51 protein-coding genes and 1 pseudogene (1 of these 52 cut by a window edge) are annotated in these 56,782 nt (G+C 63.0%); 21 read left to right on the top strand and 31 right to left on the bottom strand.

The window, feature by feature from the left end:
• The 5 genes from NKI38_RS21060 to NKI38_RS21040 form a co-directional block, all read right to left on the bottom strand.
• Nucleotides 1–747, bottom strand: the 5' portion of a protein-coding gene (locus NKI38_RS21060; protein WP_352660179.1) for a UDP-glucose dehydrogenase family protein. The gene continues 585 nt to the left of window position 1, outside the view; only the first 747 of its 1,332 coding nucleotides appear in the window; its start codon is at nucleotides 745–747; its stop codon lies off the left edge, out of view.
• 67 nt (nucleotides 748–814) lie between these two features.
• The gene (gene exoK, locus NKI38_RS21055; RefSeq protein ID WP_352660178.1) at nucleotides 815–1,678 is read right to left on the bottom strand and encodes an endo-1,3-1,4-beta-glycanase ExoK; all 864 of its coding nucleotides are present in this window, start codon (nucleotides 1,676–1,678) and stop codon (nucleotides 815–817) included.
• Between the two features lie 151 nt (nucleotides 1,679–1,829).
• Nucleotides 1,830–2,225, bottom strand: coding sequence for a hypothetical protein (locus NKI38_RS21050; RefSeq protein WP_352660176.1), 396 nt, complete (start codon nucleotides 2,223–2,225; stop codon nucleotides 1,830–1,832).
• A gap of 269 nt (nucleotides 2,226–2,494) precedes the next feature.
• A complete protein-coding gene (locus NKI38_RS21045) occupies nucleotides 2,495–3,517 on the bottom strand; it encodes a glycosyltransferase family 2 protein (RefSeq protein WP_352660174.1) in 1,023 nt (340 codons plus the stop codon).
• 94 nt (nucleotides 3,518–3,611) lie between these two features.
• A complete protein-coding gene (locus NKI38_RS21040) occupies nucleotides 3,612–4,742 on the bottom strand; it encodes a nucleotidyltransferase family protein (RefSeq protein ID WP_352660172.1) in 1,131 nt (376 codons plus the stop codon).
• 516 nt (nucleotides 4,743–5,258) lie between these two features.
• Here NKI38_RS21040 and NKI38_RS21035 point away from each other — a divergent pair.
• The 6 genes from NKI38_RS21035 (at nucleotide 5,259) to NKI38_RS21010 (ending at nucleotide 11,121) form a co-directional block, all read left to right on the top strand.
• The gene (locus NKI38_RS21035; RefSeq protein WP_013891488.1) at nucleotides 5,259–5,411 is read left to right on the top strand and encodes a lasso peptide; all 153 of its coding nucleotides are present in this window, start codon (nucleotides 5,259–5,261) and stop codon (nucleotides 5,409–5,411) included.
• Between the two features lie 132 nt (nucleotides 5,412–5,543).
• Nucleotides 5,544–5,858, top strand: a complete 315-nt coding sequence (locus NKI38_RS21030) for a PqqD family protein (protein WP_352660170.1) — start codon at nucleotides 5,544–5,546, stop codon at nucleotides 5,856–5,858.
• A gap of 127 nt (nucleotides 5,859–5,985) precedes the next feature.
• Entirely contained in the window at nucleotides 5,986–6,363 is a 378-nt protein-coding gene (locus NKI38_RS21025) for a lasso peptide biosynthesis B2 protein (RefSeq protein WP_352660168.1), read from the top strand.
• Complete coding sequence (locus tag NKI38_RS21020) at nucleotides 6,360–8,282, top strand: lasso peptide isopeptide bond-forming cyclase (RefSeq protein WP_352660166.1); 1,923 nt, start codon at nucleotides 6,360–6,362, stop codon at nucleotides 8,280–8,282. Before NKI38_RS21025 ends, NKI38_RS21020 begins: the two co-directional genes overlap by 4 nt.
• On the top strand, nucleotides 8,279–9,265 hold the full coding sequence (locus NKI38_RS21015) for a phosphoenolpyruvate carboxykinase (ATP) (protein WP_352660164.1): 987 nt from the start codon (nucleotides 8,279–8,281) through the stop codon (nucleotides 9,263–9,265). The genes NKI38_RS21020 and NKI38_RS21015 overlap by 4 nt, the downstream gene beginning before the upstream one ends.
• Nucleotides 9,266–9,273: 8 nt before the next feature.
• The gene (locus tag NKI38_RS21010; protein WP_352660162.1) at nucleotides 9,274–11,121 is read left to right on the top strand and encodes an ABC transporter ATP-binding protein; all 1,848 of its coding nucleotides are present in this window, start codon (nucleotides 9,274–9,276) and stop codon (nucleotides 11,119–11,121) included.
• A 24-nt stretch (nucleotides 11,122–11,145) separates the two neighbouring features.
• On the opposite strand, the gene NKI38_RS21005 is transcribed toward NKI38_RS21010, so the two are convergent.
• The gene (locus NKI38_RS21005) at nucleotides 11,146–11,421 is read right to left on the bottom strand and encodes an exopolysaccharide production repressor protein (RefSeq protein WP_352660160.1); all 276 of its coding nucleotides are present in this window, start codon (nucleotides 11,419–11,421) and stop codon (nucleotides 11,146–11,148) included.
• 603 nt (nucleotides 11,422–12,024) lie between these two features.
• Here NKI38_RS21005 and NKI38_RS21000 point away from each other — a divergent pair.
• Together NKI38_RS21000 and NKI38_RS20995 are read left to right on the top strand one after the other, a co-directional pair.
• On the top strand, nucleotides 12,025–12,702 hold the full coding sequence (locus NKI38_RS21000; protein ID WP_352660158.1) for a sugar transferase: 678 nt from the start codon (nucleotides 12,025–12,027) through the stop codon (nucleotides 12,700–12,702).
• 100 nt (nucleotides 12,703–12,802) lie between these two features.
• Complete coding sequence (locus NKI38_RS20995) at nucleotides 12,803–14,068, top strand: polysaccharide biosynthesis/export family protein (RefSeq protein WP_352628174.1); 1,266 nt, start codon at nucleotides 12,803–12,805, stop codon at nucleotides 14,066–14,068.
• A 490-nt stretch (nucleotides 14,069–14,558) separates the two neighbouring features.
• On the opposite strand, the gene NKI38_RS20990 is transcribed toward NKI38_RS20995, so the two are convergent.
• The 5 genes from NKI38_RS20990 to NKI38_RS20970 all read right to left on the bottom strand — a co-directional run bounded on the left by NKI38_RS20990 (nucleotide 14,559) and on the right by NKI38_RS20970 (nucleotide 21,833).
• A complete protein-coding gene (locus NKI38_RS20990; protein WP_352660156.1) occupies nucleotides 14,559–15,872 on the bottom strand; it encodes an O-antigen ligase family protein in 1,314 nt (437 codons plus the stop codon).
• Between the two features lie 183 nt (nucleotides 15,873–16,055).
• A complete protein-coding gene (locus NKI38_RS20985; protein ID WP_352660154.1) occupies nucleotides 16,056–16,883 on the bottom strand; it encodes an SDR family NAD(P)-dependent oxidoreductase in 828 nt (275 codons plus the stop codon).
• Nucleotides 16,884–16,966: 83 nt separating this feature from the next.
• Nucleotides 16,967–17,461 (bottom strand): acetone carboxylase subunit gamma, encoded by a 495-nt coding sequence (locus tag NKI38_RS20980; protein WP_352660152.1) that lies wholly within the window; start codon nucleotides 17,459–17,461, stop codon nucleotides 16,967–16,969.
• A complete protein-coding gene (locus tag NKI38_RS20975) occupies nucleotides 17,458–19,662 on the bottom strand; it encodes a hydantoinase B/oxoprolinase family protein (protein WP_352660150.1) in 2,205 nt (734 codons plus the stop codon). The genes NKI38_RS20980 and NKI38_RS20975 overlap by 4 nt, the downstream gene beginning before the upstream one ends.
• Before the next feature lie 11 nt (nucleotides 19,663–19,673).
• Complete coding sequence (locus tag NKI38_RS20970; RefSeq protein WP_352660148.1) at nucleotides 19,674–21,833, bottom strand: hydantoinase/oxoprolinase family protein; 2,160 nt, start codon at nucleotides 21,831–21,833, stop codon at nucleotides 19,674–19,676.
• A gap of 112 nt (nucleotides 21,834–21,945) precedes the next feature.
• On the opposite strand from NKI38_RS20970, the gene NKI38_RS20965 reads away from it, so the two are divergent.
• The 4 genes from NKI38_RS20965 (at nucleotide 21,946) to NKI38_RS20950 (ending at nucleotide 26,591) form a co-directional block, all read left to right on the top strand.
• Nucleotides 21,946–22,716: a helix-turn-helix transcriptional regulator gene (locus NKI38_RS20965; RefSeq protein ID WP_352660146.1), complete on the top strand. Its 771-nt coding sequence runs from the start codon at nucleotides 21,946–21,948 to the stop codon at nucleotides 22,714–22,716.
• Nucleotides 22,717–22,822: 106 nt separating this feature from the next.
• Nucleotides 22,823–23,572 (top strand): SDR family NAD(P)-dependent oxidoreductase, encoded by a 750-nt coding sequence (locus NKI38_RS20960; protein ID WP_352660144.1) that lies wholly within the window; start codon nucleotides 22,823–22,825, stop codon nucleotides 23,570–23,572.
• A gap of 150 nt (nucleotides 23,573–23,722) precedes the next feature.
• Complete coding sequence (locus tag NKI38_RS20955) at nucleotides 23,723–25,072, top strand: glucoamylase family protein (RefSeq protein WP_352660142.1); 1,350 nt, start codon at nucleotides 23,723–23,725, stop codon at nucleotides 25,070–25,072.
• On the top strand, nucleotides 25,062–26,591 hold the full coding sequence (locus NKI38_RS20950; protein WP_352660140.1) for a mercuric reductase: 1,530 nt from the start codon (nucleotides 25,062–25,064) through the stop codon (nucleotides 26,589–26,591). The genes NKI38_RS20955 and NKI38_RS20950 overlap by 11 nt, the downstream gene beginning before the upstream one ends.
• Nucleotides 26,592–26,623: 32 nt before the next feature.
• Here NKI38_RS20950 and NKI38_RS20945 read toward each other — a convergent pair whose 3' ends face one another.
• Together NKI38_RS20945 and NKI38_RS20940 are read right to left on the bottom strand one after the other, a co-directional pair.
• Nucleotides 26,624–27,199 carry a DUF1349 domain-containing protein gene (locus NKI38_RS20945; RefSeq protein WP_352660138.1) on the bottom strand — a complete coding sequence of 192 codons (576 nt, stop codon included), beginning with the start codon at nucleotides 27,197–27,199 and terminating at the stop codon, nucleotides 26,624–26,626.
• 117 nt (nucleotides 27,200–27,316) lie between these two features.
• Nucleotides 27,317–28,756, bottom strand: a complete 1,440-nt coding sequence (locus tag NKI38_RS20940; protein WP_352660136.1) for an aldehyde dehydrogenase family protein — start codon at nucleotides 28,754–28,756, stop codon at nucleotides 27,317–27,319.
• Nucleotides 28,757–29,032: 276 nt separating this feature from the next.
• Between NKI38_RS20940 and NKI38_RS20935 the strand changes: the two genes are divergently transcribed.
• From NKI38_RS20935 to NKI38_RS20910, 6 genes and pseudogenes are all read left to right on the top strand, one after another.
• Nucleotides 29,033–29,692 (top strand): TetR/AcrR family transcriptional regulator, encoded by a 660-nt coding sequence (locus tag NKI38_RS20935; RefSeq protein WP_352628186.1) that lies wholly within the window; start codon nucleotides 29,033–29,035, stop codon nucleotides 29,690–29,692.
• Between the two features lie 97 nt (nucleotides 29,693–29,789).
• Nucleotides 29,790–31,043, top strand: coding sequence for a sarcosine oxidase subunit beta (locus NKI38_RS20930; protein ID WP_352660134.1), 1,254 nt, complete (start codon nucleotides 29,790–29,792; stop codon nucleotides 31,041–31,043).
• 8 nt (nucleotides 31,044–31,051) lie between these two features.
• On the top strand, nucleotides 31,052–31,318 hold the full coding sequence (locus NKI38_RS20925; RefSeq protein ID WP_352660132.1) for a sarcosine oxidase subunit delta family protein: 267 nt from the start codon (nucleotides 31,052–31,054) through the stop codon (nucleotides 31,316–31,318).
• Nucleotides 31,315–33,776 (top strand): annotated as a pseudogene (locus tag NKI38_RS20920) (2Fe-2S iron-sulfur cluster-binding protein); the annotation flags it as partial. The gene NKI38_RS20925 and the pseudogene NKI38_RS20920, both read left to right, overlap by 4 nt.
• Nucleotides 33,756–34,196, top strand: a complete 441-nt coding sequence (locus NKI38_RS33540) for a glycine cleavage T C-terminal barrel domain-containing protein (protein WP_502899347.1) — start codon at nucleotides 33,756–33,758, stop codon at nucleotides 34,194–34,196. The pseudogene NKI38_RS20920 and the gene NKI38_RS33540, both read left to right, overlap by 21 nt.
• Entirely contained in the window at nucleotides 34,189–34,728 is a 540-nt protein-coding gene (locus tag NKI38_RS20910) for a hypothetical protein (protein ID WP_352660126.1), read from the top strand. Before NKI38_RS33540 ends, NKI38_RS20910 begins: the two co-directional genes overlap by 8 nt.
• A gap of 20 nt (nucleotides 34,729–34,748) precedes the next feature.
• On the opposite strand, the gene NKI38_RS20905 is transcribed toward NKI38_RS20910, so the two are convergent.
• The 11 genes from NKI38_RS20905 to ssuD form a co-directional block, all read right to left on the bottom strand.
• Nucleotides 34,749–35,234, bottom strand: coding sequence for a hypothetical protein (locus tag NKI38_RS20905; RefSeq protein WP_352660124.1), 486 nt, complete (start codon nucleotides 35,232–35,234; stop codon nucleotides 34,749–34,751).
• A gap of 114 nt (nucleotides 35,235–35,348) precedes the next feature.
• A complete protein-coding gene (gene msuE / locus NKI38_RS20900) occupies nucleotides 35,349–35,909 on the bottom strand; it encodes an FMN reductase (protein ID WP_127380435.1) in 561 nt (186 codons plus the stop codon).
• Nucleotides 35,910–35,974: 65 nt separating this feature from the next.
• Nucleotides 35,975–37,222: an SfnB family sulfur acquisition oxidoreductase gene (locus tag NKI38_RS20895; protein WP_352660122.1), complete on the bottom strand. Its 1,248-nt coding sequence runs from the start codon at nucleotides 37,220–37,222 to the stop codon at nucleotides 35,975–35,977.
• Between the two features lie 24 nt (nucleotides 37,223–37,246).
• Nucleotides 37,247–38,053 (bottom strand): ABC transporter ATP-binding protein, encoded by an 807-nt coding sequence (locus NKI38_RS20890; protein WP_352660120.1) that lies wholly within the window; start codon nucleotides 38,051–38,053, stop codon nucleotides 37,247–37,249.
• Between the two features lie 83 nt (nucleotides 38,054–38,136).
• The gene (locus NKI38_RS20885; RefSeq protein ID WP_136618300.1) at nucleotides 38,137–39,474 is read right to left on the bottom strand and encodes an ABC transporter substrate-binding protein; all 1,338 of its coding nucleotides are present in this window, start codon (nucleotides 39,472–39,474) and stop codon (nucleotides 38,137–38,139) included.
• A 66-nt stretch (nucleotides 39,475–39,540) separates the two neighbouring features.
• A complete protein-coding gene (locus tag NKI38_RS20880; protein WP_352660118.1) occupies nucleotides 39,541–40,581 on the bottom strand; it encodes a branched-chain amino acid ABC transporter permease in 1,041 nt (346 codons plus the stop codon).
• Between the two features lie 3 nt (nucleotides 40,582–40,584).
• The gene (locus NKI38_RS20875) at nucleotides 40,585–41,484 is read right to left on the bottom strand and encodes a branched-chain amino acid ABC transporter permease (protein WP_352660116.1); all 900 of its coding nucleotides are present in this window, start codon (nucleotides 41,482–41,484) and stop codon (nucleotides 40,585–40,587) included.
• On the bottom strand, nucleotides 41,481–42,413 hold the full coding sequence (locus NKI38_RS20870) for an ABC transporter ATP-binding protein (RefSeq protein WP_352660114.1): 933 nt from the start codon (nucleotides 42,411–42,413) through the stop codon (nucleotides 41,481–41,483). Before NKI38_RS20870 ends, NKI38_RS20875 begins: the two co-directional genes overlap by 4 nt.
• 123 nt (nucleotides 42,414–42,536) lie before the next feature.
• Nucleotides 42,537–43,640, bottom strand: a complete 1,104-nt coding sequence (sfnG, locus tag NKI38_RS20865; protein WP_352660112.1) for a dimethylsulfone monooxygenase SfnG — start codon at nucleotides 43,638–43,640, stop codon at nucleotides 42,537–42,539.
• 163 nt (nucleotides 43,641–43,803) lie between these two features.
• Complete coding sequence (locus tag NKI38_RS20860; protein ID WP_352660110.1) at nucleotides 43,804–45,258, bottom strand: FAD/NAD(P)-binding protein; 1,455 nt, start codon at nucleotides 45,256–45,258, stop codon at nucleotides 43,804–43,806.
• Nucleotides 45,255–46,427 carry an FMNH2-dependent alkanesulfonate monooxygenase gene (gene ssuD, locus NKI38_RS20855; RefSeq protein ID WP_352660108.1) on the bottom strand — a complete coding sequence of 391 codons (1,173 nt, stop codon included), beginning with the start codon at nucleotides 46,425–46,427 and terminating at the stop codon, nucleotides 45,255–45,257. The genes NKI38_RS20860 and ssuD overlap by 4 nt, the downstream gene beginning before the upstream one ends.
• Before the next feature lie 326 nt (nucleotides 46,428–46,753).
• Here ssuD and NKI38_RS20850 point away from each other — a divergent pair, with 326 nt between their 5' ends.
• Entirely contained in the window at nucleotides 46,754–47,428 is a 675-nt protein-coding gene (locus tag NKI38_RS20850) for a GntR family transcriptional regulator (protein ID WP_352660107.1), read from the top strand.
• 59 nt (nucleotides 47,429–47,487) lie between these two features.
• Here NKI38_RS20850 and NKI38_RS20845 read toward each other — a convergent pair whose 3' ends face one another.
• The 6 genes from NKI38_RS20845 to NKI38_RS20820 form a co-directional block, all read right to left on the bottom strand.
• The gene (locus tag NKI38_RS20845; RefSeq protein WP_352660105.1) at nucleotides 47,488–48,393 is read right to left on the bottom strand and encodes a dihydrodipicolinate synthase family protein; all 906 of its coding nucleotides are present in this window, start codon (nucleotides 48,391–48,393) and stop codon (nucleotides 47,488–47,490) included.
• 7 nt (nucleotides 48,394–48,400) lie between these two features.
• On the bottom strand, nucleotides 48,401–50,113 hold the full coding sequence (gene araD / locus NKI38_RS20840; RefSeq protein WP_352660103.1) for an L-arabinonate dehydratase: 1,713 nt from the start codon (nucleotides 50,111–50,113) through the stop codon (nucleotides 48,401–48,403).
• Nucleotides 50,114–50,127: 14 nt separating this feature from the next.
• Nucleotides 50,128–50,907 carry an SDR family oxidoreductase gene (locus NKI38_RS20835; protein ID WP_352660101.1) on the bottom strand — a complete coding sequence of 260 codons (780 nt, stop codon included), beginning with the start codon at nucleotides 50,905–50,907 and terminating at the stop codon, nucleotides 50,128–50,130.
• A gap of 15 nt (nucleotides 50,908–50,922) precedes the next feature.
• Nucleotides 50,923–51,873, bottom strand: coding sequence for an L-arabinose ABC transporter permease AraH (gene araH / locus NKI38_RS20830; protein WP_352628206.1), 951 nt, complete (start codon nucleotides 51,871–51,873; stop codon nucleotides 50,923–50,925).
• 11 nt (nucleotides 51,874–51,884) lie between these two features.
• Complete coding sequence (araG, locus tag NKI38_RS20825; RefSeq protein ID WP_352660099.1) at nucleotides 51,885–53,396, bottom strand: L-arabinose ABC transporter ATP-binding protein AraG; 1,512 nt, start codon at nucleotides 53,394–53,396, stop codon at nucleotides 51,885–51,887.
• 71 nt (nucleotides 53,397–53,467) lie between these two features.
• Nucleotides 53,468–54,460 (bottom strand): arabinose ABC transporter substrate-binding protein, encoded by a 993-nt coding sequence (locus NKI38_RS20820; RefSeq protein WP_352660097.1) that lies wholly within the window; start codon nucleotides 54,458–54,460, stop codon nucleotides 53,468–53,470.
• A 200-nt stretch (nucleotides 54,461–54,660) separates the two neighbouring features.
• Here NKI38_RS20820 and NKI38_RS20815 point away from each other — a divergent pair, with 200 nt between their 5' ends.
• Together NKI38_RS20815 and dgoD are read left to right on the top strand one after the other, a co-directional pair.
• Complete coding sequence (locus tag NKI38_RS20815; RefSeq protein WP_352660095.1) at nucleotides 54,661–55,401, top strand: FadR/GntR family transcriptional regulator; 741 nt, start codon at nucleotides 54,661–54,663, stop codon at nucleotides 55,399–55,401.
• Between the two features lie 6 nt (nucleotides 55,402–55,407).
• Nucleotides 55,408–56,556 (top strand): galactonate dehydratase, encoded by a 1,149-nt coding sequence (dgoD, locus tag NKI38_RS20810; RefSeq protein ID WP_352660093.1) that lies wholly within the window; start codon nucleotides 55,408–55,410, stop codon nucleotides 56,554–56,556.
• Nucleotides 56,557–56,587: 31 nt separating this feature from the next.
• On the opposite strand, the gene NKI38_RS20805 is transcribed toward dgoD, so the two are convergent.
• Nucleotides 56,588–56,782: hypothetical protein (locus NKI38_RS20805; protein ID WP_352660091.1), on the bottom strand; the 195-nt coding region annotated here is incomplete at its 5' end.

The raw sequence follows: 56,782 nt of genomic DNA, 5'->3' as shown, positions 1-56,782 counted from the left end.
ATCGCTGCCGATGCCCTTGCGGACCTCCTCGATGTCGGCGCCGAGCTGCTCGGCCAAATTGGCCATCTCGTTCATGAAGCTGATCTTGGTCGCCAGCATGCAATTGGCGGCATATTTGGTGAATTCGGCGCTGCGCACGTCCATCACGATCATCTTCTCGTGGTTGCGATTGAACGGCGCGTAGAGTTCGCGCATCACCGCCTCGGTGTCCTCGCTGTCGGTGCCGACGATGATGCGGTCCGGCTTCATGCAGTCGGCGACCGCGGACCCTTCCTTGAGGAATTCCGGATTGGAAGCGACGTCGAAGGCCAGATCCTCGCGGCCTCGTTTCTTCAGCGTTTCGGCGATCCTGGCCTTGACCTTCTCGCAGGTGCCGACCGGCACCGTTGACTTGCCGACGACGATCTTGGGTTTGTCCATCTCGCGACCGATGGTCTCGGCGACGGCCAGCACATATTTGAGATCGGCGGAGCCATCCTCGCCGGGTGGCGTGCCGACCGCGATCATCTGGATCTGGCCATGTCTGACGGCGGCGGCGGCATCGGTGGTGAACTTGATGCGGCCGGCCGCATGGTTCTCCTTGACGAGGTTTTCCAATCCGGGTTCGAAAATGGGAACCAGGCCCTGATTAAGCCGCTCGACCTTGGCGGCGTCGATGTCGACGCACACCACATGATGCCCGACTTCGGCAAGCACCGCCGCCTGCACGAGGCCGACATAGCCAATTCCAAACACCGTCAAGTTCATTCGGTTTCATTCCCATGCAAGGCAACGGACCACCTTCGGCCCGGCCAGTTCAAATCGACTTTCCCAACTACTTTACGCTGCATGCCAGCGATTCCGGAAATTGACAGGGTTCGCCCAAGGCCGTGAACGCGACGCGATCGATCTGCAGCGTGAGCTTGCGCCCAGGATCCGCGAACGCTCCCAACCAACCGGTCATCGTATCGCTGCCCCACAGGCTGAAGAAAATCTTCTGCGCATGGCTCGGCAATTTCGCCGGATCGGTGATCGTGTTGACCAACTCACCGTTGACGTACCAGCGCAAGCTGTCCTTCTGCCAGACGAAGGCGTAGTCGTTGAACGCATTCTGGGTGCCGCCCGGCACATCGACCAGCTTCTCGTTCTTGCCCTTGCCCGCGATATAGGCATTGACCTGCACCTTGGAGGTATCCTTGGTCAGGATTTCGAAGTCGATCTCATCCCAGGGCTGTTTGTCGGATGGACCGATATAGGAGAAGAACGCCGCGTTGAGGCCGGAGCCGGTGTCGGTCTTCAACCGGGCCTCATAGGTGCCGTAGCCGAAACGCTGCTTGGTCTGTATCTCGCCGCAGGCAAACTCACGGTCCTTCAGCTGCTGCTTCTCGAAGCCCAGCGACAGCACGCCGTCCGACAGGCTGACCTGTCCCTTCGACCAGGTGCAATTCTGATGGTTGCCATTGTTCCAGCCGTCGGAAACATACCAACGTGCACGATCGAAGCTTTTGAAATCGTCGACAAAGGACGGCGATGTCGGAATGTCCTGGGCATGGGAAGGGGTTGCCAGGAAACCGCCAAGAGCAGCCAGCAGCAACACACCGAGCGAACCCAGTCGCCGCCGGCCGGCTTGCCCGGTCTGCTGCGCGAACGACGGTGCGTCAAGTGTTGTCGTAGACCTAGGTTTCGGATTCGAATTCATACCAAACTCACCTTTGCGCTGTGCGTCCCCAACCCAAAAGTCGACGTTCGAACCGCTCCTGAGCGGGCAACCTTGACCTCTTTTGTGACCCTCCCGAATTGCTTTTCCTGCCTTGCATCAAATCCGTTGCAACAGTTCCGAGCCCTCACCTTCAACCCCTGCCGGCTCCCGCCGGCCTGGCGAATTCCGCCGTGGCGGCCGAATCGGCACTCTCGTCGAAGACGATATCCAGCGAATGACGAAGATCCTTCATCATGCCGTCCTGGCGCGACAGTGCCGCGATGCGGCGTTCGCAATTCAGGATCGACTGCGTCAGTGCGCTGACTTCGGATGACCGTTTGTCGGAGGCGGAGCCGTTTTCCATCGCCTCGACCAGGAAGGCGGCGTTGGTCGCCGTCGTCCGGTAGCGATTCTCGAGCCCGGCCCTCTCGGACTCGATCTCGGCCGCGATCTGCTCGAACAGCTTTGCCAGACGATCAAGACGTGAAACATCGGTCTGCCGGTCGCGGGCCGGATCCCTTGATCTGAAACCGAATATCGAGGCCATGAACTCAGATTCCTGTCATCGCCGGCTTGTGGGCCGGGCTTCTGGCCGATCCCCGCAGCCGGGGCTCAGAAAACTCGCGTCGCATTGTCCTGCTTCTCCCAGGGAGAGACATCAGACCAATCCGATCGGGGCCAGTTCGGCTGGTCGTCCAATTGCTGCACCGCAGCATAGACTGCCATCGTCGGGGCCGCGAGGCAACTACCCAATTCGTAAACTCATAAATCCGGCCGAAATGGTTTGCGTGATGCCGAAATGGCTTGTGTGCACCCTTACCGCTCCTTGCCCGTGCTGGTTCCGGCCATCAGAAAGCGCAGCGGCGGCACATGCTTTTGCCTGGAAGCAAGGCCGACACGGCGAAACAGCGCCTCAAGCTTGTCGGACGCCACACCCTGGACAATGGGGATGAGGTTGGATTGGCTGGCGAAAGCGTAAGCCGCGGCCGATGCCAGCCCCCGTTCGGACTTGACGTCGAGGAAATTGCGCAGCCGATATTTGTCGCGCACGTGCCGCTCATGTCGCCGCAGCACCGCTTTCGAGCCTTCCGGCAGGCTGTCGATCGCCAGCAGCGCCAGATCCGCATCGGCCAGACGCTTCAGATCCTGGGTCTTGTGGCGGCCGCTCAGCGAATCGGCGCGGACGATGGCGCCGTAGCCGCAGGAGCGAATGACCTTGAACCGCGCCCCGCGGGCGACCGCGCGGGCGTAGAGTTCATAGTCCTCACCCAGACGCAGGCTCTCGTCGTAGCGCAAGCCATGGCGGTCGAGGAAGGCACGGCTGATAACCGGTTTCAAAAAGCCCAGTTCGCCCCTTTGCACGCGGCGCCTGGAGATATTGCCTTCAACGAAGCGCTCGAAATCGAGGAACTCCGGATCGGCAGCAAATTCCGGCGCGACGATTTTCGTTGCATCGCCCGTCGCATCGTCCCTGATCAGCATGATGTTGTCGGCCGCGAAATCCCAATCGGCGCCGGCAAACAGGTTGCGAAACCGACCTTCGAGGAAAAAATCGTCGGCATCGAGAATGCTGATGAACGGCGATTTCGAGGCGCCGATCGCCGCGTTGCGGGCAGCGGAGGGGCCACGATTGACGTCGAAGCGCATCAACGTGAGCCGGCCGCTGCCGTCGTCGGCGGATCGCGCGACGTCAGCGGTGCCGTCGGTGGAGCCGTCATCGACGACGACGACCTCCGCCACTTCCGGTTCGCGCAACGCGGACGCGATGGCGACAGCGATCGTCGCCGTCGCGTTTTTTGCCGCGATGATCACGCAGACCTCGGATTTCGTCATCGACATGGATTTGCCTCTCGTACAGGTGATATCGATTTGCCCTCGCCCCGTACTCGTTCGATGCCCGATGGAATTGCCATCAGCGCCCAATCTGTCTCCATCAGCCATTGCCCGGCCGCTCAAAGATGCGGCGACTGATGTCGGCGGACGCCGCCCAGCCGGCTTCGGCCAGATAGCGGACCGGCGCGCGGCCGCACAGTTCCCACAGCACCGTTCGCCGCTGTGGCCACCGCAGCGACGGCTGCCATGGCGCGATGACCATGCTGAGCAGATCCTCATTGCCGATGCGCGACAGGATTCGTTTCGCCCGCTCCGACAGCAGCGTGCCGGCACCGCCGAGCAGCACATCGGCGGCGCGCAGGCCAAGCAGCAGCGTGTCATCCAGTCCCTGCGCGGTTGCGGCATCGAGCACATGCTGCTGATCCGCCTCGTCAAGGCGGCTGGCGCTGGCTTGAACGTCGCAGACATAGCCCGCACAGGGTTCCCGGTTGAAAAGCGCCTTGGCGACGCTGATGCAGGACAAAAGCAAAGTATCGGCTGCCGAGGTGAACGGCACCGTCGCCCCGGCGATCTCGACCTGTCGTTTGCGCCGCAGAAACCCGTCCGCGTCGCGCGGGCTCGGCGAGCCGGGCTGCTGGAGGCGGTAGTGAAGATCGACCGTGGACGGCCTCGGCCCGTCGCCGCGGGTCATGTGTTGTTCGCCGAGGAAGCGGACCCACCAGACGGAACGCGACTTGCCTGATACCTCGTAGCCGATCGTGCGAAGCGCATCACGCGCCCTGAAAAACCCGACGGGCGAAACCAGAATGTCGACATCGCCCGAAGGCTTCATGAAGTGGTCGCCGTAGAGCAGCTGTTGCTGGTACGGGCCCTTCAGGAAGACGAAATCGATCTCGCCGGCGTGCAGCACGTCATGGATCGCCATCGAATCCATGATGCAGGACGCGTTCATCGAAACCGTCCTCCTGCGGTAGGTGTCGAGCCACTCGAAAAGCTCGGGCGGCCTCTCATGCGCAGGTGCGCGCGCTAGGGCCTTGAGGACAAAGGTCGCGACCTTGTTCAGCCTGGCAATGTCGGCAATTTTGGCGCAGCCAAGGCCAGGCATCGACACGTCGCCGGCGGCGGCGTGCGGCCCGGCGAAATACAACCGCAGGCAGGCCTGCACATAGGCCACCTCGTCGGCACAGTCGGCGGCGCGCAATCGTTCGTATGAACCATCCGGCAAGGCCATTTAGCGCACAGTCTCCCAAAGAAAGCGGTTTGCGCGACGCTTATGCTGCAAGTGCGAAGCAAGCATCACCAAAAACCTTGATGCCGTAAAGCCTTTCCTTTTGCAGTGCGGAATTTTGCAACCGTGGCGTTTACCGATACCGCCTGAAAGGCGGTGAAAATCGGAGTTGAAACATCCCCACCAAGGCGTTTTCAGCCGGGCTCAGCAAGGATTTGCCAAATGAATTTGGTCCATTAGCAGCGCCTAAAAAACAAGCGCCAAGCAAATACTTTATGCAAGCAAAATCAAATGCTTAAAGAATCGCCGTCGCTATAACTCATGTGCCCATGAAATCCGCTCAAAAGAAGTCAGATTTTGGGCATAGCTCACACATGTAGTGACACCCGCAACCCGTAATTGATTAACGCCTGGTAAATCAGGCTTGACTCATAAATGCTGCTATGCAGCTATTGCGTTGCAGCATAAAAATGCTGACGGCACTCGACAGGCCGTTTCCAGTCCTTATCGGAGAGTAAAATGGAACAGAATGTTGAAAAGCATGAATATGAAACGCCAAGCCTGACGGTGCATGGTTCGATTGAAACCATCACCCAGGGCGGCGGCGGCAACACGGCGATCGACGCCTCGTTCCCCGCGCACACGCCGATCGGCGACCTGACGTTCTCCTGAGCCTATCGTAGTTTTCCAGAGCGACGACGTTAGGACTCTGGATCCAAGGAAATAGGAGAGTCGGGGGCAAAACCTCCGACTCCGCTTTCATTGCCTGGAACTGCCTGTGCGTATTGTAAGCGAGGTTTTGGGATGAACTGGAAGCTATCTGACCATGATCTGGCCGACCACGATTTGATAGGCGCGACCAAGGATGCCGTGGCTTGCGAGTTCGGCAATGGCCTGGCGCTGCTTAATCTCAAATCCAATGTCTATTACAGCCTGAATGGCGTCGGCGCCTTCATCTGGGAGTTGATCCAGGAGCCCAGGTCGATCGCCGACATCCGCGGCGCCGTGCTTGCGCGGTACGCTGTCGACCCACAGCGCTGCCAGGCCGACGTCGACGCATTGCTGAAGGGCCTGGCCGATAACGGGCTTGCGAGGCTGCAGCATGAGGCACTTGTCTAAGCCGGTTCCGCAAAAGTGGATCACGGATTCGCGACAGGAATCCGCGAGAAAGAAAAGTCCCAAGCAAACAAAGCGCGGGGGAAGCCGGCGCGGGCTGGTCAGGGTTTTCTCCCTGAGCGGCTCGGAAATGATCTTCCTTGGCCGCTGCCTGCTGGTGGTCGCGGCGGTTCGGCTTGGGCTGACGCTGCTGTCCTATAACCATGTTCGCAGCCTGGTGACGCGGCTCGACGCACGGCAGTGCGCCTCAATGGGCGAACTGCGGCGTGTCGCCTGGGGCGTTGCCGCCGCAGCCCGTTTCGTCCCTTACGCCACGTGCCTGACCCAGGCGCTTTCGGGCCAGTACATCCTCGCCCGCCAGGGCAATGCCTCTAAAATACGCATCGGCATCGAACGTGGCACGGGCGAGCAGTTGAAGGCGCATGCCTGGCTGGTCAGCGACAACCATATCGTGCTTGGCGGATCGATCGACGGTTTCGCCCATCTCGTTGATCACGGCAGCCGATGAGCGGCGTCGCCGGAATCTTACTGCGACAGAGGCTCGCACCGGCGGTCGCGGCGGGTGACATCCAGCAGATGCTGGCGCGCATGCGCCATCGTGGCCCTGACGGCAGTTCGTGGTGGCTGGACGTCAGCATCGCGCTTGGCCACGCCTGGCTCAACACGTCAGATGAGGCCGGTCCGGGTCCCCAGACGATGGCCGGCGGCAGGCTCGCCATCACCGCCGATTGCCGGCTGGACAACCGCGACGAGCTGCTGGCCAGGCTCGGCATGCGCGACCAGTCGGTCGCCGACGCGATCGTGCTGATGCGGGCCTATCTGCGCTGGGGCGAAGCCTGCACGGAGCATCTGCAAGGCGATTTCGCCTTCGCCATCTGGGACGGCGAGCGGCAATCGTTGTTTTGCGCCCGCGATCATTTCGGCGTCAAACCGTTCTACTACCACGCGGCGGACCAGCGTTTTTGCTTTGCCTCCGAGATCGGGCCGATCCTTGGTGTCGACGGCGTCGGTGCACGCGTCAGCGAGCATCAGATTTCCGGATTTCTGGCCGGGCTTCCCGACGACCCGCAGTCTACTCCCTACAGTGATATTTTCAGCCTGCCGGCCCGCCACAGCCTCACCGTCACCGCGCAACAGGTGGTGCTGCGCCGATACTGGCAGATCGAACCGTCGGCGCGACCCTTGCGGTCGGACGCATCCGAGGAATTCGCCCACCTGTTCTCGCAATCGGTGCGCAACCGCATGCGGGGAACCTCTGCGGTCGGCGCGATGCTGAGCGGCGGCCTCGATTCCTCGTCGATCGCCTGTGTCGCCGGCCTGCAGAATGCCGCCGCGGGCAAGCCGGAGCTGCCGACCTTCTCGCTGATCTTCGAGAAGGGTTCGCCGATGGACGAGCGGCCCTTCATCGACGCCGTTCTCGACCAGCAGCAGGTCGACGCGACGCTGATCCCGGTCGGCAACTATGCGCCATTCGCCGAATTCGAACGCGTGCTGGAAGAACAGCAAGGAACGTTCCTGGCGCCGGGCCTGACGCTGACACGCGGCATCTACCGAACTGCCGGCGCCAAGGGCATCAAGGTGCTGCTGGACGGCCATGGCGGCGACGAGGTGGTTTCACAAGGCCACGGCCATCTGCACGAGCTTGCCAATGCAGGCAGATGGATGGATCTGTGGCGCGAGGTCCGTAGCGCCTCCAACACCTATGGCGACAGCACGCTTGGCCTGTATTTCCAGTTCCTGACCCTCTACGGGCCGGCCTGGCGCATCGCCAGGCTGAGACGTCTGGCGAACCGTGCCTTGAACAGTATCCGCAAGCCGGCACAAGCGCCGCGCGGCCGAAGCTGGCGCGACCTGATCAATCCGGACCTGGCCAGGCGAACCGAACTTGTCGATCGGTTCCACCGGGCCGGATATATGCCGCCCGGCGTCCAGGCCAGCGACGCGCTCAGCCATCGCTGGATCCTGTCAAACGGCTATGTCCCGCATGCTTTCGAGGTTCTCGACAAGGCCGCGGCCAATTTCGGCGTCGAGCCGCGCTACCCGTTCTGGGACAAGCCGCTGGTCGAGTTCTGCCTTGCGCTGCCGGGCGAGGCGAAGCTGAGCCACGGCTTTGGCCGCTATGTGCTGCGCCGCGCCATGCAAGGCGTCCTGCCGGCGGCGGTGCAGTGGCGGCGCGACAAGATCGATTTCACCGCCAATCTCGTCAACGGCATGCTGCGCAACCACCGCGACCTCCTGGAACAGCTGCTGGTCTCGGATGCGGGCCGCATTGCGCCCTACGTCAACCTGCCACAGGTGAGTGCTGCCTATGCGCGCCTGCTGCGCCGGCCCGATCAGGCAGCGCCCCTGGATGTCCAGTATGTCTGGCGCTCGGCCTCGCTGTCGCTGTGGCTGCGGCAGCTTCAGCACAGCGGGAGCCACGCATGACGCCGCGCAACGAGCCGCTCACCGCATACAACGGTCACCCCCATCCGCATGGCCGGACTATACGAGAACGCCGCTTCTACCGGGCTTATGGCCTGACCATCGCATCCGAGGTGACGTTGCCCGAGCTGGAGCCGGCGCTGCCGGGAGCGGCGGATGTCGTGATTGCCGTTGGCGCCATCGACATGCCAAAGCCCTCGCCGGAGGCCGCGACCGACTTCCGCTTCGAGCCGAAACGGCAATATCTGGCCTGGCATGCTGTCGGTGCGTTCCTGATCAGCGATGACCGCCGCATCGACATAGAACCGGCACCCGGCGTCGACGACATGCTGATCGCGTTTCCGCTGCTCGGCCCGGTCATGGCGCTGCTCTTGCACCGGCGCGGTCTGCTCGTCCTGCATGCCAGCGCCATTGCCGCCGCCGGCACGAGTGCCATCTTCATGGGCGACAAGGGTGCCGGCAAGTCGACGACGGCGAGCGCGATGATCCGGGCCGGACACCAATTGCTTACCGATGACGTGGTGGCGCTCGACCTCGCCAATCCGAGTGAACCGATGATCGTTCCGGGTTTCCCCCAGATCAAGCTGGCGGCCGACGCCGCGGCGGCGATCTCGCTCGGGGAAGCGGACGTGCGGCCGCAAGTGCATCCGGCTATCGACAAGATGCAGCATCGCCTGAACGGTGGCTTTTCCGGCGACAAGGTGCCGGCAACCAGGATCTATATTCTCGAGCGTGGCGAAAAGGCTGATATCACGCCCTTGCCCGCTATCTCCGCCCTGCCGGCCATCATCAAATTCTCCTATGTGACGCGTTTTGGCCGCGCGGCGCTGCCCAACGATTTCGCGGCGATGCATCTGCGTCAATGTTCAGCGATTGCTAACCATATCGGCGTGTGCCGGCTGGAAGTTCCGACGGGTCTCGGCAGGATCGGCGAAGCCGTGGACCTGATCGAAAGGGATCTGGCGGCCGGCAGTCGGCGGCCGTGAGCGCAATCATGTCGAAGTCCTCAATCCTTCGCCTGTCGCTGTTTCGAGAAATTGCCGCATTCGGCGCCGTCATTGCCCAGATCGGCGGGCGGCGAACGTGGACGGCGCTGCTCTTCCTCATCCTGGGCAGCCTGACCGAGGGCATCTCCATCCTGCTGCTGATCCCGCTGCTGCACCTGGTCGGACGCCCCGACCAGGATTTCGCGGTCAGGCTGCCCAACAGTGATTTCGTGCACTGGCTGGTGCCGGACGGAACACTGCAGCTGACGACAGTGCTTTGCGTGCTGGTCGGGCTTGTTGCTGTGCAGGCCGCGTTCAACCGCTTCAAGTCGGTCTACATGGCCAAACTTCTGTTCGATTTCATCAACCGCGTTCGACTGAACCTGTTCGAGAGCATCGGCAAGGCGCGCTGGGGCGTTTTCACGCGCATGCGCAGCTCCGATCTCGACCACGCCCTGACCGGCGACATCGACCGCGTCCAGGGGGCTGCTTTCTCGCTGTTGATGCTGGTGCAGATCGCGGTACTTCTGGCCGGCTATCTCATGATCTCCGTGTTCATCTCGCCGGTCATGACGCTGTTTGCCGTCATCATCGGCATCCTGATGTTCGTGGCGCTGCAGCCCTTCCGGACGCGGGCCACTGCCTTTGGCCGGGTGCTGACCGCCAACCGCCAGGATCAGTACCGGACGGTCTCGGAATTTCTCGGCGGCATCAAGGTAGCCAAGAGCCTGAACGTCGAGGACAGCTATTTCGCGCAATTGCAGTCGACGCTTGAAAAGATGAAGGCCGACAATATCGACTATGTGCGCAACAGCACCATCGGTACCGCGGTGTTCCAGGTGGCGAGCGTCGTGGGCTTGAGCCTGTTCATCTATGTGGCGCTGGTCCGCTTCAACCTGTCGCTGGCCGAGATCGTCGTGTTGCTGCTGGTCTTCATGCGCATCGCGCCGCGCTTCATGGACATGCAGACGCAGGCACAGCAAGTGCTGATCAACCTGCCCGCCTATACGGCGATGCGCAGCATGCAGGCGCGGTTCGACGCCGAACGCGAACCGGACGACAGCGGCGGCATCGGGGAAGGCGGCAAGCTGTCACTCGCCACCGGGCTCAACATCAGGGACGTTTCCTTCGGATATGGCGACGACCCCACCAAGGCGGTGGTCGTCGGCATCACCTTCGGCCTGCCGGCCGGCAAGGTCACCGCCCTGATCGGCCCCTCCGGATCGGGCAAGAGCACGATCGCCGACATGCTGCTTGGCCTGCTCGAGCCGACCGCCGGCAAAATGCTCGTCGACGGCATCGAGATCGATGCCGGCAATCGCCGCCGCTGGCGCGATCAGGTGGCCTATGTGCCGCAGGACGTGTTCCTGCTGCATGACACGATCGCGGCGAACCTGCGCCTTGCCGCGCGGCAGGCCAGCGATGACGATCTGTGGGCCGCGCTGCGCTCGGCGCACGCCGGCGAGTTCGTCGAACGGCTGGACCTCAAGCTCGAGACGGTGGTAGGCGACCGCGGCGTGCGGCTCTCTGGCGGCGAACGCCAGCGCATCGCGCTTGCGCGCGCGCTGCTGCGCAAGCCGTCCCTGCTCATCCTGGATGAGGCCACCAGCGCGCTCGACTGGCAGAACCAGTCGCTGATCGCCAGGTCGATCGATGGATTGCGCGGCACGATGACGATCCTGACCATTGCGCACCGGCCGTCGATGATCGCCTTCGCCGACTGGGTGGTGGCGATGGAAAACGGCCGTATCGTCGAGGTCGGCCAATACCAGCGGCTGAAGGAAAAAGCCGGCAGCCGGTTGTCGAGGATGCTGTCGGGGGAACAGTCGGAGACCCAACCCGCCAACGTGGCGTGAGGCCAGCGCTCCCGGCCAACTAAACTAGTGCAGCCCGCGCCTGGCGCTGCCCAGCTTCTCGCCTTCGGCGACCTCTGGCGCATTCAGCTTTCGCTCGGCGTCACGAGCCATGTCTGCCGGCGTCGGCGCACTCCTGGCGATCATGGCATAGACGAGCACGAAATAGCCCGCCTGAATGACGACGGCGCAGATGATCACGCGCACCAGTATTGTGCCTATCGACGCGCCGCCCAGCCAGGACCAGCCGACCACGATAGCCAGAGCGAAAATCATCCCGAGGATGAATTTTGGAAGCGCCATACCCAACAGCCCATAAACCGGCTCGGGTACATATAACGATTGCCCCACCCGAGCGCCGTCCCTTGTCATGTGGGCTTGTTAAAGGTCGCCCACTCTCGGCCGGTTGCTTCCGGCCTTTTCTACCTGTCGCCACTCTGACAGATATAATTTGCAATTCTATTAAGGCGAGCAATAGGCGGCAAGGGCAACTCCGAATATTTTTCATTGGGTTTTTGCGATCGACTCCGCCATGGTGCAATGCACGCAACGGGATTTAAGCCGATCTCCGGCCTTCAGCGCTTTTCAGTAAGATAGACAATATTAAGTAGTATTTTACATTGTTTTGTCCAAGCATCACCGCACGCTAAAGCACTAATGTGTACCGCGCCTTGGCAACTAGGTAGGCTTGCCTAAAAACCGCCCCAAAAATGTCCGTAATTTTTCGACGATGCCCATTTCTTGTCACAAATGTGCTAGATATGCCGAAATTTGTGCATGTCTAGCTTATTATTTAGTCAATTCATGACGCGACTATTTCAACGGGATGGGAAATTGTGTGTTGCGCTGCAACATTTTTTTGGTATCTTGCCGCGAACCATTCGTTCAACGCATGGAGTTTACGGCATGAGGGACGTTGCCAAGTCGGCCACCGCGGGCTTTTCGCAGGCTGACATCGATTTTCCGCCGCCGATCGGCGGCCTGCTCAAACGCAGCTTCGATATCGCCGGTTCACTGATCGGCTTGATCGCTCTCAGCCCGCTGTTTGTCATGATAGCGCTGCTCGTCAAGTTTTCCGACGGCGGCTCGATTTTCTACGGCCACAGGCGAATCGGGCGCGGCGGGCGGATTTTTCCGTGCCTGAAGTTCCGCACCATGGTTCCGAACGGCGACAAGGTGCTGGCGGCCTATCTCGCCACCAACCCGGACGCCAACGCGGAATGGATTGCGACCCGCAAGCTGAAGAACGACCCGCGCGTCACCCGCGTCGGAGCGGTGCTGAGGAAACTCAGCCTCGACGAACTGCCGCAGATCATCAACATCCTGCAGGGCGACATGAGCCTTGTCGGCCCTCGTCCGGTTGTACGCGACGAACTGGAGATCTATGGCACATCCGCCGTCTATTACCTGAAATCCCGCCCAGGCCTGACCGGCCTGTGGCAGGTCAGCGGCCGCAACGATGTGTCCTATGACAGCCGCGTCGCCTTCGACCGCCACTATGTCGAGAACTGGTCGCTGTTCGAGGACGTTCGCATCATCATCAAGACCGTCCCGGCCGTCTGGATGTCGCGCGGCTCTTACTGACCGGCCGGAGGCCAATACCAGACACTGGGACAAGCATTCGACGGCAAGCTCATCGGGCGATGGGGCTAAAGCGGATCGGAACGTTCAGTTGAAGACAGATATGTTCGAAGCCTTTCGCAGCGGCCCGGTTTCCGGCCGCCTGCGGCGGGCGCGTTTATTAGCCACATGCCTTGCCGTGTCGCTCGTCGTCCCCCACATCGCCGCTGCCGGCGACTACCGCCTCGGGTCGCAGGACAAGCTCACCATCCGCGTTGCCGAATGGCAGACCGTGGAAGGCACGTTTCGTGACTGGTCGGCGGTGAATGGTGAGTACACGGTCGGCCCATCGGGCACGCTGTCGGTGCCGTTCGCCGGCGAGTTGCCGGCATCCGGCAAGACCACGTCCGAAATCGCGGCGGCGATCAGCGAGGCGCTGCAGCGTAAGCTCGCCCTATCGGACAAGCCCGAGGCCTCGGTCGAAATGGCGCAGTTCCGGCCATTCTACATTTCGGGCGAAGTGCAGAACCCCGGCCAATTTCCTTATGTGCCCGACCTGACAGTGCTGAAGGCGATCAGCGTCGCCGGCGGCATCAGGCGCAGCGCCGACTATGGCCCCCAACTCGGCAAGGACCTGGTCACCGCCAAGGGCAATTTCGATATCTCCGACGACCTGCGCATTCGGCTGATCGTCAAGCGCGCCCGCATCGACGCGGATATGGCCGGCAAGACGAGTTTCGATGTGCCCAAGGAGGTCGAGGGCGACCCGAGACTGCCAGCCATCGTCGCCGACGAGATGACGATCCTGACGTCAGACCAAAGGGCGTTGAAGCTGAAGCTCGAGGCGCTCGACGATCTGAAGGGGGTTTTGCAGTCCGAGATCGAATCGCTGCAGAAGAAGATCGTCAACCAGCAGCAGCAGGTCGACCTGGCACAGCAGCAACTCACCAGCATCGGCCCGCTGGCTCAGAAAGGCCTGATCGCCAACGCCCGACTGTTGGATTCGCGGCAGTCCGTCGCCGACCTGCAGGGCAAGATCCTGGACTACGAAACGGCCATCCTCACCGCCAAGCAGTCGATCAGCAAGGCGACGCAGGACGCCATCGATGCCCAGAACACCTTGAGTTCAAGTCTCGCCACCGACCGGCAGCAGACCGAAGCCGACCTGAACGAGGCGGCGCTGAAGGCGAATATGCAGAAAGGCCTGATAGCCCAGGCCAGCGATCCCGCGACGACGGCCGCTATGACAAATGATCAGCAGCCCACCCTCCTCTATTCGCTGGTGCGCAACGTCGACGGCAAGACCAGCGAAATCGCCGCGAAGGAAGAGACGTTGGTGCTGCCTGGCGACGTGATCAAGGTCAAACTGGCGCCGCTGGCCAGCCAGTAGGCCCGTGGACTACCCCAGTGTTTCAATCCATCCGGCAAGGACGAGTTTGGGTAGTGTCTCAGTTTGAAATTTGAAATCCAGAAAACAGCGTTGGCCGGCGGCTTGATGTCGCCCCCGTCGGCTTCGTCGCATGTGGCAATGCGCATGACGGACGGCATTGGCGATCACGTCGACGGGGCGCTTCTGGCCGGCATTTAACGTGGGTACTCCAAAATGATGATGTAGCCAGACGGCTGCGTGAATGGACCGTTCTCCGTCAGAATATCGCGCGTGGGCTGCCAGATTACGTTGACGATCCGACTGCCCTCTTCGCCTAGACTGTGGAGAAGCGTTTTTAACCGATCAACGTCGTCCGGGCATATCTCAACAGCTTACGGCATGAAAACCTCCCATGCTTTGGGGTAAGCATATCGGAGTTCGGCTCAGATCGACAGGCGCGGCGTCACTACCGTTTTTTGCGAGCGCTGACTTCAGCCCGCGAGTTGATAGGTCATGACGGATCGGCGGCCGCTGGACGGCCGGCATGCCGGGGCCAGTCGGCTGCTTCTCCCCTGGCCTCCGCCTGCTCCAGGGCCAGCGACCGCCGCGTGCGGGTAACGGGCAGCCGCGTCAGCTTGAAGAAGCTGAAATACATCAGGAAAGAGCCCATGATGTAGGGGTTGAGTATCTCGACCTCGACGAAGGAGCGGATCAGCAGCAGCACCATCACGCCGAAGAGGATCACCGAATCCGCCTGCCATGTCCTGAAGATCACCGCCGAAACATGGCCGTAGAGCGTGCGCAGCATGATCAGCGATACCAGCATCGCTCCGACGAAGCCGAGTTCGACGAGAGCCTCGATATAGGTGTTGTGGAAGTGGAAGCCGGTGCGGGTGGTGATGTAGAATTCGTTCCAAAGCCGCTCGGCTTCGGCGAAGCCCTGCACCCAATAGGCAGCATAGCCAACACCGAGAATCGGCGATTTCTGCACGGCATTCCAGCCCTGCTCCCACAGATAAGTCCGCCCGGTGAGCGTCGAATCCTTGCCGAAGAGGCCGAGGACGAAATCCATCAGCCCGAGATTCAAGGCGACAAAGGCAACGACGACCAGCAGGCCGGCGCCGATCAGGAAAATCACCCGGCGATAGCGCCGTGACAGAAGTTTGCTCATCGCAAGAAGCGCCACCAGCGCCAGAACCGCCGGTATCGAAGCCATCGAGGTCGCCGAATGCGAGACGACCAACACATAGGCCGACAGCAGCACGATAGGCACCGCCAGGATGAAGCTCAGCCGGCCGCGCCTGTAAAAGGCAAGGAAGACGGCGCAGAAATAGATGCCGAGCGAACCGACAAAGCCGATCTGGTTCTTGGAGGCGAAGGCGCCGACGAAGTTGACGGTGCCGTCGAGAACGTCCTCGGAATAGTTCGCGACCTTCAGCGAATAGAGCAGGACGACGAATATCCCGATCAGGGCACCGATCGTCAACGTGCGCACGCTGACGGTGCGCGCAGCTACGTAGGCGCAGGCTATATGGGAGAAATACTGGATGGCCGTTCTCACCGTGACGCCGGGCGCCTGCGACCAGAAGACGGAGGAGCAGACATAGGCAGCAAACAGCAGCGGCAGCCAAGCGCTGGACAGCTGGCGCAGGAACCGCCGGTAATCGACCAGGATAAGCGGAAGCCAAACCGCATAGTAGGCGAGGATCAGCACCTGGCCGAAAATGACGGAGTAGGAGAACGCCCAGATCGAGACGGCTACGGCAAAGGCGCCATAGACCGAGTTTCTCTCAGGATCGATCAGCAGGGACTTTGGTATCTTCATCTCAGAGTCCCGCCGACACGACCCACGGCCGGCAAGCCATGAGCCAGCCGGAATTTTCGCAAACATGGGCGTGCAATAAACGGCGTCTCCATTGTGCAGTGCAATATAACCTATCGCGCCCGGCGCTCAATGGCAAATCCAGTCACCTTGTCTTACAGCCTGTGCGAAACGCGGAGGGTGGCGCTACCACAGTGCTCCGCCGGTGATCTGTATGTTTTCCATGGTGATGCCCTTGGCCAGATCAGAGCACAGGAAGACCGCCAGTGCCGCGATCTCCTGCGGCTGCAGCATGCGCTGCTGCGGGTTGCCCCTGGCGATTTCGGCCATCGCCTCTTCTGGTGTGCGCCCCTTGCCCTCACGCTTGACGACCTGCGCCACATTGCGGCGCATCAGTTCGGTCTCGACCCAGGTCGGGCTGATCATGACGCAGGTGACGCCGTGCGCCGCACCTTCCAGCGCCACGCAGCGGGTCAGGCCGAGAAGGCCGGCCTTGGAGGCGCAGTAGGCCGGGTTGTCCTTCCAGCCGACCGAGGCGGCGGTCGAGCCGATGTTGACGATGCGGCCCCAGCCGCGCTCGATCATGCCCGGCAGCACGGCACGCGTGACGCGGAAGGCGCCGGTCAGGTTGGTGTCGACGATCTTGTCCCACAACGCGTCGGAATGGCCGCAGACCGGTTGCTCGGCGGTGGTGCCGGCGGCGTTGACCAGAATGTCGGCCGGGCCGATGGCGACTTCGGCGTCCGCCGCGAAACGGTTGGTGACGTCGCTGTCGCGCACGTCGAGATGGGCGGCGTGGACCTTGGTGCCATGGACGGCAAGAGCCGAACGCACGCGGCCGATCTCGTCCGCGCCGGGATAGTAGGCGGCATCGGATCTGTCAGCGCCGGCGGGCGCGATGTAGGAGCCGACGGCGACATTGGCGCCGGCCTCGGCCAATGCCGTCGCAATGGCAAAGCCCATGCCTGAAAACCCGCCGGTGATGATGGCCCCGCGGCCCGAAAGGTTCTTCATGGCGCGTGGTCTCCGCTCTGTTCCGGGTAGGCAATCAGGCCTGGCCGGATTTGGCAATCACACTCGAAGGCGGCGACAACCATTCATCGTCCCTGAAGCGGCTTGCCCAGCCATTCGCGATAAAAGCCTTCGAGGTCGGGTTCGAAATCATGCACGATGGGATAGCCGGGTGCGGCCGCTTCCACCTCGTGCAGCGTGCCGCATTCCGGGCAGATGAACTCGCGAATTTCCATCCATTGGGGATCGGGAAGATCGCTGTTGGGATAGATTTCACGCAGCGCCTCCTCGGTGTTGCGGACATTGATCGCAGCGTTGAGCTTCCAGTTCTTGCGATAGTCGCCGAAGGAATGGCCGCACTCGCAACGGGTGATCCGTTCATCGCCGCTCTGGCAGATGAACAGGTGATCCGAGACCGGCAGCAGGATCGGATCCTTCCAGGCGACACGGTCCTGATAGACGGCGACCATCTTGAAGAAGCGGTCGTCGTCCTTGTAGGCGCTCATAATGCGCCGGGTTTGCGGCCAGGGCAGCTGGCCGGCTGCCAGATCGCGGATAACTTCCTTGCTGTACGAGGTCATGGCTTTGCTCTCGGGATGAAGATCGATCTGGCGTCGACGTTCCAGAACTCACTGAATTCCCTAGTGAAGCGCGACGACAGCTTGATCGCGCTGGCGTACATTTTCTTCACCTCCGGGGCGAAGTCGGCCTTTTCGACACGGCCACGCTCTGAGGCGATCCAGTCGGCTACCGGGATCGCCTTGGCCAGACGCTGCTTGCGCATGGCGGCACGGCGCTTCGCCGTGGCATCGATGTCGGCAACGGGATAGCCGTCTTCATCGTCCTTCAGCACGATGCCGAAAACCTGGTCCGCCGCGTCGCGGGTCAGAAACCCATTCTCGACATCCCATGCCGTCTTGATTAGATCGCGCTCGAGCACGTCGCCGTAACCGCCGCCGCCATTGTAGGAATGGCTAAAGATGTCGCCTTCCTTGTGCGGCGCGGTGATATAGGGACCCTCGACCACGACATGGTCGCCGCCGATGTTCTTCTCGTAATCCGAGACGTGCGGATCGATTCCGGGGGCATGCGCCAGCGGCTCGCCTTTTGCTGCCAGTTCATGGATGTTGGAGTTGCGCACCGCGCGATGCTTCTGGCAGGTCGGCGCCGGATAGCCGCCGCACATGCCGCCATTGTCGAATACCCTGGAAGAGTGCTCCGAAGTGTGAAGCCGCAGATGCGACGTCTTGTTGATTAGCCAGGTCGAGACGAAGGAACAGCCGCCGCGATATTTGCCGGCGCCACCCGAGTTCGGCACGATCGAGCGGCCGATATAGACCATCGGCATCGACTGTTCCCAGACCTCGATGTTGCCCATGTCGGATTCCGGGTTCCAGCCGACATAGGCGGTGTCAAGACCGTCCTTGATGGCGAGCGCGCCGGAGCCGGCTGCGGCGCATTCGAAATGCGCCATGCCGAAGGGCGTGCCGTACTGGCTTTCGCCACCCATTTCGATCATCGGGCTGTTGACCTGGCCGACAAAGGCCTCCTCGACATAGCCGCGCGCCACGAAGCTGCGCGACAGCAGCCGCTGGAACACGCCATAGGCCGGTAGCAGCAGCGCCCAGGAGGTGGCGGTTGCCACCATCTCATTGTCGGGGTTGGTCCAGGTGCCGTGCGGCAGTTTCAGTTCGGTCGCCATCCAGGCGCCGTCATTGACCAGGCCTTCGAAATTCATGTGCTGGGTCAGCGTGACGAACATGCCGCCATCCATGCCGGCCGGGGTGCAGTTCATTGAATGGTAGCCCCAGGGCTGCGTGCCTTCGAAGTCCATGGTGATCTTGCCGTATGATGTGATCTCCATCTCGATCGGGATGTTGTAGAGCCAGTCGGGATCGCCGAGCAGCTGGAAGCCGGGCTTTCCCGCCGTGACGTGGCCGTAGAAAGTGTGGCCGCGATAAATGCCGGGAACGGTGAGCTGGCGGGTGCGGGCAAGCTGGGCGCGGCGGCCTTCCTCGATGAACTCCTTCGACACCTTCATCCAGTAGTCGAGGCCGATCTCCGAGATCAGCTGCTTGACGCTTTCGCGCATGTCGATGCAGGAGGCGACCTTGGCCTTCTCGTCGAGCACCCAGTAGATCGGCATGCGGAGATTGCGCTCGCAGCGGATGACGTAATCGCGGCGGATCTCGTCATTCTCGCCGATCTTCTCGGCGCAGACGAACAGGCCTTCGGTGAAGCGCTCCTGCGCGAGACAGACATCGCCGCCGGGCGTGATGCCGCCGGCTTCCAACTCGTGGCAGACAGCGCCGGCCCAGCCGACCAGCGTGCCTTCATGGAAGATCGGCACCACGTCCATGACGTCAGGCACCTGCACGGTGCCGATGAAAGCATCGTTGTTGGCGAAGATATCGCCTTCGCGGATTTTCGGGTTTTCCTCGTAGTTGTTCTTGATCATCCATTTGATGAAGCGGCTCATCGTATGGACGTGCACCATGATGCCGTTGGACAGCGCGATGGCATCGCCCTCGGGCGTGTAGATGGCGACAACCATTTCACCGACTTCGCGCACGCCGGGCGAGGCCGAAATGCGGCGCGCCATTTCGCGTGCCGAGACGCAATAGGCACGCAGCTTGGTGTGCAGCGTCTCGAATTTCAGCGGATCCTGGTTGCGTAGCGTGAGTTCCGTGATGCCGTCATAGCAGCCGGTCTCTTCCATTAGCCGCTCGGAATCGAGCAGTCTTTCGCGAAGGCGCAGGGCCGAAGCAGGTTTGTCCAACATGGCGGTGCCTCTCAAGCGTGGCTGTAGTGCAGCAGCGTCCATTCATCGACATGGACGCGGTCCTGCGGATGAACGACGAGCGTGGTGGCGGGATGTTCGATGATGGCCGGGCCGATCACTTCGTGGCCGGGCTGCAGTAGATCCATCTCGTAGAGATTGGCCTTGTGCCAGCGCCCCGCAATATAGGCCTCGCGCACGCCCTTGTGGGCTGCTGCTGGATCCGACTTGCCGAGCGGCCGCTTGAGCAGCACCGGCTTGACCTTGTCGGCGGTGGCGATGAGGCCAAGCTCGGTGATGGTGAAGCCGGCTTCACCATAGCGCGACACGCGGTGGTTGACCTTGGCGTAGACAGCCTCGAACTCGTCGATAACCCCACGCATGTCATCGGCCGAATTGACCTCGGCGAGCGGCGCCATGACCTCGACGTCCTCGAGCTGGCCGGTGTAGCGCATCATCAGGAACGGCACGGTCCTGATCTTTTCGCGCGCGTGCCCGTCGGCGATCATCTCGTCGACCGCGGCCTTGGTCAGATCGTTCCACACCGTCGTGACCTTGGCGCCGAAAGCGGCCAGCGTCGCCTCGTCGGCACGCGACGGGATGTCATGCTGCGTCGACACGGAATGACGGCGCATGAAATCGGCGGTCGTGCAGCCGAAGGCGGAGAAGGCCGCCGCGAACTGGAAGGTGATGATATCCTTGAAGCCGATGCCCTTGGAGCAGCCGGCGAGATGCAGCGGGCCCGAGCCGCCATAGGAGAGCAGCGTGAATTCGGAGGGATGGATGCCTTGGCCGGAAATGACGCGGCGCAGCGCGTTGTTGGCATCGGACTCCAGCATGTCAATCATGCCCTCTGCCGCCTCTTCGACACCAACTCCCAGCACGTTGGCGCATTTCTCCTCGAAGGCTTTGCGTGCCTTCTCGACCTGCAGCACGACTTTGCCGCCGAGAAAGTAATACGGGTTGAGTCGGCCGAGGATCGCGTCGCAATCGGCGATGGTCGGTTCAGTGCCGCCCCTGGCGAAGCAGATCGGACCCGGATCGGAGCCCGCGCTTTCCGGCCCGAGCGAGACCTTCCTGGTCAGCGGGTCGACCTTGAGGATCATGCCGGCGCCCGCACCAATGGTGTCCAGATGCAGCGTCGGCACATTGAGCTTGAAACGGTCCATCAGCGGCTCATTCTCGATCCGCGTCTGGCCGCGCGTGATGACGCCCATGTCGAAGGAGGTGCCGCCCATATCCGAGCAGATCAGCGAATCATTGCCGATCAGCTTGCCGACATAGGCAGCACCAAGGATGCCGCCGATCGGGCCGGAGATCATGGTTTCATGCAGGCGCGGATGGTTGATCGAGGTCAGGCCACCGAAGGAGAGCAGCGTCTGCACGCCATATTTGAAGCCGTATTTCTTCGAGACGTCCTCGATGCCTTTGAGCTGCTTGCGGCCACGCGAGGTGGCGTAGGCTTCGATCAGCACCGAATTCAGCCGCGACTGCTCGCGGATGACCGGGCGGACTTCGTGGCTGGTGTAGACGATGATGTCGGCGCCGGCCTTCTCGACCTCCGCGCGGCAGATTTCGGCGATGCGCTTCTCGTGCACCGGATTGACGTGCGAAAAGATGGTCATGATGCAGATCGCCTCGACCTTGTCGGCGATCAGTTTTTTCGCGGCGGCGGAGACTTCGTGTTCGTAGAGCGGCAGCACGATGTCGCCGAACTGGTCGATGCGCTCGGTGACGCCATGGGTGCGGCGGCGCGGCACCAGCGGATCGGGATGGTGATGGGTTACCGCATGCAGCCGGTCGGCATAGGAATAGTCGGCCCAGGCCTGCAGGCCGCGGCCCATCAGTATCATGTCCTCGAGACCTTTGGTGGTGATCAGGCCGAGCCGGCGGCCGGTGCGCGACAACAGAGTGTTGAGCATGCCGGTGCCGGAATAGAGCACGACGTTGACGCCGGAAAACAGTGATTCCAGTGAGATCCCCCAAGCGTCCGCCGCGTCTTCTGCCGAAGCCAGAAAACCCTCGGCTTCATTCTTCGGCGTGGTCGCCGACTTGCCGATCTTGAAGTGGCCGTCCTGATCGACAAGGATCGTGTCAGTCATCGTGCCGCCGGCGTCGATACCGACGACAATAGGGTTGCCGACGATGGGACTGGTGAGGTTGGGTTGGGTCACGGTCGCCTCGGGATCTGGTCTAAGATGCAACAAGGCTAGATTGGTTGGGTGGCCTTGCGCCATATGCCTAAAGACACAATGACGGTTGGGCTGGGATCGCCGAGAAAAGGGCATGCGCATGGGCAATATCTGGGCGCCGCTCGCCAGGGCGATCGCCGCCACCGGCACGGACAGGCATGTCGACTGCCTGATCGACCTGATCGGCGCGGACATCGAGCACGACCTCGTCACCGTGACGCGCTATTCGGCGACGCAGACGCCCGAGTTCGTCAAGCACCGGCGCTTCTCGGATGAAATGGTCCGGCGCTATCTCGACAACTACTACGTGTTCGATCCGTTCTATGCCTCGTGGCGGCGCGAACGAAGGCTGGGCATCATGCCGCTGAAACGGCTTGCCGACGATGAGGCCAAGCGCGGCCAGTACATAGCCGGCTTTCTGGCCCAGTCGGAAATCTGCGACGAGGTCGGCATCATGCTGGCCGACGGCGGCGACTGGTGCCTCGGTATCTTCCTCGACCGCTCGACCGCTTCATTCAGGGATAGCGAGATCTCACTTCTGGATGAGCGTTTGCCGGTGTTCGAGGCGCTGCATGCGCTCGACATCAAGGCGCGCGGAACCGACTTCTCCCGCACGTCGGCGCCGACAGGCCCAGGCGCCTCACCCCGGCAGGAGCCGACCATCCCGGCCAGCCTATGGCCGGAGCTGTCGCTGCGCGAGCGGGAACTTGTCCAGTTGATCCTCGCCGGTCATCCGACCGCCAACATCGCCGAGCGCCTCGGCATTACCATCGGCACGGTCAAGAACCACCGCCGGCGCATCTACGAAAAGCTCGACATCACCACCGAGCGGGAACTGTTTTTGCAGTTCTTCCAGCACCGGTAGCGGCCGCCTCTGCTGGCCCACCAATATCCCTTTCGGCGGCTTCGATCCCGCCTTGTACTTGGTCATCGATAACTTCACATTCGCTACCGATTGGGAGGAAGACCATATGCCGAGTTTCGCGCAACGGTTTGCTGGACGCTCAGCGGTCATCACCGGTGGCGCCTCCGGCATCGGTCTGGCAGTAGCTCAGAGAATTGTCGACGAGGGCGGACACGTCTGCGTCTGGGATCGCGATCCTGTCCAGATCGAGCAAGCCAAGGCTGTCATCCCTGGCCTCCATGGTATTGCCATCGATGTCGCCGATGCCGCGGGAGTCGAAAGCGCCGCCGCGCGGACGATAGAAGCGCTTGGCGGTGTCGATATCCTGGTCACCAGTGCGGCGATCACCGGCCCCAACATGACGGCCTGGAATTATTCGGTCGAGGACTGGCAGAAGGTCATCGACATCAACATCAACGGCGTCTTCTACTGCAACAAGGCGCTCGTGCCGCACATGCTCGAGCGCAACTATGGCCGCATCATCAACATCGCCTCGATCGCCGGCAAGGAAGGCAATCCCAACGCCTCCGCCTACAGCACCTCGAAGGCCGCGGTGATCGGCCTGACCAAGTCGCTCGGCAAGGAACTGGCCAAGACCAAGGTGACGGTCAATTGCGTGACGCCGGCCGCCGTGCGCACCGCGATCTTCAAGCAGATGAGCCAGGAGCACATCGACTTCATGCTGTCCAAGATACCGATGGCACGCTTTGGCGAGGTCGACGAGGTGGCGGCGCTGATCTGCTGGATCGCCTCGGAGGAGTGTTCGTTCACGACGGCCGCCGTGTTCGACGTTTCCGGCGGCCGCGCCACCTACTGAGGCAGGACGCATCTCAATTCCGCGTGACGGTGCAACGAACGGGTGCTTACGGGCGTATATAGTCCCAGACTTCGAATCGACGATGACGCAAGGAAGCTATGCCGGGAACCATGATACGGGATGCAGCTATCGGGCGGGAGCTTGTTTCTTTTGCTTAAAGTCGAACCTGCCGCGCTGTCCGACGACGAGCTTCTGGAGCGCTATCAGCGCGCCGCCTTCGACTACTTCCTCGAAAACGTGAACCCCGACAACGGACTGGTCGCCGATACGTCGCGGCCGAATTCGCCGGCCAGCATCGCTGTCGTCGGCTTCGCGTTGTCCTGCTATCCGATCGGCGTCGAGCGCGGCTGGATGACGCGCGATGCGGCCGTGAAGCTGACGCTTGCCGCTCTGCGTTTCTTCTCGACCAGCCGGCAAGGCAATGGCGACGAGGTCACCGGCCACAAGGGTTTTTACTACCATTTCCTCGACATGCGGACCGGCCTGCGCGTCTGGCGCTGCGAACTGTCGATGGTGGATACCGCATTGCTGATATCAGGCATGCTGGTGGCAGGCGCCTATTTTTCCGACGACAATGGCGACGAGGCCGAAATCCGCCAACTGGCCGAGGCGCTCTACCGGCGCGTCGACTGGCGATGGGCGCAAGGCTCAAGCCCGACGCTCCGGCAGGGCTGGAAGCCGAAGAGCGGCTTTCTCCACTATGGCTGGGAAGGCTACAACGAAGCGACGATCCTCTACGTGCTGTCGATGGCCTCGCCAGACAACCCGACCTCGGACAACAGCTACGAGGGCTGGACGGCGACCTATCAGTGGGAAAACATCTACGGCTACGATGTGCTCTATGGCGGTCCGCTGTTCATGCACCAGTTCTCGCATGCCTGGATCGACTTCGCCGGCATCCGCGACGCTTTCATGCGTGAGAAGAACTCGGACTATTTCGAAAACAGCCGCCGCTCGACCTACCTGCACCGCGACTATGCGCGCCACAACCCTTACGGCTACGGCGGCTACGACGAGAACCTGTGGGGACTTTCGGCGGGCGACGGACCAGGCGGATTTCGTGCCAGCGTAGCGCGACAGCGTCGCCGGTTTTCCGGCTATGCCGCGCGCGGCGCTCCTTTCGGGCCGGACGACGGAACAATCGCCCCATGGTCCTATCCGGCTTCGCTGCCTTTCGCGCCGGATATCTGCCTGGCGGCATTGCGCCATCTCGAGGATCGCTACCCCGAGGTGATCGACAATTTCCGGCTGCCGAGCGGCTTCAATCCGACATTGGCCCACCGGCGAAAATTCGGCCGCAGCGGCTGGGTGTCGGAAGGTCATTACGGGCTGGATCAGGGCATCGTGGTGATGATGATCGAGAACCATCGGTCGCGCCTGATCTGGGAACTGATGCGATCCAACCCGCACATCCGCCGCGGCCTGGGCAGAGCCGGATTCAGCGGCGGCTGGTTGTCTCAGCCGGCAAGCTCGGCGTCAGGTGGCGGCGATGTCGCGTGACCGGACCATGGCCAACGCCTTCCCTGTCGACCGCGATGACATCGAGCTGATCAGGGGTGCCCATCCGCCGCTCTGGAAGAACCCGGAGCCCGACGGCCCATACAATCTTGTCGTCATCGGCGCCGGGCCGGCCGGCTTGACCGCTGCCAGCGAGGCGGCAAACCTCGGTGCGAAAGTCGCGCTGATCGAGCGCGGGCTGATCGGCGGCACCTGCATCAATGTAGGCTGCATCCCCTCGAAAGCGATCATTCGCACGGCCAGGCTCTATGCCGATATGCGCGATGCCGAGAATCTTGGCGGCGACGCGCCGGACCATCTTCACGTCGACTTTCAGCGTGCCATGACGCGGATGCGGCAGATCAGGCAGCGGATCAGTCACGCCGATTCGGCTGCGAGCCTGGTCTCCGCAGGCATCGACCTCTATTTCGGCGAAGCGCGATTTTCCGGACCTGACGAGGTCACGGTTGCCGGGAAGACACTGCGTTTCAGAAAGGCGCTGGTTGCTACGGGCGCACGTCCGGCACTGCCGACGATTCCAGGACTCACCGAGGCCGGCTATCTCAGCAACGAAACCATGTTCGATCTCACAGAGTGCCCGAAACGGCTTCTGGTCATTGGCGGCGGACCGCTCGGTTGCGAGGCGGCGCAGGCCTTCTGCCTGCTGGGCGCGAAGGTCATCCTGGTGCAGCGGGAGCCGATGTTCCTGCCTGGCGAGGAACGCGATGCCGCTCAGATCCTTTCGGACGCGCTGGCGCGCGAAGGGATCGAGGTTCGCCTGAATACCGAGGCGGTGGCGGTGCGGACAGAAGGCGGCAAGAAGCTCGCCGACCTTGTGCGCGACGGTGACACGATGACGGTTTCCGTCGACGAGATCATCACCGGCATCGGCCGTTCGCCCAATGTCGACGGTCTCGACCTGGAGGACGCCGGGGTGGCGTACGACGCCACCGGCATCAAAGTGGACGATTATCTCCGAACCACCAATCCACGCATCTATGCGGCTGGCGATGTCTGCCTCGCATACAAATTCACCCATACCGCCGAGGCGACAGCCCACATGGTTGTGCGCAATGCCCTGTTTCTCGGACGCAGGAAACTGAGCGAACTGGTCATTCCGTGGTGCACCTACACCGATCCGGAGATTGCCCATGTCGGCCTCTATCCAGTGGAGGCGCGCCAGAACGGCATCCCCGTCAAGACCTATACGGTGCTGATGCACGATGTCGCCCGTGCAGTGATGGACGGCGAGGAGGAAGGCTTTGTCAAAATCCACGTCAGGGACGGGTCCGACCGCATCCTGGGTGCCACGGTCGTCGCCAGCCATGCCGGCGAGATGATCAATGCGGTGTCGCTGGCGATCAAGTCGGGCATGGGATTGCACGCGCTGGCCGACGTTATCCACCCTTTCCCGACGCAGGCACAAGGCATCAAGATGGCCGGCGACGCTTTTCGGCGGACAAGGCTCACCTCATTTCGGAGGCATCTGGCGAGCCGCTGGCTGGCATGGTCCAGGCGATGACTTCAGGCCTAACGCTGGAAGCGACGGCAGTGTCAGTCGTGCAATTCCCGCGATATCGGTGGGCCGACCGAAAAGCCGGAGAATGTGACCTCGAAACCCTCACGTTGCGGCGAACAGCACATCATGCCCACATCGACCGTTTTCGAGATCGGGAAATAGGCAAGCCGCACCGGCTTCCAGCGACCGTCGGAAGCATCGAGGTACTGGACGCGGATCGTCTCGGCGTGACGGGTCAAACGGATCCTGACACCGTGCGGGGCAGCCGGAATGGTGGCCAGCGACCAGTCGGAGGCATCGTTGGTGACGACGACGGAAAAATACATCACGCCGTCGGTGTATTCGATACCGGCCTTGATCCAATGGGATTCGCTCAGCCGGAGCATCAACCCGGCCTGGTCGTAAAGCACCTGATAATCGCCCTTGACGGTGACCTCAGCGGTGAAATCGCCCTCGGCCTGCTGGTACAGGAAGTGGCCGTTATCGCGCCAGAAATCGTAAAATGTCTCGCGCCAGAAATCGGTCTCCTTGCCGGTGCGCACACGGAGGCTGTCGCCGTCGATGGAATGCTGCGGCGGCGGATTGAGCCAGGTCAGGTCCCGCAATGTCATCTTCGCGCCGATCACTCCCTTGATGTGTGGCGGTTCGCCGGCCGAGCGGCCGGCGCCCGATCATCCCGGCTGATCGGCCGACAGCCGATCCGCCCGGCATGATCAGCCGGGGGCCGATCAGCCAGCGAACGTGTAGGCGGTCTTCACCGTGGTGTAGAATTCCGCCGCGTAGCGGCCCTGTTCGCGCGGGCCGTAGCTGGAACCCTTGCGGCCGCCGAACGGAACATGGAAGTCGACACCCGCCGTCGGCAGGTTGACCATCACCATGCCGGCCTCCGAATTGCGCTTGAAGTGCGTGGCGTGCTTGAGGCTTGAAGTGCAGATGCCCGACGTCAGCCCGAAGGGCGTGTCGTTGGCGACGGAAAGCGCCTCGTCGTAGTCCTTGACGCGGATGACGCTGGCGACGGGTCCGAAAATCTCCTCGCGCGAACTGCGCATGGCGTTGGTGGCCTGTGTCAGCAGCGCCGGCCGCAGATAGAAGCCCGGCGTCTTGCGGTCGAGCCGCTCGCCGCCGAAGGCGAGCGTGGCACCTTCCCTGACGCCGATGGCGATATAGTCCTCGTCCTGCTTCAGCTGTGTGGCGTCGACGACCGGACCGATCTGGGTCTGCGCGTCGAGCGCGTCGCCGATAACAAGCTTGCTCATGCGATCCTTGAGGGCGTCGACGAAACTGTCGTGAATGGCATCCGTCACGATCAGCCTGGACGAGGCGGTGCAGCGCTGGCCCGTCGAGAAAAAGGCGCCGTTGAGCGCGCAATCGACAGCAACCGCCAGATCGGCATCGTCGAGCACGACCAGCGGGTTCTTGCCGCCCATTTCGAGCTGGAACTTGCGCATATGCTCTATGCTTGCCGCGGCGACCCGCTTGCCGGTGCCGACCGAGCCGGTGAACGTGATGGCGTTGATATCGGGGCTGTCGAGCATCGCCTGACCGACCACCGAGCCTTTGCCCATGACGAGATTGAGCACGCCCTTCGGAAGGCCGGCGCGGTGCAGGATATCGACGATGGTCCAGGCGCTCTCCGGAACCAGTTCGGCCGGCTTGAAGACGACGGTGTTGCCGTGGCACAGCGCCGGAGCGATTTTCCAGGCCGGAATGGCGATCGGGAAATTCCACGGCGTGATGATGCCGACGACGCCGACCGCCTCGCGCGTAATCTCGACGCCGACGCCCGGCCGCACGCTTGGCACGACCTCGCCCGACAGGCGCAATGTTTCGCCAGCAAAGAAATCGAAAATCTGGGCGGCGCGAATGGTCTCGCCGATGCCCTCGGCCAGCGTCTTGCCTTCTTCACGCGCCAGATTGCGGCCGATCTCATCCTTGCGCGCCATGATCTCGTCGGAGGCCTTTTTCAGCACCGCGTGGCGCGCCAGCGGACCGGAGCGGGACCACGCCGGAAACGCCGCCTTGGCCGCAGCGATCGCCTGCTTGGCCTGCTCGACGCCCGCCGAAGCATAGTCGCCGACGATGTCACCGGTATCGGAGGGGTTGATGTTGCGGGAACCGGCCTCGCCGACCCATTCGCCATCGATGAGATTCTTTCGAAACAGTGTCATGTTCCTGTCTTCCCTGCTGGTTGGCCGCGCAGCGGCATCTGTCTGAACTGGTATTTGCCAGACAATTGCCTTGCGGGAAAGCAAACACTGAACCCGCAGCCGCGACAAAAATCCCCTTGGTTGCGGCCGCGCTGATGGCTTGGTGGCGACAGAGCCACCATCGAGCCTCAATCCGACTAATATCGGCGATGCATCATTCGGCTTGGGTCGGATTACTCTGTACACCTATGTCCATAGCCTTGATTTGCCTAAGGCTGCGTGTCATGCGTCATGTCGATGGCAGCTCTCGAAACGACGATTCAGCGTGCCGGCGCCACCGGCAACATCAAGGCCACTCGCGAAGACTGGCTGAAGCTTGCGCTTGAAACGTTGATCTCGGACGGCGTCGAACGCGTCCGCGTGCTGACACTTGGCCAGAAGCTCGATGTGTCGCGTTCCAGCTTCTACTGGTATTTCAAGAGCCGGCAGGACCTGCTCGAGCAGTTGCTGGATTACTGGCGGCAGACCAACACCAGGTTCATTGTCGAACGCGCCAGGCGGCCTTCCGCGACCGTCATCCGCGGGGTGATGAGCATTTTCGAATGCTGGGTGGACGAAAGGCTGTTCGATCCGCGGCTGGATTTCGCGATCAGGGCCTGGGCCCGCCGCTCGCCTGCCATCAGACGCGCGCTCGATGAGGCCGACGAGGAGCGTGTCAACGCTATCCGCGACATGTTCATGCGTCATGGCTATGGGGAGGAGGACGCGTTCGTGCGAGCACGCATCCTCTATTTCATGCAGATCGGCTATTACTCGCTTGAACTCAACGAGCCGATGAGCAGTCGCCTGACACACGTCGCCTCGTATCTGCGCAGCTTCACCGGCCAGGAGCCTTCGGCCAAGGATATCGAGGACTTCTCGCGCTATGTGGAGAAGACGCTTTCGCGCAAGCGTTAGCGCCATCATTTGTACACAAGACTGCCGCCTCTACTAGACATATGTGTACAATACCAATACGCTTCACCTCGAGAAATTCAGGCTTGTCCGGCACACCATGACCAGACGCTATTCCGCATTGTCGCTCCTCAAGGAGGGCTTGGCCGGCCAAACCGGCTGGCAGCCGGCCTGGCGCTCGCCCGAGCCGAAGCCGTCCTACGACGCGATCGTCATCGGCGGCGGTGGCCATGGGCTGGCGACGGCTTACTACCTGGCCAAGAACCACAACATCGCCAGGGTCGCGGTGCTGGAAAAAGGCTGGATCGGCGGCGGCAACACCGGCCGCAACACCACCGTGGTGCGCTCCAACTACTATTATCCGGAAAGCGTCGAGCTCTACGGGCTGGCCCACCGGCTCTATGAGGGGCTGGCCAAGGATTTGAACTACAACGTCATGCTGTCGCAGCGCGGCATGGTCAATCTGTGCCACTCGACCGCCGAGATGGAGATCGGCGCGCGCACCGTCAACGCCATGCAGATCAACGGCATCGATGCCGAGCTGTTTTCACCAGACGATGTGCGCCGTGTGGCGCCCATCTACAATTTTTCGCCGGATGCGCGCTTCCCGGTGTTCGGCGGCATCTGGCAAGGTAGGGCCGGAACGGCGCGCCATGACGCGGTCGCCTGGGGCTATGCGCGAGCGGCGAGCCGCCTCGGCGTCGACATCATCCAGAACTGCGAGATCACCGATTTCATCATCGAGGGCGGCCGCTGCCGCGGCGTCCAGACTTCGCGTGGTGCGATCCGTGCCGAGCGCATCGGCATGGCGGTGGCCGGGCATTCCTCGGTGCTGGCGGCCAAGGCGGGCTTCCGGCTACCGATCAATTCCTATGCGCTGCAGGCCTGCGTTTCAGAACCGGTCAAGCCGATCCTCGACACCGTGGTGTTGTCGCCCGGCGCCGGTGTCTATGTCAGCCAGTCGGACAAGGGCGAGATCGTTATCGGCGGCGGGCTCGACCGCATCCCGTCCTATGCGCAACGCGGCAATCTGCCGACGCTGGAAGCGGTGATTGCCGGGCTGCTGGAGATGTTCCCGATCTTCGGCCAGCTCAAGCTGATGCGGCAATGGGCCGGCATTGTCGACGTCGTGCCGGATTCCTCGCCGATCATCGGCGAATCGCCACTGCCCGGCCTGTTCCTCAATTGCGGCTGGGGCACGGGCGGCTTCAAGGCCATCCCCGCCGGCGGCACGCTGCTGGCGCAATTGCTGGCGTCAGGCAAGCACAACGACATCAGCCGACCCTTCGACCTCGATCGCTTCGCCAGCGGGCGGCTGATCGATGAAGCGGCCGGCTCCGGCATCGCGCACTAGAGGCAATCATGCAGCTTTTCCCTTGCCCGTTCTGCGGCCCGCGCGACGAGACCGAATTCCACTATGGCGGCGATGCCGGCAACATCAGACCAGATGGCGCCGACGTGCCGACCGATCGCTGGGCTGATTACCTTTATCTGCGCACCAATCCGAAAGGCACGGCACGCGAGATCTGGGTCCACATGACTTGCGGCGAGTTCTTCGTCATGGAGCGGGATACCGTAAGCCACAAGGTGCTGTCCTCGGCCGCTCTCGGCGGGGAGCACACGGCGTGACCGCCTCGCGTCTTTCCACCGGCGGCAGCGCGATCGACCGGTCGCGCCCGATCCGGTTCAGTTTCGACGGCGCAACCGTGCACGGCTATGCCGGCGACACCATCGCCTCGGCATTGCTGGCCGGCGATGTCGCGGTCGTCGGCCGCAGCTTCAAGTACCACCGACCGCGCGGCATCTGGGGCGCGGGCGTGGAAGAACCGAACGCGCTGGTCGATATCGGCGGCCTGCGGGCGGCACCGAACACACGAGCCACGACCGAGCCGGCACGCGACGGGCTGGTGGCGAAGAGCGTCAACGCGACGCCCACAGCACTGGCCGACCGCAACGCCTTCCTCGACCATTTTGCGCGCTTCATTCCGGCGGCGTTCTACTACAAGACCTTCATGTGGCCGGACTGGCACAGGTTCGAGCCACGCATCCGCGCCATGGCGGGGCTGGGCAAGGTCGATGCCGACTGGACCTCGCCGGGTACGGCCGACCAGATCAACCATCATTGCGACGTGCTGGTGGTCGGCGCGGGACCGGCCGGATTGGCGGCGGCAAGGCTGATGTCTGGTGCTGGTCAATCCGTGGTGCTTGTCGATGACCAACTCCGGGCTGGCGGATCGCTCGGCCACCGCGCCGCCGAGATCGACGGCAAGCCGGCCGCGGTCTGGATCGAGGAGACGGTTGCGGAGCTTGCCTCGGCCGGCCATCTGATCCTGCCTTCGACCACCGCCTTTGGCATCTACGACCACAATCTGGTCGGGCTGAACCAGCGCCATCTCGACGGCCGACCGGATACGCTTTGGCGAGTCAGGCCGCGCCGGATCGTGCTGGCGACCGGCGCCATCGAGCGGCCGCTGCCTTTCGCCAACAATGATCTGCCTGGCATCATGTCGGCGGATGCGGCGCTCGCCTATCTCAGGCGGCACGCGGTGCTGGTCGGACGCCGCATCGTTGTCGCCACCAACAATGATAGCGCCTATGAAGTTGCGGGCGCGCTCGCCGAGGCTGGGACTGACGTCACGCTCGTGGACATTCGGCGTGAGGGTATCCCTGCCGCGCCGGCCAATGTCCGACGGATCAGAGGTCGCGCCCTTGCTTCCGCCAGCGGCAAGCTCCGCGTCGTCGGCGTGACGCTCGACGACGGCTCCAGGCTCGATGTCGATTGCGTGCTGGTCTCGGGCGGCTGGACGCCGACCATTCATCTCTTCGGCCAGGCCAGGGGCAAGCTCGCCTGGAGCGAGCCGCGCGCCGCCTTCCTGCCGGGCGATCCAGTCGACGGTATCGCCGTGGCAGGTGCGGCTGCCGGCGCGGTTTCCTTGTCGGATGTGTTTGCTGGCGCCAGCACCGCCGTTGCATCGCTCGGCCAGACGAAGGCCGCCCTGCCGCGCAGCACCGGGCCGGAGGCGACAGACGGCATTCTCCCGGCATGGCCGATGCCGGGCTCGAAGGGACGCATCTGGATCGACTACCAGAACGACGTGACGGTGAAGGACGTCGAGCTGGCGGCAAGCGAAAATTTCGTCTCGGTCGAACATCTGAAGCGCTACACGACGCTTGGCATGGCGACCGACCAAGGCAAGACCTCCAATCTGACCGGCCAGGCGCTGATGGCCGGCATCACCGGCCGTACGGTGCCGGAGGTCGGCACCACCACATACCGGCCACCGTTCACGCCGGTGCCGTTGGCAAGCTTTGCCGGCGCGCGCGTCGGCGAATTGATGGCGCCGGTGCGCCGGCTGCCGCTGGAGAATGTGCACCGCGTCAGTGGCGCCGTCTTCCAGGAATATGGCGGCTGGCTGCGCCCGGCCCACTATGGCGGCAGCGCGGACGCGGAGCGTTCGATCGCGGACGAGGCGCGGCGTGCCCGTCAATCTGTGGCGTTGTTCGACGGTTCGACGCTCGGCAAGATCGAGGTGATCGGACCGCAGGCGGCCGCGTTCGTCGATTTCCTCTATTACAACACCATGTCGACGCTGAAACCTGGCCGCTGCCGCTACGGCTTCATGCTGTCGGAAAATGGCGTGGTCTTCGACGACGGCGTTCTGGTACGGCTGGACGAGCATCGCTTCGTCGTCTCGTGCTCGTCCTCGCATGTCGCTGCCGTGCACGCGCGGCTGGAGGAATGGCGCCAGGACCGTTTTGGCCGCGGCGCCGTCTATATCACAACGCCACATCAGACATGGCGACGCTGACCGTCTCCGGGCCGAACGCCCGAAAGCTGCTGGAAACACTGGAGCTCGGCCTTTCGCTCGACGACGCCGACCTGCCGCATATGGCGATCGGTCATGGCACCTATGCCGACGACGAAGTCCGCATCGCCCGAGTCAGCTTCACCGGGGATCGGAGCTACGAGATCTCGATCCGGGCGGATCGCGCCGAGCCGTTGTGGGTGCAACTTCGCCAGGCCGGCCAGGCGTTCGACGCCGTCGCCATCGGCCTCGAAGCGCTGATGATCCTGCGCGCCGAAAAAGGTTTTATCGTCATCGGCAAGGACACCGATGGCACCACGCTGCCGCACGATCTCGGCGTCGAGGGTCCCCGCGCCAAACGCCAAACTGAGTTCGTTGGCCGCCGCTCGCTGTTCACCGAGGAGGCGTCACGCGGCGACCGCATGCAGCTTGTCGGGCTGGCGGTGCCGCAAGGCGACGCGCCGCTGCCAACCGGCGCGCATGGCATCCGACGGATCGACGGCGGATTGCGCAGCCAGGGCTTTGTCACCTCGAGCTACCACAGCCCGACGCTTGGCCGACCGGTTGCGCTTGGCCTGATCGAGCGCGGCGCGGCCCGCCACGGCGAGGCGATCGAAATCCAGCATCTCGGCAAGGTCATGACGGCGACGATTACCGCCCCTTGTGCCTTCGACCCGGCCGGAGACCGGCTGCATGCGTAATCTCGCGGAAAAATGGTCTGTTGCACCGGACTGGCAGAGCGCGGTCATCACGACGCCGGGCCTTGTCGTGCGCGCAGTCCTTGACCTCAACCAGCTGATGGTCAGTGGCGACCTCGACGTGTGGGCCCGGACTTCCGGCATCGACGGAACTGGCGTGGGCGCCTTTGGTGCGGCACAGGGCGACCGCTATGCGGCGCGGCTGGCGCGCGACCGGCTGCTCGTCGTGTCGAACAGCCCGCTCGCCATCGCGACAGGCTGGCACGCGAAAGGCTTTGCAGTGACGACAATCAGCGCCGGGCTGCAGGTGTTCGAGGTCGAGGGCACGGCACTCGACGCTTTCATCGCACGGGGGACGACGCTCGATCCAAACCAGGCTGGTGCAAGTGCAGCACTTTCCTTAGCCGGCATCAGTGCCATCGTCTATCGTCATGATGGCAAGCTGCGCATCCATGTCGACCGCGGTCTCGCGGCCTATCTCTGGACATGGATGGAAACGGCGGCCGGCAACATCACCGCCGGATCAGCGAAGTAACTGGCGGTTGTGCGATCCGGTTAGAGCGTGAACGACCAGAACAGGCAGGCCAGCGTCGCTACGGCGAAGACGACGAAAAACAGGCTGCGCAGGAGCACGTTGCGGCGCAGCTCGTTCATGACGAAGTGACAACCGACGATTGCCGCGGCAAACAGGAACCGCCAGTTCAGCAGCGCCCACACAGCGCTGCCCTGGCCGAAAGCCCATCTGGCGGCGAGACAGCCGACGATCGCCGCAAACAGCGCGATCACGGTCCAGAAGATCGCGTCGGCGGCATGGGTCAGGACAATGCCGGCCGCCCTGATCGGCAGGATCATCATCAGCATCGCGCTGAAGAAATAGACAGCGGCGATCGAGATGAACACACCAGCATCGGCAATGCCGTCAAGGCGCCTGACGCCGATCGCGCCATAGGGATAGCCGTGCCTAGCCACAGCCAGGCTCAAGGCCATGAGCAAGGCGGTCAGCACGGCGACCAGTGCGAAGGAGGTGAGGGCTTTGCTCATGACGTTCCTGTCCCAGACGAATCAGACAGGAACGTTTTTAGCGTGCGGTCGTAAACTGCGCGTAAGCGAGGGGCGCTGTCCTCCCTCATTTCGATCGTGGCGGATGACGGCAGGCTATTCGGCAGCGATCCTGCCGGCCGAGCGGTTGGCCAGCACGAAGCCAACCTCATCGACCGCCTGCGCCGCACGCTTCAGGATCGCCTCGGAGCGCAGCACGCCGTCGGTGAAATCCTTGTCGGTGGCATAGACGGCGGTCGGTAGCGCAAAGGCCTCGAAGAAGCCGAATAGCGGCCGCAGCTGATGTTCGACGATCAAGGCATGGCGCTCTCCACCGCCGGTCGCCGTCAACACGATGGGCTTGCCCCGCAATGCAGCCGGATCAATCAGGTCGAAGAAATGCTTGAACAGGCCGGTATAGCTGCCCTTGTAGGTCGGCGACCCGACGACGAGCACGTCGGCGGCGAGGATCGCCTCCAGAATCACGCGCGCCTGGCCGTCGAGATCGCGGGCCCATTTCGCCGTTCCCAGCGACGGACCGAGATCCTCGATATCATAGGTGCTCGCCGATAGGCCGTGGCTGGCGGCGATGTCCCTGGTGACCAGATCGACGAAGGCGCGCGTCTTTGACGGCCGGGTGATGTTGCCGGAAAAGCCGACGACTGTTGGATTTGACATGGCAGTGGGCCTCTCTTGGATGGTCGAAGTTTGATACGGCGAGCCGCTGGCCCGCCGATGGGAAATCAGCTCCAGGCGTGCAGCGGCGGATTCTCGCCGTTGAGGAAATATTTGCCCAGGATCGAGTACTTCCAGCGCACTGGATCGTGAAGCGTGTGCGTGCGGGCGTTGCGCCAGTGCCGGTCCAGATTGTGCTCTGCCAGCGTCGAGCGGGTCCCTGCCAGCTCGAACAGCTTGTTGGTGGCGGCGATAGCGATTTCGGTCGACAGGATTTTTGCTTCGGCAGTGACGATCTGCGCATGCGCCACCGTCTCTGCGGTCGGCTCGATCACCGCCCGGTCTATTGCCAGGCCGGCCTTTTCGAGCAGCGCCTGCGCCGCGTGCAGGCGCAGTGTCAGGTCGCCGATGGCCTGGATGGTGTAGGGATCGTCCCAGGCATTGTCGACGCCGCTGTCGATCCAGGCGCGGCTTTTGGTCCTGACGAAATTGACGGTCTCGTCGATCGCCGCCTGGGCGATGCCGGTATCGACCGCCACCTGGATGATCTGGAAGATGGCGCCGTCGGCGGTCGGCTTGTCGTAGCCCTTGTAGCCGGGCACCAGATGCGTCTTCGGCACCTTGACGTTGTCGATGATGACGGTGCCGGACAGCGTCGTGCGCTGACCGAAGCTCGACCAGTCGTCGATGACGGTCAGGCCCGGTGCGCCGCGGTCGGCGATGGCGTACCAGGCACGGCCCTCGTCATCGAGCGCGACGATCGGCACCAGGTGGGCGAGCAGCGCGCCGGACGAATAGAATTTGCGGCCGTTGACGACCACATGATCGCCGGCATCGGTGAAACGGGTCTCGAAATCGGCGGCGCGCTTGGAGCCGAACTCGGAAAAGGCGTTGCCGAACCGCGTGCCCTTCAGCGCTTCGGCGAACAGCAGCTTCTGCTGGTCAGCGTCGGACACGGTGCGGATGGCGGCGACGACGCCGAGATGGTTCTGCGCCACCTGGCCGATCGAGGAATCCGCCGCCGAGATGATCTCGACCACCTTCGCCAGCGTCGCATAGGACACCTCCGGCCCGCCGAATGCTCTGGGCACGTTGATCGACCACAGGCCGCTTTGCGAAAACGCATCGAGTTCGGCAACCGGCCAGATCCGCTCCCGATCGCGCTTGGAGGACTCCTTGACGAATTCGGCGGCGAGCGCGTGGGCAATCGCAATCGCTTCGGCATCGTCCTTGATAATATGGGCCGGTTTCGTCGGCCTTGCGACTGGCGGCACGGCGGCGGAAGCGTGGTCGGTCTTGACGGTCGAAACGGTCATTTCACTGCTCCTTGAGATTTCGGTTCAGGCAACGGCGTGGAGATGGGCTGGCTTGGCGGCAGGCAATGCCTGTTGCCCGGGGGTCGATTGACCGAGATAGAAGGACCGGACGTCCTCGCGCCGGCGAAGATCGGCAGCCATGCCAGAGAGAACGGAGACACCGTTTTCGAGGATGGTGGCATGGTCGGCATATCTGAGCGCGACCGCCGAGTTCTGCTCGGCGACCAGGATCGACAGGCCGGTCTCGCGATTGAGTTTTCTTAAGCTCTGGAAGATGTCCTGGACGATGAGCGGGGCGAGCCCCATCGACGGTTCATCGAGAACCAGCAGGCGCGGCCGCGACATCAGTGCCCGGCCGATGGCGGTCATCTGCTGTTCGCCGCCCGAGGTTAGGCCGGACAATGTCCGGCGCTTTTCCCGAAGCCTCGGGAAATAGCCGTAGATCCGCTCGATGTCTTGATTGATCTCGGCGCGGCGGCCGCTGCGGCCGATGCCGCCGGCAACCAGATTTTCCTCGACGGTGAGGCTCTTGAAGCAGTGGCGGCCTTCCAGCACCTGGACCAGCCCGGCACGCACGAGATCGCCCGGCTTGCGGCGCGAGACATCCGAACCTTCATAGCGGATGGTGCCGGAATTGACCTGCCCGCGTTCGGCCGGCAGCAGGTTGGAGACGGCCTTCAGCGTCGTGGTCTTGCCGGCGCCATTGGCACCGAGCAAGGCAAGGATCTGGCCGCGCCGCAACACGAAGCTGACGCCGTGCAGCGCCGTGATGGCGTGGTTGTAGGTGGCATGGACCGCGTCCACGGCAAGAATGACGTCATCGTCCGGCATGGGCTCTCATTTCGTGGTTCGATGAACCGAAACAGGCCGGGCGCTGCGTGCGGAAGTTGTCCGCAGCGCCCAGCTTTGGCTGATCAATTGGTGGTCACCGCATCGGCATCATCGGCGGTGCGCAGCTTGATGCCCTTTTCGGCGGCGTAGGCTTCGGCGGACTTCTCGATGATCGGCCGCAGCAGCGCCCAGTCCGGCGCGATCCAGTCGGAGACGACGTTCCACTTCTTGCCGTCCCACTGCTGGAAGGTCACGTAGCCTTCGCCCTCATGATTGTCCCAGCTGACATTGATCGAGTGGAACAGGTCCTTGGCGCCGAGCGCCTCGACCTTGGCCGGATCGAGCTTGAGATGTTCGAAGCCCCAGCGGACCTCGTCGCCGGTCAGCGTGCGATGGCCGAACTTCTCCTGCGCAACGCGGATCGCCTCGACATTGAGGATGCCGTTGACGATGCCGAGGTTGTGGTAGACCGAGCCGATGCGCGACTTGTCTTCCAGATTGCCCTTGCCGGCGTCGTAGACCGTCTTCACGATCTCCTGCACCACCGGATAGGAGTTGCCGGAAGCCTGGGTGGTGATGGCGGTGTAGCCCTTGGCGGCGTCGCCGGCCGGGATCACGTCCTCTTCCGAATTCGACCAGACATTGCCGACGATGTGATCGACGGGATAGCCGACCTTGACCGCGGTCTTAAGCGCCACCGGGTTCATCACGCCCCAGCCGCGCAGGACGACGAAGTCCGGCTTGGCGCGGCGGATGGTCAGCCACTGCGACTGCTGCTCGTTGCCGGGATGCGGCACCTCGATCTGCTGCACGGTGAAGCCGTATTTCTGCGCCAGCAGCTCATAGATCGGGATGGTTTCCTTGCCGTAGGGCGAGCCGTGATAGAGCACGACGATCTTCTTGCCCTTCAGTTTGTCGATGCCGCCTTCCTTGGAGGCGATGTAGTTCACGATGCCAGATGTCTCGCTGTAGGGATTGAGCAGCAGCGGAAAGACGTAGGGGAAAACGCGCCCGTCGGTGGAGTCGGTGCGGCCGTGGTTGACCGTGATCAGCGGCACCTTGTCGGCGGTGATGCGGTCGATCATGGCATAGGCGATGCCGACCGAGAGCGGGTTCCAGGCGGCGGCGCCGGCATGGCTCTTCTGCCGTTCGTAGCATTCGACGCCGCGCTCGACCTCGTACTGGGTCTCGCATTCGTCCCAGGTCAGCTTGACGCCGTTGACGCCGCCGTCGCGGATGTTGATGAGGTTGAGATAGTCGATGAAGCCGCCGAAGAAGCCGGTGCCGCCGGCCGCGTACGGTCCGACGCGATAGCTCTGCAGCGGGAAATATTGTTCGTCGGCATGCGCGGCGGGCAAGGCCACCGACACGATCATCGCCGCGGACAGCGCCGCCGCCTTGATTGTGCTCAGGAAAGTCATGGTCGAGGTACTCCCGGTATGGGCCGTCTTGGGTTCGGCCTCTGGTTCATTTTCGGATGCGTCAGCTCAAGTCGACTGCCAGGCGAACAGGAGCCGTCTTCGGACCCTGTCCCACAGCGCCACCAGCCCGTCGGGTTCGAGGATCAGAAAGAGGATGATGAGCGCGCCCAGCACGATGCGCTGGCTCATGTCGAGCACGCCCGAATCGAAGAGATCGCCGAGCAGAAAACCGCCGAGGCGAGACAAGCCAAGCGGAAAGACCACGATGAGGGCGGCGCCGAAGAAGGCGCCACGGATCGAAGCCAGCCCGCCGATGATGATGATGAACAGTATCTGGAACGATCGATCGAGATCGAAGCCATCCGGCTCGACGGTTCGCAGATAGGCAAAGGCCCAGATGACGCCGGCAACGCCGATGATGAAGGACGAGATGGCAAAGGCCAGCAGCTTGGTCTTCAGCACCGGGATGCCGATAATGCGGGCGGCGGTTTCATTGTCGCGGATGGCGATGAAGTTGCGCCCGGTCTGCGACGTGACCAGCCGGTGGGCAAGGAAGGTCAGCACGGCGACAATGGTCAGCGCGAAGAGATAGCGGCCGATGGCGCCGTCGAGCGCAAAGCCTGAAATCGACAGCCTCGGCGCGTCGATGACGCCGGAAGCCGAGTTGTTGGAGAACCAACTGAATTTGGTCAGCGCCCATTGCACGAAGAACTGCGCGGCAAGCGTCGAGACCGCGAGATAGAAACCCTTCAGACGCAGGCTCGGCAGGCCAAAGACGATGCCGATCGCGGCGGCGACGATGCCGGCCAGGAAGATGCTGCCGATCAGCGGCAGGCCTTCGATGCGCAGGTTGAAATTGTAGGCGGCGAAGGCCCCGGCGGCCATGAAGGCGGCACTGCCCAGCGACACCTGGCCGGCATAGCCGGTCAGGATGTTCAAGCCCACGCCGGCGAGGCTGAGCGCCAGGAACGGCAGCAGGATGGCTTCGAACAAATAGCTCGAGCCGATCAGCGGCACGACGCCATAGGCGAAGGCGAGCAGCAGCACGGGCACGACCCATTTCGGCAGCACCGGCGCTAAGGAGAAATCGCTTGTTATCGCGGCCATCGCTCAGATCCTCTCGACGAGCTTCTGGCCGAACAGGCCGGAGGGGCGGATCAGCAGGAAGACCAGCGCCACGACATAGGCGAACCAGCTCTCTATGCCGCCGCCGAAATAGTCGCCGATATAGACCTCGGCGAGCTTCTCGCTGGCGCCGATCAAGAGGCCGCCGACGATGGCGCCGAGGATGGAATCGAAACCGCCGAGCACCAGCACCGGCAGCGCCTTCAGCACCACCAGCGACAGCGAGAACTGCACGCCGAGGCGTGCGCCCCAGAGCAGCCCCGCCACCAGGGCGACAAGGCCGGCGGCAGCCCAGACGGTGGCCCAGATCAGCGGCAACCTGAGGCCGACCGCGAGGGCCGCGAACTGATCATCGGCGACGGCACGGAAGGAGAGGCCGATGCGGGTGTAGCGGAAGAACAGCGACAGCAGCAGGACCATGCCTGCGGCAACCACGGCGGCGAAAATGTCGAACTGGCTGATCAGCACGCCACCGATTTCCAGCGGCACGTCCTCGATGCCGAGATCGAGGCCGTGGACCTGCGTGCCCCAGATCAGCTGGGCGGCGCCCTCGATGATGTAGGACAGGCCGAGCGTCGCCATGAACAGCGTGATCGGCGGCTTGTTGGTGAGCGGCCGCAGCACCGTGCGCTCGATGGCGACACCCATCGCCACCATGATGGCGAAGGTGACCACCAGCGCCAGCGCGAACGGAATGCCGCGCTCGACAAGGCTGACGAAGGTGAGTGCCGCGAACAGCAGCATCGCGCCTTGCGCGAAGTTGAGCACGCCCGAGGTCTTGTAGATCAGCACGAAGCCGATCGCGACCAGCGAATACATGACGCCGGAGAGCAGGCCGCCGACGAGCACTTCGATGAAGAACTGGTAGTCGAAATCGGCGATCATATGCCTGCCCCGTCCTCATTGTCCGAGGCAACGCCGAGATAGGCATCGATGACGCGCTGATCGTTCCGGACCTCGTCAGGCGTGGCGTCGGCGATCTTGCGGCCGTAGTCGAGAACGGCGATGCGGTCGGACAGGCCCATGACGACGCCGACATCATGCTCGATCAAAACGACGGTGGTGGCGAAGCTGTCGCGCGCGGCGCGGACGAAACCCGCCATCTCGCTCTTTTCGCTTGCCGTCATGCCGGCCATCGGCTCGTCGAGCAAAAGCAGGCGCGGCTCAGCCACCAGCGCACGGGCCAGTTCGACCCGCTTCTGCAGCCCGTAAGGCAGCGTGCCCGCGAGACGATCGCGGACAGCGGTGAGATCGAGGAATTCGAGGATCTGTTCGGCGCGGCTGTGCGAGTCGCGCTGCTCGCCGCGCGAGCGGCCGATGCCGAGCACCTGGCCGGCAAAGTTGGAGCGGACCTTATAGGCAAGGCCGGAAGTGACATTGTCGAGGACGCTGAGGTCCTTGAACAGAGCAAGATTCTGGAAGGTCCTGGCGACGCCCAGATGGGCCAGCCGCTGCGTCGGCACCTGAGCATAGCTGATCCCGTCGAGCTGGACACGGCCGCGATCCGGGCGATAGACGCCGCTGATGACGTTGATCAGCGAACTCTTGCCGGCGCCGTTCGGGCCGATGATGGCGCGGATCTCGCCGGGACGGACCGACAGGTCGATATCGGCCAATGCCACGACGCCGCCAAACGACAGGCCGATGCCCTGTAGTGAGAGCAGCGGCGAGGCGACGCCGGCGACGGTTCCCGTCGGCTCGCCGTTGTCTTCGGACGGCTGCTGCCACGAGCTTGACGGTAGGCCGCGCGCAAAGACTTCCGGCGCGTAGGCTGAAGCCTCCATCACTCCTAAGGCATAACTGGGCAGAGGCATTCCAATCGTCCCCGATGTTTTCAGCAGGCGCACAAATTCCCGTGGCCGCTCGACGGATCGAGCGCACCGGGCAAGCTCCATTCGTGTGCTGGCCGGAGCCTGTCCGGCCAGCCTATGGGGTGACTACTCCGCCGCCAGCGATGCTGCCGCCTCGGCGTTTTCCAGTTCGCGGACGAGCGGGATGACATGCTTGCCGAAATACTCGACCTCTTCCTGGAAGTGCAGGAAGCCGAGCAGGATGAGATCGGCGCCGGCGCGCTTCAGGTCGACGATGCGCTCGGCGACCTGCCGGGGCGTGCCGATGAGGTTCGAGCGGAAGCCGTCATTGTACTGAACCAGATCGTCGAGGGAGGATTTCGCCCAATTGCCCTCGCCTTCCGGCGAAGCCTTGCCGGCGTTCTTGACCTCGTGGCCAAAAGCGTTGACCGCCTCGGGGTTGGCCTTGGCGACAATCTCGCCGAGCACCGCCCTGGCCTCATCCTCGGTCTCGCGGACGACGGCAAAGGCATTGACACCGACCTTGACGGAATGGTTGTTGGCCTTCGCCTTGGCCTGGATATCGTCCACCTGTTTGGCGATTTCGGCCGGCGTGTTGCCGTTGGTGAAGTACCAGTCCGAGACGCGCGATGCCATGTCGCGCGCGGCGCGCGACGAGCCGCCCTGGAAGATTTCGGGCAGCGGATGCGGCGGCTTCGGTTTGAGCGAATATTCGTTGAAACGGTAGAAATCGCCACGGAAGGTGAAGCTGTCCTCAGTCCATATTCCGCGCAACGCCCGGATGAATTCCTCCGAACGGCGGTAGCGCTCGTCGTGGTCGAGCCAGTGCTCGCCGATGGCGTGGAACTCGCCGCGGAACCATCCGGAGACGAGGTTGATCGCGACGCGGCCATTGGTCAGGTAGCTGATGGTTGAGATCTGCTTGGCCGCCAGCGCCGGATTCCACGGTCCTGGCAGGATCGCGGCGATGACCTTGAGCGTCGTGGTGGCCGCCAGCAGATCATGGCTGAAGGCCACCGATTCATGCTGTTCGTCGGCGCCGTAGCCGGCGGTGAAACGGATCTGGCTCAGCGCATAGTCGAAGCCGGACTTCTCGGCGATCTGCGCCAGCTTGCGGTTGTATTCGGCCGAATGGTTGGTGCGTTGCTCGATATTGGAAATAACCAGGCCGCCTGAAACATTCGGCACCCAGTAGGCGAATTTGATCGGGTCGGCTTCTGCGTGTGCCATGAACTGTCTCCCATTCAGGCCGTGTCGTTGATCGCTCCGGTCGCGCCGGCTTCCCAATATTTATTATGTTTATAGAATATATATACAAAGAAGGATTTTCCGTTTTTGAGGCCCTCTTGGGACGGAAATACCAATTTTGCCCAGCCAACCCGGCTTGCCGGTGTCAGATCATAACCGGAGCCTGCGCGGCATCGGCGCCCTCGGCCGACGGCAGCGTTTCCCGTAGCTTGGCAATCTCGGCCGCGACCGTCTGGGCATGGCGGGCGACCTCAGGCAGGCCCATGAGTTCGCCGAAAGTCCCTCGCGCCAGCGGCCCGGCGACGAAGAGTGTCGTGACTGCGCTGCCGTCCCCGCCGACGGCGCGGCTGTCGAGACTGGTCTCGATGCCCAGCCCGTATTGGTCCGTTCTGATCAGCCCGGCTTCCGCCAGCGAGTTTAGCGCCGGGTTCAGCTGCAGTGCCTGCCCATGGGCCGGACCCGTGGTGTTGATGACGGCATCGAAGCGCGCCGTCTCGATCCGCGTCTGCCCACGCCGCTGAAAGCTGACTGCCAGGCTGCCGTCTTCATCGTTCGACGCGACAAGCCTGGCAGCAATGGTGTCGAACGTGCCGGCCGCATGACGGCGGTCGAGCACGGAGGCGACCTGCGGAGCGATCCTGAAGCGATGCACGTCCCAGAAAACGCGCAGCCGGCGGACCAGCCTTGCCCGCTCCGGCGGCGCAAGTGCCGACCACAGCGCAGGACCCTGCAGGCGCAACTGATCGAAGACCGACTGCCAGTTGACATTGGCCGCATGTGCCGCTGCCAGCGTCGCGCGGATGTTTTCGAGCAACCGGAGCGCCGTTGTGGCCGGCGTGGATGCAAAATCGCCGAAGGGCTCGCCCCTGACGTCCGGGTGGCTACGCGAGCGCAGCCCGCGGCGCGACAGCGTCAGGATGCGGCCGCGGTGGCCACGACGATCAAGTTCGGCGACCATGTCGGCCGAGGTCAGCCCGGAGCCGACGATCAGCACCGACGCCTCAGGCCCGATCCCGGCAAGCGCTGACGCGGCGTAGGGATCGGCGATGAAACCCGGCGCTTCCGACAGGTGGATTAGCGCGGCTGGAATCGCGGGCTGCGGGTGCGTCGCGGCCAGAACGATGATGTCGGCGGCGACCCGCGCATTGGGTGTGTGCACGGTCCAGCCCGCGCCATCAGCCTCACGCGTCACACGCGTGGCCGGACCTTCGACATGGCGGACCGTGCCTGAGCCGAGATGCGGCGCCAGATGTTCGGCGACGTAGCGGCCGAACACGCGCCGGCGCGGATAGGCATCGCCATTCTTCCAGATGGCGTCCGTGTCGCGCTCGAGTTCTCCGCTGCCGGTCAACCAGCGCGCAAAGTGCTGCGGGTCGTCGGGAGCCATGCTCATCCTGACAGCCGGGACATTGACCCGGTACGACGGCTCCTCGCTGGAATAGGCCAGGCCGCCGCCCACGAAAGAGCGCGGCTCGATCACGGAAATGGAAATGCGCTCCTGCCGATGCATTTGCGCCAGATGCCAAGCTACCGCCGCGCCGGAAAAGCCGCCGCCGACAATGGCGACGCGCACCCGACGGGCGGGAGGGAGCGCGTTCACGAGGCGCTGGCGAGCGACTTCGGCCGGTGGTCGCCGGCGATGGTCTCGCCGAACGGGCCGGTGTTGACGGACGAGGCGGCTGATTTGACCGGATGATCGGTCGGCAATTTCGGCAGCACCAACTCGCCGAAGCGATAGGCTTCTTCGAGATGCGGATAGCCGGACAGGATGAAGGTGTCGATGCCGAGGCGCCGGTATTCGTCGATGCGCTCGGCGATCGTGTCGGGGTTGCCGACAAGCGCTGTCCCGGCGCCGCCACGCACCAGGCCGACACCGGCCCAGAGGTTGGGCGCGATCTCGAGCTTGGCGCGATTGCCGCCATGAAGCGCGCTCATCCGCGCCTGGCCGACCGAATCCATGCGGGCAAAGACTTTTTGCGCCGAGGCGATCGTCGCGTCGTCGAGCCGGCTGATCAGCCTGTCGGCGGCGGCCCAGGCTTCCTCCGTAGTTTCGCGGGCGATGACATGCAGGCGAATGCCGAAGGAGAGTTTGCGGCCGGCCTTCTCGGCCAGTTCGCGCACGCCATCCAGCTTGCGCTCGACATCGGCGGGCGGCTCTCCCCAGGTCAGATATTTGTCGATCTCCTGCGCCGCCACCACGGATCCGGCGTCGGACGAGCCGCCGAAATAGAGCGGCGGATAGGGCGTCTGCACCGGTGGAAACAGCAGCCTTCCATCCTCGATGCGGAAATGCTTGCCCTCGTGCTCGACCGTCTCGCCGCTCAGCACCCGCTTGTAGATCTGCAGGAACTCCTGCGTCACCTCGTAGCGCTCGGCGTGCGACAGGAAGATGCCGTCGCCCTTGTTCTCCAGCGGATCGCCGCCCGTGACCACGTTGATCAGCAGGCGCCCGTTGGAGATGCGATCCAGCGTCGCCGTCATGCGTGCCGCCAGCGTCGGCGACTGCAGGCCGGGCCGCACGGCGACGAGGAAGCGCAAGCGCTCGGTCAGCGGCACCAATGCCGATGCGATCACCCAGGAATCCTCGCATGCCCGTCCTGTCGGCAACAGCACGCCGTAGTACCCCAGCGTGTCGGCGGCCTTCGCCACTTGCGTCAGATAGGGCAGATCGACGGCCCTGCCGCCTTCCGTCGTGCCGAGATAACGGCTGTCGCCATGCGTCGGCAGGAACCAGAGCACCTTGATTCGTTCTGGAATGTCGCGGGTCATCGCCTGCCTCCCGTGTGCTGGCGGAGTCGGCCGGATATCCCTGCTTTGGTTGAGGGCGAGCGCAAAAGAGTGGGCATGGCGTGGTCCTGTCCGGGTGGAAACCAGATCGCCAGTGCAGATTGCTTATTCCACAAATTCTGTAGAGTTAGTTTATTCCAATTCCGTTGACGGGATTAGAAATTCTCTCCATCCGCCCGAACCCGACTCACTGGCTGTCACGCTTTGTGCGGGTGCGAATTGCAGGCCGAATCCGCCCCTCGCATTAGGGACTTTCTGATTTTCATTCTAATCTGACCATTTCCGGCGACCTAAGCCACGGATTTCCCATGGACCTGGATCCTTCGACTCTCAATCGGGCTGTTCCGCTCCGCGATCAGATCTATCACCAGATTCGCAACCTTATCGTCGTCGGACAGATGAGGCCCGGGGAAGTGATCAACGAGGTGGCCATCGCGGAAGCGCTCGGTGTTTCGCGTACCCCGGTGCGCGAGGCAGTCAAGCGCATCAGTGACGAGGGTCTGGTCAACATCCTGGCGCAGACCGGCACCTATGTCGCCCCGATCAGGCGGGCCGACCTGGAAGAAGCCTACGTCATCCGCCGGGCCCTGGAGATGGAAAGCACCAGGCGCGCGGCCGCCAAATTCTCACCGGCAGCCGGCGAATTGCTGGAAGACAATATGGCGGCGCACCGGCTAGCCATATTGCGGGGCAGATATGCCACCGCGATACAGCTCGACGACGTCTTTCACCGGACCATCGCCGAAATCTGCGGCCTGCCGATGATCTGGAGAGCCGTCGACATCTCCAAGGCGCAGATGGATCGCGGCCGCCATCTCGTCATCCCGAAGCCCGGCTATGGCGAACAGACGATCGAGCAGCATGAGGCCATCTTCGAGGCTTTGAACCATCACGACGCCGAGGGCGCCGCGCAAGCGATGGAACGCCATCTCGAGACGTCGTTGCGTAACACACTGGAAGTCGCGGCCGACCTTCTCGGCTGAAGCCGCCAGGGCCCGCCGCCATGGCTAGGCGGGCGGATGACCTTAGCGGGAATTGCCGTTCAGCCTGGCAACCGGCCGAGGCCAGCGGCAAAGCGAGCCACCATCGCCAGGCCGACCTCGCTTGGCCGCATCGCCGGAGCCCGGTCGTGAATCGGGATGCCGGCGCGGGCGCCAAACAGCCGCTTGCCGTAGCAGATCAGGTTTTCGATGCCCTGCATGACGAAGACCGCTGCCGGCAGCATTTTTGCGTACTCGGCCTCGGCCGTTGCTTCGTCTCCGGTGCGGAAAGCCTCATAGGCCCGCACGGCAGGATCGATGCAATCCGGCGCCAGGATCATGCCGCGGCAACCGATGCGGAAATTATCGATCAGCTCCAGGCCGCCGCGCCCGTTGAAAACGGGGATCCGGCCTTCGGTGCGCTCGATCAGGCCGGCGATGTCGGTGACCGGGCCCTCGCCCTTGATCAGCCTTATGTTGGGATGAAGCGTGACGAGTTCGCGGATTTCGTCAGATGTCAGGCCGCGTCCGAAAAAGGCCGGAGCATTCTGGATTGCCACCGGCAGATCAGTCGCCTCGGCGACACGACCGAAGAAGCGGATATACTCCAGCGCCCCATAGGACCCGACCGGCGGCGGCTGCAGGATCACCCAGTCCGCCCTGATGCTTTCGGCATGACGAACTTGCGCGATTTGCTCGGCCACGGAAGAGCCGAAGATGGTGAAGGCGAGCGGCACCTTGCCGGCGGTATCTTCCGCCGTCCAGTCCATGATCGTCCGGCGCTCGGCCTCTGTCAGCTTGGCGACTTCCGTCGCCAAGCCAAGCGCCGCCATACCGTGGGCGCCGCTCGTCAAGCAAATCTCGACCTGCCTGCGCATCGCCGCGCGGTCAAGCCGTTCGTTCTCATCAAAGAGCGCGTAGAGAATGCCGTGAATGCCGTGGAAATCATCGGGTTTGAATTTTGTCACGCAGACCTCAATGGCTTTCGCGTGGAATGGCGTGGCCACGGCTTCCCACAAGGAAATCGAGATCGGCGCCACGGTCCGCCTGCAGGACATGGTCGACGTAAAGGCCTTGATAGCCGCCGCGCATCGCCGGCTCCGGCGCCACCCAGGACGTGCGCCGCCGCGCCAGCTGCTGTTCCGACACGTCGAGATGCAATTTCCTTGCTTCGACATCAAGCTCGATGAAGTCGCCGCTCATGACCAGCGCCAGCGGGCCGCCGATGGCGGCTTCGGGTGCCGCATGCAGAACGACGGTGCCGAAGGCGGTGCCGGACATGCGGGCATCGGATATGCGGATCATGTCGCGGACGCCTTGCTTCAACAGCTTGCGAGGCAGGGCCATGTTGCCGACCTCGGCCATGCCCGGATAGCCCTTGGGGCCGCAATTCTTCAGCACCATGATAGAGCCCTCATCGATGTCGAGTGAGAGATCATCGACGCGCGCCTTGTAGTCGTCGATGTCCTCGAAGACGACGGCACGGCCGCGATGCTTCATCAACTGTGGTGAGGCGGCTGATGGTTTGATGATGGCGCCGTCGGGCGCCAGATTGCCGCGCAGCACCGCAATTCCGCCATTGGGAGTGAGCGCCTTGTCGCGCGGGCGGATCACCTCGGGATTGTAGTTTTGAGCATCCGCGATGTTGTCGCGCACGGTCTTACCGGTGACCGTCAGCACGTCCAGATCGAGCAGATCGCCGATCTCCTTCATGACCGCCGGAATGCCGCCGGCGTAGCAGAAATCCTCCATCAGGAAGCGGCCCGATGGCATCAGGTCGAGGATGGTCGGCACATCGCGGCCATATCTGTCCCAATCGTCCAGCGTCAGCTCGGTGCCGACGCGGCCGGCGATCGCCAGCAGATGCACGACCGCGTTGGTGGAGCCGCCGATGGCACCATTGACGCGGATGGCGTTGGCGAAGGCCGCCTTCTTGAGGATGGCCGACGGGCGCAAATCCTCGTTGACCATCTCGACGATGCGCCGCCCCGTCATGCGGGCAATGCGGCTGCGGCGCGCGTCGACGGCGGGATAGGCGGCGTTGCCGGGCAGCGCCAAGCCGAGCGCCTCGACCATCGAGGCCATGGTCGAGGCCGTGCCCATGGTCATGCAATGGCCGGGCGAACGCGACATGGCGCTCTCTGCATTGGCGAAATCCTGCTCGCTCATCACACCGGCGCGGACATCCTCGGAGAATTTCCACACATCGGTGCCGGAGCCAATCTCGCGGCCCTGGAAGCGGCCATTGAGCATCGGTCCGCCGGAAATGACGATCGACGGCAGGTCGCAGGAGGCCGCGCCCATGACCAGCGACGGCGTGGTCTTGTCGCAGCCGGCCATCAGCACGACGCCATCCATCGGATTGCCCCGGATCGCTTCCTCGACATCCATCGAGGCCAGGTTGCGGAACAGCATCGCGGTCGGCCGCAGATTGGATTCACCGCAGGAAAAGACCGGGAATTCGAGCGGCAGGCCGCCGGCCTCCAGCACACCCGCCTTGATGTGCTCGATCAGGCCACGGAAATGGATGTGGCAGGGCGTGAACTCTGAAAATGTGTTGCAGATGCCGATCACCGGGCGGCCGTCGAAGGCATCGTCGGGCAGGCCGTTATTCTTCATCCAGCTGCGGTGGATGAAGGCATCCTTGCCTTGGCCGCCGAACCAGTGCTGCGATCGTCTCTTGGTCATGGTTTTCCCGGAATTCAGGCGGGATGCTGGAGCTGGCTCAGCCCGCCATCGACGACGAGCGTGGCCGCGTTCATGAACGGGCACTCGTCGGAAATCATGAACACCGCGGCCAGCGCGATCTCGCGCGCCGTGGCGATGCGGCCGCCGGGATGCAGCGCCATGGTGTTGGCGCGCGCCGCCGCCGGATCAGGAAAGCTGTTCCAGTAGTCGATGGCCTTCTGCGTCTCGACATAGCCGGGCGCCAGCGCGTTCACCCGCACGCCTTGCGCCGCATATTCGAGCGCCAGCGATTTGGTCAGGCCGAGCAGTGCATGCTTGGCGACGGGATAGGGGAATGTGTGCGGGATGATGGTGAAGCTGTGCGTCGAGGCGACGTTGAGGATGGCGCCGCCGCCGGTTGCGATCATGCCCGGCAGCACCGCCTTGCTGCAATTCCAGGCACCCTTGACGTTGACGTCGAAATTGCGGTTCCATTCCTCCTCGCTGGTATCGAGCGGCGTCGAGAACACATTGACCCCGGCATTGTTGATCAGCGCGTTGACGGGGCCTATCTCGGCGTTCGCCCGTTGAACGGCAGCGGCAATCGCGGCGCCGTCGCTTATGTCTGCCGAGGCATGCCCGACATGGCCTTGCGATGCGGCAAGACCAGCGACGGTCTCGTCCAGCAACGCTTCGTCGCGGTCGACCAGGAATAGCCTTGCGCCTTCGGCAAGGCAGGCCTCGGCTATCGCCAGCCCGATGCCTTGCGCGGCACCGGTCAGGAAGATGCGTTTGCCTGACAGACGCTCAGCCATTTTTGTCCCTCCAGCTCAACGCCGACCCAATGCCGACGAACGCAGATTGTCGAGCAACACCGCCAGCAGCAGGATCACGCCGCGCACGATGTATTGGTAGAAGGCCGGGATGTTGAGCAGGTTCATGGCATTCTCGGCGATACCCATGATCAATACGCCGACGATGACGCCCGACATGGTGGCGCGGCCGCCCGCAAGCGAGACGCCGCCGAGCACGCAGGCCGAGATGACCGAGAGTTCCAAGCCGACCGCGGCGTTGGGCTGGCCGGAGGTGATGCGCGACGCCAGCAGGATGCCGGCAATGCCGCAGACGACGCCCTGCAGCGCGAAGATCCAGATGCGCGTCCGGTCGACATTGACACCAGCAAGGCGCGAGGCTTCGGGATTGCCGCCGATGGCCAGCGTGTTCTTGCCGAAGACGGTGCGGTTGAGGACGAAGCCGAAGATGCAAAACAGGATGGCGAGCACCCAGACCGGCGTCGGTATGCCGAGCAGTTTCGACAGCGCCAGCTGGTAGAAATCCGGGCTGTTGATGCCTACAGCTCGGCCGTCGGACGCGATCAGCGCCAGGCCACGCACGATCTGCATGGTGGCCAGCGTCGTGATCAGCGCGTTGATGCGAAACTTGGCGATGACGATGCCGTTGATGAAGCCGACGAAACCACCGCAGGCGATTGCCGCCAGGAGGCCGAGCAGGATCGAGCCGGTATAGTTCGATGCCATGACGGCTACCATGCCGGCAAAGGCAACGATCGAGCCGACCGACAGGTCGAAGTCGCGCGCGGCAAGGCAGAACATCATGGTGCAGGCGACGATGCCGACGGTGACTACCGACTGCAGCAGGCCGAGCATATTGCGGTCGGTGAGGAAGTTCGGCACCAGCAGCGACACGAGGGCAAAAGCGACGACGAAAATGACGACAAGGCCCTGTTCGCCGAGCAGGATTTTTTTCAACTGGTCGGTCATGCCAAAAGTCCTCAGGATGCGATCGCGTCGGGGGTTTTCTGATCGGGGAGAGCGGCGGCCAGGATCGCCTTTTCGGCGAACTGGTCGCGGGTGAGTTCGGCACTGACGCGCCCGCCGCACATCACCAGGATGCGATCGCAGATGCCCATCACCTCCGGCAGTTCGGACGAGACGACGACGATCGCCAGGCCGTCCTCGGCAAGCTGGTAGAGCAATTCGTAGATTTCCGATTTGGCGCCGACATCGATGCCGCGCGTCGGCTCGTCGACGATGAGAACCCGCACGCCCTGCTCCGACAGCCAACGGCCAAGGATGACCTTCTGCTGGTTGCCGCCGGAGAGGTTGATGATGTCCTGCTTGCGCGACGGCGTGCGCACCTTGAGCTTCTTGATGAAGGTTTCGGCGGTGGCGATCTCGCTGGCGCGGTTCAGCATGCCGAAGCGTGTGTGATGGCGCCGCGACGAGATGTTGATGTTCTCCTCGATCGAACGGCCCTGGATGATGCCATCGTGCTTGCGGTCTTCCGAGCACAGCACGATGCCTGCCCGGATCGACCCGTGCGGGTCGGTTGCATGCACCATCTTGCCGTCGACGGTGATGGTGCCGCCTGAACGCGGATCGGCACCGAAGACCAGCCGCATCAGTTCCGAGCGCCCGGCGCCGATCAGGCCGAAGAAACCGACAATCTCCCCGGCGCGGGCCTGAAAGCTGGCCGGCGTCTTCAATTTGGCGCCAGAGAGAGCCTCGACCTTCAGGCGGACATCACCTGACTTGCGTGGACGAAACCCCCAGATGTCCGAGATTTCGCGACCAACCATTTCAGCAACGACCTGATCGCGGGTGACATCTTTCAGCGAAGCATGGTGTTCCGCGAGCTTGCCGTCGCGCAACACGGTCAGGCTGTCGCAGAGCCGGAACACCTCATCCAGCCGGTGCGAGACATAGATGATGACCTTGCCTTCGCCGCGCAGGCGGTCGATCAGGGCAAACAGGATTTCGCTTTCACGCGAGGACAGCGACGAGGTCGGTTCGTCGAGCGCGATGACGCGCGCATCGAGCATGATCGCCTTGGCGATCTCGACCATCTGGCGTTCGCCGATCGACAGCGTCTTGACCTTGCGGCGCATGTCGATGTCGATGCCGGCCGACTTCAGCTTGGCGCCGACGTCGTCCAGCATCCGGCGGCCGGCGATGATGCCGACGCTGGCGGGAAAACGGCCGAGGCTGAGATTTTCGGCAACGGTGAGTTCAGGAACGAGCTGTAGTTCCTGGTGAATGACGATGACGCCATTGTCGAAGGCATCCCGGGTCGAGGCATAGGCCTGGACCTTGCCGTCGATGCGTATCTCGCCCTCATCGGCATGCTGGTCGCCGGACAGGATCTTGATCAGGGTGGATTTGCCGGCGCCGTTCTCGCCCATCAGGCCGTGCACGGCGCCCTTGTCGACGCCGAACGAGACGTCCGACAGCGCCTTGACGCCCGGATAGGTCTTGGTGATGTGCGAGAAGTCGAGAAAGGACACGGGCGATGGATCCTTCTGTGTCATGAGAAACAGGCGGCGGGATGAGCCGTCGCCTGTTTGTACAGGGAGGATTATTCGATGCCGAGGCCCTGGCGGACCTTCTGGTAGTCGTCGCGCTTGGCGAGCGCACCGGAGGTCAGGATCAGCTTCTCCGGTTCCTTGTTGTTGGCAACCCAGTCATACATGTTGAGGGCCGTCTCGTAGCCATGGCGCTTCGGCGAGATGATCACGGTGCCGACGAAGCCGGTGGCGGTCGGCTTCTTGAAGTCGTTGATCGCCGAATCCGCGCCGCCGATGCCGACACCGATCATGCCGTCCGCCGGAATGCCAACGCTTTCCGAGGCGCGCACGGCGCCAAGCACGGCCTCGTCGTTGAGGCCGAAGGAAACCCACTTCTTGATGCCGGCATGGGCGTTGAGCACGACCGTCGCGGCATTGAGGGCAGCTTCCGTGTCGGTCTTGGCCTGCGGCGCGTCAAAAATGTTCTCGGCCTTGAAGCCATTCGCCTTGAGCACCGAGATGGCGCCTTCGACGCGATCGACCGCGGTCGGCAGTTGGTCGTAGGAGACGCGGATGGCGCCGACCTCGTCGGCCTTCCAACCACGCGCCTTCATCTCGTCGACGATCGCCTGGCCGACGGCCTCGCCGATCTTGGTTGCCGAGATGCCCATATGCGGCACGTCTTCGAGCGCCTTGCCGTCGGCGCCGACCAGACGGTCGTCGACGGTCATCAGCTTGAGATTGTTGGCGGCGGCCTTGGCGACGATGCCGGGGCCGAGTTTCACGTCGGGCGTGCAGACGATGAAGCCCTGGGCGCCCTGGGCGCCGAGATTGTCGATCGCCGACATCAGCTTCTCACCGTCCTCGGCGCCGATCTTGACCAGGGTAAAACCCTTTTCCTTGGCGGCCTGGTCGGCGAATTTCCATTCGTCCTGGAACCACGGTTCCTCGGGCTGTTTGACGATGAAACCGATCTTGGTGTCCTGAGCATAGGCAGAAGCGATGGTCGTGACGGACAGCACGGCAAGCGCGCCCGCGACGAGCGCGGTCTTTAGAAGTCGCATGATTTCCTCCCAGCGATAGGCCGGGCGCTCAGCCCGGATGCCGGAGTCTCTAATCGCTTTTATCATACTCGTCAATTGATCTGGTATGATAATTAATGTACATGCTCTGACCAGCGATTGCTGGCGCAATTGATCCGCATCCGTTAAGGCCGGATCGGTTGTGCGAACCAGCGGGTTCGCCGCCTTGGAGGAGGCCTGAGGTGACCGAGATTTTGAAAAAGGCACCGGGCGATACCCGCCGCCCCCGCGTCATGCCTGATGTGACCAAGGCGATGGCCTCGGACATATTTTCGGGGCGCTATCCGGCGGGATCTTCCCTGCCGACCGAAAATGAACTCGGCGTCGAATATGGCGTCAGCCGCACCGTCATCCGCGAAGCCTTGAAGGTGTTGGCCGCCAAGGGGCTGGTATTGTCGCGGCCGCGGATCGGCACCATCGTCTGCAACGAGGACGACTGGAACATCATCGACCCGCAGGTGCTGGCCTGGCACGCACCGCATGCGCTGGACGACAAGCTGTTCGACGCCATTCTCGAGACACGCCGGGCCATCGAACCGCTGGTCGCCGAATTGGCCGCCACGCGCGCGACGCTGCAGGAGATCGCAGACCTCGAAGCGGCATGGCGCGGCATGGCCGGCGCCGGCGAGGATCTCGCTGCTTTCTCGCGCAGCGACATCGCCTTCCACCAGATCGTCTATGCGGCGAGCCACAACCCGATCTTTCGCCAGATCGGCAATCTGATCGACACCGGACTGAAATTCTCGCTGGAGGCGACGGCGGTGATTTCGCTCGACCGGCGCATGGAAGCGGTTGCGGCGCACCGCGAGGTGGTCGAGGCGCTGCGCATGCGTGACGCCGAGGCGGCACGTGGGGCGGCAAACAAGATTCTCGATCTCGCGGCGCGCGACCTAGTCAGCGCCAAGAAACTCAAGAGCAACTGAGACAGCATGAAAATCATCTCGCTCACCACCTACATCGTTCCGCCGCGCTGGCTGTTCCTGAAGATCGAAACCGATGCCGGCGTCACCGGCTGGGGTGAGCCGGTCGTCGAAGGCAGGGCGCTGACCGTCGAGGCGGCGGTCAAGGAGCTGGGTGACTACCTCATCGGCAAGGACCCCCGTCTGATCGAGGATCACTGGACGGTGATGCATCGCGGCGGCTTCTACCGTGGCGGGCCGATCCTGATGAGCGCCATTGCCGGCATTGACCAGGCGCTGTGGGACATCAAGGGCAAGGCGCTTGGCGTGCCCGTGCATGAACTGCTCGGCGGCAAATTGCGCGACACGATCAAGGTCTATTCCTGGATCGGCGGCGACCGGCCGGCGGAGGTCGTGGCGGGTGCCAGCGAAATGGTGGCGCGCGGCTTCCTGGCGCTCAAGATGAACGGCACCGAGGAACTGCAGATCGTCGACAGCCATGACAAGATCGATGCGGCGGTCGAGCGGGTCGCCATGGTGCGCGAGGCCGTCGGACCCAACATCGGCATTGCCGTCGACTTTCATGGCCGCGTGCATCGGCCGATGGCGCGCGCCCTGGTCAAGGAGCTTGAGCCGTACAGGCTGATGTTCATCGAGGAGCCGGTGCTCAGCGAAAACCGCGAGGCGCTGAAGGAGATCGCAGCCCTCGGCTCGACGCCGATCGCGCTCGGCGAGCGGCTCTACAGCCGCTGGGACTTCAAGTCGGTGTTCGAGGAAGGCGTCGTCGACATCATCCAGCCCGATTTGTCGCATGCGGGCGGCATCACCGAATGCCGCAAGATCGCGGCGATGGCGGAAGCCTATGACGTGGCGGTGGCGCCGCACTGCCCGCTCGGGCCGATCGCGCTTGCCGCATGCCTGCAGCTCGACGCTGTCAGCTACAATTGCTTCATCCAGGAACAGAGTCTCGGCATCCACTACAACGCCGCCAACGACCTGCTCGACTACGCCGCCAACAAGGATGTCTTCCGCTACGAGGATGGCTATGTCGCCATTCCCGACGGCCCGGGCCTCGGTGTCGAGATCGATGAGGACTATGTCAGGGAACGCGCCAAGGAAGGCCATCGCTGGCGCAATCCGATCTGGCGCCACAGGGACGGCTCCTTCGCCGAGTGGTGACGGGGCCGGCTTCCAGTTCTCGGAAGCGCACTTAGAAAATGACGGAAAACCGGCTGGTGGCAGTCAGCGCTTGGCCTTCACCAGGGAAGCCGATCGTTTGTTCCGCCGACGAAGAGCGTTCGTCAGTGGCGCAGGGGAATCGCTTCAGGTTAACGTTGATTTTTGACGGATGAGATTTTCGAGATAATCGGCGTTGAGATTGGCGAGTTTTCGTCGAACCTTGAGG

Origin of the sequence: Mesorhizobium sp. M0621, assembly GCF_040320745.1 — a bacterium.
Lineage (GTDB): Bacteria > Pseudomonadota > Alphaproteobacteria > Rhizobiales > Rhizobiaceae > Mesorhizobium.
The sequence above is the reverse complement of the archived record's forward strand: the minus strand, read 5'-3'. Positions and strand labels throughout refer to the sequence as shown.

What these genes read in the sequence shown, in the direction of transcription:
- NKI38_RS20965 (WP_352660146.1), top strand. Translation starts at nt 21,946, where the DNA reads ATGCGCATGGGCAATATCTGGGCGCCGCTCGCCAGGGCGATCGCCGCC.
- NKI38_RS21010 (WP_352660162.1), top strand. Translation starts at nt 9,274, where the DNA reads ATGTCGAAGTCCTCAATCCTTCGCCTGTCGCTGTTTCGAGAAATTGCC.
- NKI38_RS20880 (WP_352660118.1), bottom strand. Translation starts at nt 40,581, where the DNA reads ATGGCCGCGATAACAAGCGATTTCTCCTTAGCGCCGGTGCTGCCGAAA.
- NKI38_RS21045 (WP_352660174.1), bottom strand. Translation starts at nt 3,517, where the DNA reads ATGTCGATGACGAAATCCGAGGTCTGCGTGATCATCGCGGCAAAAAAC.
- NKI38_RS20995 (WP_352628174.1), top strand. Translation starts at nt 12,803, where the DNA reads ATGTTCGAAGCCTTTCGCAGCGGCCCGGTTTCCGGCCGCCTGCGGCGG.
- NKI38_RS20895 (WP_352660122.1), bottom strand. Translation starts at nt 37,222, where the DNA reads ATGACCGTTTCGACCGTCAAGACCGACCACGCTTCCGCCGCCGTGCCG.
- NKI38_RS20980 (WP_352660152.1), bottom strand. Translation starts at nt 17,461, where the DNA reads ATGACCTCGTACAGCAAGGAAGTTATCCGCGATCTGGCAGCCGGCCAG.
- araH (WP_352628206.1), bottom strand. Translation starts at nt 51,873, where the DNA reads ATGACCGACCAGTTGAAAAAAATCCTGCTCGGCGAACAGGGCCTTGTC.
- NKI38_RS20940 (WP_352660136.1), bottom strand. Translation starts at nt 28,756, where the DNA reads ATGACACTGTTTCGAAAGAATCTCATCGATGGCGAATGGGTCGGCGAG.
- NKI38_RS20975 (WP_352660150.1), bottom strand. Translation starts at nt 19,662, where the DNA reads ATGTTGGACAAACCTGCTTCGGCCCTGCGCCTTCGCGAAAGACTGCTC.
- NKI38_RS20935 (WP_352628186.1), top strand. Translation starts at nt 29,033, where the DNA reads ATGGCAGCTCTCGAAACGACGATTCAGCGTGCCGGCGCCACCGGCAAC.
- NKI38_RS21050 (WP_352660176.1), bottom strand. Translation starts at nt 2,225, where the DNA reads ATGGCCTCGATATTCGGTTTCAGATCAAGGGATCCGGCCCGCGACCGG.
- NKI38_RS21040 (WP_352660172.1), bottom strand. Translation starts at nt 4,742, where the DNA reads ATGGCCTTGCCGGATGGTTCATACGAACGATTGCGCGCCGCCGACTGT.
- NKI38_RS20985 (WP_352660154.1), bottom strand. Translation starts at nt 16,883, where the DNA reads ATGAAGAACCTTTCGGGCCGCGGGGCCATCATCACCGGCGGGTTTTCA.
- NKI38_RS20945 (WP_352660138.1), bottom strand. Translation starts at nt 27,199, where the DNA reads ATGACATTGCGGGACCTGACCTGGCTCAATCCGCCGCCGCAGCATTCC.
- NKI38_RS21030 (WP_352660170.1), top strand. Translation starts at nt 5,544, where the DNA reads ATGAACTGGAAGCTATCTGACCATGATCTGGCCGACCACGATTTGATA.
- NKI38_RS21000 (WP_352660158.1), top strand. Translation starts at nt 12,025, where the DNA reads ATGAGGGACGTTGCCAAGTCGGCCACCGCGGGCTTTTCGCAGGCTGAC.
- NKI38_RS20960 (WP_352660144.1), top strand. Translation starts at nt 22,823, where the DNA reads ATGCCGAGTTTCGCGCAACGGTTTGCTGGACGCTCAGCGGTCATCACC.
- NKI38_RS21005 (WP_352660160.1), bottom strand. Translation starts at nt 11,421, where the DNA reads ATGGCGCTTCCAAAATTCATCCTCGGGATGATTTTCGCTCTGGCTATC.
- exoK (WP_352660178.1), bottom strand. Translation starts at nt 1,678, where the DNA reads ATGAATTCGAATCCGAAACCTAGGTCTACGACAACACTTGACGCACCG.
- NKI38_RS20990 (WP_352660156.1), bottom strand. Translation starts at nt 15,872, where the DNA reads ATGAAGATACCAAAGTCCCTGCTGATCGATCCTGAGAGAAACTCGGTC.
- NKI38_RS20835 (WP_352660101.1), bottom strand. Translation starts at nt 50,907, where the DNA reads ATGGCTGAGCGTCTGTCAGGCAAACGCATCTTCCTGACCGGTGCCGCG.
- NKI38_RS20820 (WP_352660097.1), bottom strand. Translation starts at nt 54,460, where the DNA reads ATGCGACTTCTAAAGACCGCGCTCGTCGCGGGCGCGCTTGCCGTGCTG.
- NKI38_RS20910 (WP_352660126.1), top strand. Translation starts at nt 34,189, where the DNA reads ATGCGTAATCTCGCGGAAAAATGGTCTGTTGCACCGGACTGGCAGAGC.
- NKI38_RS21015 (WP_352660164.1), top strand. Translation starts at nt 8,279, where the DNA reads ATGACGCCGCGCAACGAGCCGCTCACCGCATACAACGGTCACCCCCAT.
- ssuD (WP_352660108.1), bottom strand. Translation starts at nt 46,427, where the DNA reads ATGACCCGCGACATTCCAGAACGAATCAAGGTGCTCTGGTTCCTGCCG.
- NKI38_RS21020 (WP_352660166.1), top strand. Translation starts at nt 6,360, where the DNA reads ATGAGCGGCGTCGCCGGAATCTTACTGCGACAGAGGCTCGCACCGGCG.
- NKI38_RS20950 (WP_352660140.1), top strand. Translation starts at nt 25,062, where the DNA reads ATGTCGCGTGACCGGACCATGGCCAACGCCTTCCCTGTCGACCGCGAT.
- araD (WP_352660103.1), bottom strand. Translation starts at nt 50,113, where the DNA reads ATGACCAAGAGACGATCGCAGCACTGGTTCGGCGGCCAAGGCAAGGAT.
- NKI38_RS33540 (WP_502899347.1), top strand. Translation starts at nt 33,756, where the DNA reads ATGATCCTGCGCGCCGAAAAAGGTTTTATCGTCATCGGCAAGGACACC.
- NKI38_RS20890 (WP_352660120.1), bottom strand. Translation starts at nt 38,053, where the DNA reads ATGCCGGACGATGACGTCATTCTTGCCGTGGACGCGGTCCATGCCACC.
- NKI38_RS20870 (WP_352660114.1), bottom strand. Translation starts at nt 42,413, where the DNA reads ATGCCTCTGCCCAGTTATGCCTTAGGAGTGATGGAGGCTTCAGCCTAC.
- msuE (WP_127380435.1), bottom strand. Translation starts at nt 35,909, where the DNA reads ATGTCAAATCCAACAGTCGTCGGCTTTTCCGGCAACATCACCCGGCCG.
- NKI38_RS20905 (WP_352660124.1), bottom strand. Translation starts at nt 35,234, where the DNA reads ATGAGCAAAGCCCTCACCTCCTTCGCACTGGTCGCCGTGCTGACCGCC.
- NKI38_RS20925 (WP_352660132.1), top strand. Translation starts at nt 31,052, where the DNA reads ATGCAGCTTTTCCCTTGCCCGTTCTGCGGCCCGCGCGACGAGACCGAA.
- sfnG (WP_352660112.1), bottom strand. Translation starts at nt 43,640, where the DNA reads ATGGCACACGCAGAAGCCGACCCGATCAAATTCGCCTACTGGGTGCCG.
- NKI38_RS20930 (WP_352660134.1), top strand. Translation starts at nt 29,790, where the DNA reads ATGACCAGACGCTATTCCGCATTGTCGCTCCTCAAGGAGGGCTTGGCC.
- NKI38_RS20885 (WP_136618300.1), bottom strand. Translation starts at nt 39,474, where the DNA reads ATGACTTTCCTGAGCACAATCAAGGCGGCGGCGCTGTCCGCGGCGATG.
- NKI38_RS20875 (WP_352660116.1), bottom strand. Translation starts at nt 41,484, where the DNA reads ATGATCGCCGATTTCGACTACCAGTTCTTCATCGAAGTGCTCGTCGGC.
- NKI38_RS21035 (WP_013891488.1), top strand. Translation starts at nt 5,259, where the DNA reads ATGGAACAGAATGTTGAAAAGCATGAATATGAAACGCCAAGCCTGACG.
- NKI38_RS20850 (WP_352660107.1), top strand. Translation starts at nt 46,754, where the DNA reads ATGGACCTGGATCCTTCGACTCTCAATCGGGCTGTTCCGCTCCGCGAT.
- dgoD (WP_352660093.1), top strand. Translation starts at nt 55,408, where the DNA reads ATGAAAATCATCTCGCTCACCACCTACATCGTTCCGCCGCGCTGGCTG.
- NKI38_RS21025 (WP_352660168.1), top strand. Translation starts at nt 5,986, where the DNA reads ATGATCTTCCTTGGCCGCTGCCTGCTGGTGGTCGCGGCGGTTCGGCTT.